The following is a 56,964-nucleotide window of genomic DNA, read 5'->3' on the forward strand; positions in this document are numbered from 1 at the left end:
CGCCCGGTCCCCCCGCATCACGCCCGCGAATCTGTCAGCGATCCACTCATTGCCCCGGCTCAGACTGTCGTTCAGTCGGCGGAGCTGAGCAACCCCGACAACTTGGATGACGGCGCCGACAAAGAGCACCGAGATAACTTGGCCACCCGCCTGGTCGAAGACTCTACCGATAACCAGCAGGTACACACTGAGAAAGATCGTGTTCGCGGCCATACGACCGCCGGCGATCACGGCATCGGCCGCATTGCGTGCCATAAATGTCTGTGTCGGCCCGTAGATGAATCCACCGGCAGCCAGACCGAAGATCATCATGAAGCCGTGGTAGATCGCATCGAGACCCGCCCAGATGATCCGTACGGCCATTTTCGCCGCGAAGTACAACATGATCAGCGAAGACAGCAGTATGAGCAGGCCGGCGCCGATCTGGCCGACACTCGGCTCGGACGTCATCGCGTAGGCGACGCCACCGTCTCCACAACCCTTCAGTTGGTCACGCAGGTCGTCACCGTTTCCTGCGATGCCCTTCGACCATACCGATCTACAGCCCGGATACTGATCGATCACCTGCCCGAAGTTCCAGACCTGCAATGGCTTCCTGGCGAAGTTGTCGACCATATCTGTTTGCATAGTCGACACCAGTTGGTCCGGATTGATCGCACTGTTACCGTGCAGGCCCGCCGCGACAGACAGGCCCACGTCTCGGCCGGTCACCAGCACACCGTGCGATGACACGATGTCAGCCAACGGGTCGGCCAGAAAGATGGGTCCGATCATCGCAACCCCGATCATCGTCACCACCTGAGCCGTCGCCTTCGCCGGCTGCTGACGGACAATGAACACTGCGACGATCACGCCGCCGATCGTCGCCGCGGTGACCAACATGATCGATGTGGCGACCTGGCTGGTGAAACTCCGCGCCACCGCGGCCATCACGCTGCCGATGAGGTCGAGCCAGACAAAGCTGAACACCCATCCGATGAGCCAGATCGCCCCGCCCACGATAACGATCCACCCGGCGAAGATCACACCGATGACGATGGCGAGTCCCGCATTCACCGGATTGAAAAGGCTTATTCCGACATGAACGACGAAGGCATAGTCGGCCAGATTCACGCCGTCGGAGTCGTGCACCTGCAACGCGCTCAGCGCATTGTTGGTGGACGAACCTGCCGCCAAATTACCCGTTCCCGCGGTGGCCACCGCACCGACGATCCCCGGAAGAACGAAAAGAACGAACATCGCTGCGAGCAACCACGCCGTCCAGCGCCTGCCCCTGGTGGCACCGATCCACGCCCGGCAGCGGGCAGCGGCGACGCGCGGGCGCCAACGGTCCGAATCCCAGTTCGCGAGGTCCCAACCGGTCATGGAGTGACCTGATGTTCCAGTGCAGCCATCGGTTTGGTCCCCGACGCGATCGGGGTGCTGGTGATCGCGGCGGCTCGATCAGGACGCGCGGGCCCGAGAACCTTGCCACGCCCGATGCGATTCAGCGCATCTCGCATGAACATCTCGCCCCGGCGTTCCTCCGGCACTTGACGCCCCGGACCGACCGGAGGTGAGGTTTCCTCGCGCAATACCTGCAACATGAACGGCGCCTCCTCCAGATCGACGCCCACCCACTCCAAGCTGTTGCGTGCCAGCGTCTCGTCGCGTTGGCGGAAGACGAAGCGGTTCGGGATGAGATTGTGTGCCGCGCCTTGGAAGTCGGTGGCAGGGTCGTGAGAAGCGAGGCCGATGGCAGCCAGGTGCTTTCGGCCGTCCCTGCTGAAGTCCGACGTCACGGCAGCACCGACCTGGGTCTGTGTGAAGTGGTGTGCCTCGTCGCCGACGAGCAACCCGAAACGCCCGTTGTCGGAGAGGAACGCCTCTCGCGCCGCAACGCCGACCAGCTCGTAGAGCGCCGTCCCCAGCCGTTTCGTCAGTGGCAGACGGTTGTACAGGTGCGGCGTAGTCAGTTCTTCGGCGGTCGGAAGCGCGAGTTTGTGGCTACGTATCACCGTCGCCGCGGCATCCAGCCGCAGCGGCGGAAGATCCGGGTCGAACAGAACAGGAACACGATCGGCGATAGTGCCCAAGCGGGCGGCCAGATCGGCGTACTCGTCGCCCAAACCCGGATCCGACCGGAGCTGCCGCGCCACCCGGAACAGATCAAGCAGGCTACGAATCCCGTGCTCCGCGATTCCCCTCGGCGTCAGCAAGCTGCTCACAGCCGCACCCGCCCCGCTCGTCGGGGACAGATCCAGCAGCGGCAGAATAGAATCCAGCGCACGCTCGCCGGCGACTGCGGGATCGAACAGCCGCAAGGGGTCGAGGGACACCGTCGGATTGGTCAGGTCGACGACGACCGCGTCATCGATGGTCGATGCGAAGTACTCCCACTCGCCGACCTGACTACGGTCGAGTGCGAGGAACTGTCCGCCCATGTCGTGCACGAGAACGGCCATCAGTTTCAAGAAGTAGGATTTGCCGGATCCCAGTTCGCCGGTGACTGCGAATGATGCCGACAGATCGTGCAGCGCAGCTTCCATAATGCCGAAGTGGATGGGTTCGAAGTTGCCCGACAACAAGTTGACGCCGATCACCGGACCGCTGTCGTCGCCGATCTGGTTGGTCGTGAACGGGACGAATCCGGCCCACATGTCCGAAGGGACGATATGAGCGTAATCATCGAATGCTCGCTTCGCCGGGCTACCCGGGATCATCATCGACCACAGGTCGACCTGCGCACCGACGGGTGCCGTCAGGTCGATTTGGAAACGCTTGTAGCGACGCTTTATATGGTTGACAGCGTTGAGAGTCGTCTCGCGTGAACCACTGCCGACCACAATAACGGTGGTGAACGAGACCTCCGATTCACTGCCGTTGACCTCGAAATGGTTGTTGTACTCGCTGAGCAACTGCGCCTTGGACATCAACGTGTTCTGCGCGAAGGAGATCTCCTGGTCACGCTGATCCATTTGCTCGCCGAGGCGGCGCAAGCTGAGCTCGTTGGCCTTCAATACCTGATCGGAGGGCCGGGTCGACACCCGGATACCCCAATCTACGGTGACTTCATCAACGCCCTCGAGAAGGTTGAGGAACTCACTTCCGCCAGGAAACCTCATGCCACCGTACGGGAACGAAAGCGGCGTGAGAATCGTCTGGTAGGACGGCCAGTTCGGTTCGTCTGGTTGCACAACCTTGATCACCGGACTGAACGAAGGCCGTAGCCGGCGACCGCTGTCGGCCTGCGCCCCCTCGTCGAGCGCGGCCGAGCGGAATACCGCCGCGGTCGTCTCTTCGAGTGCCCCGATTCTGGTCGGCGCTACCGGCTCGCTCAACGCACCACGAGCGAGGTAGTGCTCCCACAGCCACTGAAACAAGGCCGCCGGCACGGGGACCGGATCGAAATCATCACCGATCCGCGACAAGATTTCGGACGCCTTCGACTCGTAGGAGTCCATATCGCTGCGGGAAATCGTGGACGGATCGATCGATGCGCCGCTGGTCCACATCCGTGACAACGCCGACATCGGTGTACCCACGGTTCCGACTGGTATCGAGAGGAGATGAATCCTCGTCCGTGGCCGAATTGCTCGGATACGCTCGTAAGCGGCGACGGACTCGATCGCATAATCTTCGCATACGTCGAGATCCACACCCTCGACCATTTTGCTCAGCACGTCGCGGGTATTCAACTGCGCCTGAATGCCGAGTAGCAGCGAGCCGTCAGGCAGGTTGTTTATCAATGCATGATGGGCCAGCTTGACATCGTGTTTGTCACTCGCCTTTCGCAGCCCGTATCCGATCGGCGAGATGAAGTATGTGGCAGTGACCAGCCCCATCGTGGTGAACTGCAGATTGCCGCGAACGGCGGCAGTAGGCTGCAGGTCGTTCCCTAGCCCCATCAGACCGCCTCTGCTCCCGCACCGTTACCGGCTATCGCTTTCCGGTTATTGTCGACGAGCTCACGCAGCCAGCCACCCGACGGCGAGGCGGGTCGGGGGCGGGCGTCCTTCGCGGCCTGCTCCGGCAAGAAGACCACGACAGTCTCGGAAACGAACACTGTATTGCGTGATGACTCAACTGTTACCGGCATTCCCGATGCGGAAACAGGTTTGCGGACGAAGATGAGCCGCGCGAACCACAAGACCCTCGAGGTGAGCCGGACCCCGGTGTACGGCACCAGCCCGAAGAGGAACACCGCGAGGATCGCCAGTGCGGTCCCGCAGACGAAGACGACCGCAGGATTGGCAGGCACACTCATCGCCAAGGTGCCGGTGATCGTCATAACCACGACCCCCGCGCCGACCTGCGGCAACGTATACGGCCCGAACGGGAGTTTCTGCCCGTTCTGGGCCTTGCCGACCACCACAGGGACGCGTTTGATCGGGGTGAAAACCTTGATGACCTGAGCCATCAGTACGCGCCTACCGGGGCATCGGGGACCACGGTGTTCACTTCCCAGCGGGCGTGATTGATCAGGGTCGGCAGCAGCCAGATCAGTACGCCGGCCAGGATGGCCGAACCGGCTACGGTCAGCACTTTGGCCGGTGACAGCTTGGATTTGGCGCCCTCGCTGATGAGCGTGCCGATGCCGATGATGGCGATCAGGATGAGTCCGGCGGCGCGGACGAATTGCAGGATCACCAGCAAGACGCCGGTCAGATTATTACCCATTGTGCACTCATTTCGCCGATCACTTGTGCGTCGCTGGTGGGATGGCCGCCGCAGACGGCGGTGCTGACGTGGTGGGCCCGGCCGTCTGCTCCTTCGAGCCTTCGGCGATCACCGCAAAGGGCGTGGCGAGCGCGGGGACCTGGTCCATCGTCTGGACCTGCCACTGGCCGCCGTTGTTGATCATGGTCAGCGGATACTCCAGTACGGCCACCTCCGCTCCCGCGGCCGACGGCGCCACCGCGGCCAGCACCCGGATCTTCGAACCGCTTTTGCCGCAACCTGCGTCGTCGGCATCGACCGAGACCAGATCGGCCTTCGTATACGGCGGCGGGGCCAGCGCGGTGATGCCCGAACCCTGCGCGATATACCGGGTGATGTCGCCCGAACCGGTGAGGAACGCGGCGAGAAAACCAGACGCCACCGTGGAGACCGGCGCATCGACCGGGCAGGTGGTCTTGTAGGTGGTGGCCAGGTCGAGGCCGCGCCCCGGCGGGGTGACGGCGGCCGGCAATCCGAGCGCCCGGAGCCTGCCATCGGTCAGCGAGACCGCGACGCGATAGAACTGCCGTGCCCCCGCGGTGTTCCCGGAGCCGCCGAGGCGCACCGACACCGTGACCGTCCAGACGTCGAGACCGCCCTGAACATCGGTGCGCCGGACGAACACGACCGCCGAATCCGCCACCTGGCGACCGGTTTTCGGTAGTCGCAGCCGTGAGCTGTCCGAGACGAACTCGGCCAGCCGCTCCTTCTGGCTGTCGTTCGAACTCAGGTAGGTGACGACGAACTCTTGCGCGAAGGTGCCGGCGAGCTGTGCCCGGCCGACAATGGTGACCGCTTCCTGACCGCTGGTGTCCGGAACGGGTTTGCTGAACAGGAAACTGAAGATCGCATGACCACCGCCGAGCACCGCCAAGACGGCGAGCACGGCGATGACCGCATTGTCGCGGCGGCGGCGCGCGGCCATCCGGCGAAGCAACGCTTCGCCCGAATCCACCGAGCTACCGGCCAGTGTGCGCACAGTCGAAATCGTAGAGAGCATCGCCGATTCCGACCCGCCACCCATTCCCACGCTTGGGGAGTCGGTCAGAATGCAGGACTGTGATTCTGCCGACCCGCCAGCCAGTGCCGCAGTTGATGGTCATAGCCGATCGGGGTTCGCACCCGGTGCATCGGCAGACCGTAGCGAGAATCGTCGAGCATGGGCCGCTCACCGGCGGCCCGCACGAGCTGTCCGATGGCAAGATCACGGTGTTTGGTACCCGGATACGGGTGCAGCAGCAGCGAGGTCGACTGGTACTCGCCGCCGTAATCGAGTGTGCGCATCGTCAAGCCGGCGGATTCGCCCGCGAGCAGCCGGTCGGCGATCATCGGCAACCGGGCGCGATCGTCCGGGTGGAACACATCGACCGGCCGGAACAGGTAGTCCCATCGGATCCATGGCGCCGGATCGGTGAGCCAATGCGCGATGCTGGCATGCGAGATCTGGATGACCGCCAGATGTGTGCCCGCCCGGCGGTGCGCCTCCCGCAAACCGACATGCTCTAGCGTCGGCGCGCTCACCGTCGTGGTCTCGGAGGTGATGTCCTCGATCAGCAACCACGCGCCACGGGCCTGCGCATCGTCCCTGGCACGGATGGTGATCAGCAGTTTCGCCGGAGCACCGGTACCGGTCCGGACGGCGGTCTCGAATTGGAGTTTGTCGCCCGCTCGCGGCCCGTAGAGCAGCGAGAGCACCTCAGCGTGCAGGTCGAAGCCGGTGAAACGATGAAACACCTCGGCCAGCGAGATCCGCGGGACGTACTCTTCGGCCACCATTCCCGGTAGGCCCGAGATGCTGTTGGGCTGGCAGATCATCTGCGCGTCCAGATCCCAGGTCACGCCGACCGCCCGGCGCAGCTCCGGCACCTTTTCGGCGCCGGGGCCGAGCCAGATCCGCAGCGCGTGCACCTGCCGGGCCGGGCCGAAGACCGGCCGGATCAACAGCCGATGCGGCCCGGAGGCAGTGGGGATCGTCAGGTCGACGTCCTCGGCCAGCTTCTGTGCCGCGTCGAGCGCCTCACCGATGCCACGGGTGGACAGACTGTCATAGAGCGCAGGCGTTTTCGACAGAATGCGCTGCAAGACGCGTCTCCACCCCGCGAACCCCCGAGCTTCGTCCCCCACCGATGCCACCGTCTGAACGTCCGGCGCCAATGTTTCGACCGTCACCCACGGGATCACTGCGCTACTTCCCTCATCCGACTCGCCAGTACCACGTGCGCACCTCGGATGGACTTCCCGAACGCACCGTTGTCACACTGCACAATGTACCGTTATATAGCGGGCCGTTCAATGGCTTTCGCAAGCCTGTTCACCCAGTGTGCCGCACAACTGGACGTGAGCGTTGCCAAACGAGTGATTCACTTCGAGGGAACCGCGTGTTCGACTGCCGGCCATGGCGAAGTCAACAGCGAACTACGCCATGCGAATTCCGTGTCACGTGACGGAGAGTTACGACCTCTCGGGGATCAGCCCTGCGCCGACAGCGCCAGGACCCCGGCACCGCACAGAATGGCGTTGTCCCCCAGGTCTGAGGCCACCACCCGCAAGCCGGGCAGGAAGCTGAGCCGGGCATGCGTCGCCACGGCGGCGTTCATGGGTTTCCACAGCGCCGAGCCGGGTTCGGCGAGGCTCCCGCTCAACACCACGAGATCGATGTCCAGCAGTGCCGTCACCGAGGAAATGGCCTGGCCCAGCGCGGTTCCGGCACGGTTGAGAGCAGCCACCGCGACCTCCTGACCCGCGGCGGCGTCCGCGACCAACTGCGCGGTACCCTCACCGCTCCAGCCGTTCGACCGCGCCCAGCGAGCAGCCGATTTACCGCCGGCGACAGCCTCGAGGCAGCCCCTGCCGCCGCAGTCGCAGACGTCGTCGAAGCCGGGCACGAGAACGTGACCGATGTGCCCGCCGTTGCCGGTACGTCCGACCACGGTCAAACCGCCGACCTGCACGCCACCCGCGATCCGATCCGAGACCGAGATCGAGAGCGCGTCCGGTACCTCGGCGGTGGCGCCGAGGTACCGTTCGGCCAACGCCAGGCAAACCCCGTCCAGAGCGAGCTGAATTCCCGCTCCGGGAAACATCTCCTCCACCGCGCCGAGGATGCCGAACCCCGACTGCCAGTCCGAAACATCGCTCGGCGCAACGACACCCGCGGCCATATCGATCGGCCCGGTGGAGGCGATGCCGACGCCGACAACGTCGCCACCGGCGACGACCTCGGCGAGTAGTTCAGCGCAACGATCCCATGCGGCACGAGCAGGCACCGGGATCTCATGGATCTCCATCAGTCCCTCGTCCGGATCCACGCGGGTGGCCGCGAACCTGGACGTGCCGATTTCCAATGCCACAAAGGTCATGAACTACGTTCTCCTACAACATGTCCGGCCCTGACAACGAGGCCGGATGATCAGTGTGCGCCGGTCCCGGTCGGCCGAAGTGGTCGCCCGAGAACCAGGTGCCGACGCGGCGCGCCGGTCGCTGATTCGATCCGGCTCGGACGTGGACCATTTCGGATGATCCGCATCGGACGCTTGTTGTCCAGGGCCGCGACACGGTGTTTGTCCAAGTCGTCTACCACATGACCGGAAGCGTCGTACGCGGTTCCGGCCCAGATCATCGAACGCGGGTAATCGCCACGGGCGATGAGCATTTCCGCCAATTGCCGGCATTGCGCCAGCACCGGGCACCCACTACAGGTGCTCACTGCGGTCCGCCACGCTTCGGGCGTGCCCGCGTCCAGATCCCAGTTGTCGGGAGTGTCCGCGCATGGTGGGCGAGTGGTGGACCTGGCGGGAATGGTGGTGATCCGCGGTGCCGCGAGATCATCGCGGTCGAGCAGATTCGTCCGAGCAGTTGTCATGGAAATCTCCGGGAAGCCGAGGGCACGCCGATATCCGCGTGTCCGTGGTCGCGCGAGAGCGCTGGGGAGTCATCGGAGCTGCTCGACAGTCTCCGGAAACCAGCTCGAGAGCCGGTCAACGCACGTTAACCGACGGTTCGTCTCGGGGCAAGCGAATCTGCCGTCAGGTAACGGGACATTGATCAACTAGTTACCTTCCGTACCGGCATGTAACGGCACATTTCGCCACGGTCCGTTTTTCTACGGGCACGATTGTGGTTTCCTAGTAGGCATGGCAGCAGAGGCGGAGTACACGATCGACGAACTGGCGCGGGTAGCCGATACCACCGTGCGCAGCGTGCGCGTGTACCACGAACGGGGGCTCTTGCCGTCGCCCGATGTTCGGGGACGGATCGGCTACTACGGGTCCGACCACTTGAACCGGCTGCAAACGATCAGCCGCCTACTCGGGCGCGGCATGAAGCTCAACGGCATCCGCGAACTGCTCGATGCCTGGGACCGCGGCGACGGACTCGCCGACGTACTCGGGGTCGCCGATCAGCCGGCCGCCGAGCCGGCGCCCGGCCCCCGACCGGCCGACGAGCCGAAGGAACGCGAGCCGCAACCCGAGCTACCGGATTACGTGAAACAGGCGCTGGCCGCCAGCGACGACCCACTCGATGCCTACCGGGTGACCAATCCACGCTGCTGCGATCTGGCGACCCGGCTCAGCGACGCCGGGCTCGCGGTGGACGCGACCTTCCAGTTCGTCGAGCGGCTGCGCGCCGATTGCGACCGCATCGCCGACCGGTACGCCTCGGAGGTCTTCTACCTGCTGGCAGGCCAGAGCTACGAACAGTCGGACCGCACCCCCAAGGACCGGACCAAGCTCGAAACCGATCTCGCCATCGCCCGCCTGATCGCCACCCGAGCCGCCTCCGAGCTGATCGATCAGGCGTTTGCCCGGCATGCGGAACTGCCGGCGCCGATGGCCACCGACGGCGTCTGACCTCGACCGCAGAAAGCCCCTGGCCACACTGGTCAGGGGCTTATTTCGATGGTCGGGGTGACAGGATTTGAACCTGCGACCCTCCGCTCCCAAAGCGGATGCGCTACCAAGCTGCGCTACACCCCGAGGCCTCGCCAGGGGCGAGCATATTGCGTGTGAGCGGGTGACGGGAATCGAACCCGCACCATCAGCTTGGAAGGCTGAGGTTCTACCATTGAACTACACCCGCAGGCATACGACATCGATGGGATCGCCACGATGTCGTGTGCATGAGCGACTGTACCGAACCCGCCTCCGGTAACGCCAATCAGCCCCCCGCTCCGGCACACGGGTCCCGCCGCGACTGCCTTCCGGCGATTTTCGAGCTAACCGGAAGTGTTGTGTAACACTCGCGGCCGCACAGCGATCACATACCCGATCGCCCGTGGCTACGCACCGAGAACTCGTTGCAGAACGCCGTTTTTCGAGGCCGATCGGCTTGCTAGGATCCTTTTTGCCGGACGGGGGTATCTGGAAAGGGGGCGGTGAGCGTGCACCCGACGAGGTGGACCATCCGCGTAGCAGTGAGAACGACCGGTGCGACGCCGGTGTCGGGCTCGGATCGGGGAGCCCGCGCGGAGTCGTCACCTGTGTCCGGTGAGCGCCATGCCGGCTGAGGACCGACCACCGGTCGCCGCGACCGCACGGGCATGGGCGCGCACGGTCTGCGCCGAGCCCGGAGTCGAGGCGGCCCCACAACAGCTGGAACCTGTTCTGATCGAGATCATCGAGCGCCTGCTCGAACTGGCCGGATCCGAACCGTTTCCGGTGCTCGAAGCCCGAATGCTCGGTGCGCGGCTGGCCGAGGCGCCGTTGGAACGAATTCGCATGCTCGCCCAGGCGACTCGCACGCTGCTCGGCTTCCGCGCGGGCCCGCCCGGCTCGCTGACGGCGACCAGGTGGCCCTTCGTGGCCAGCCAGGCCATCGACAGCTATGCCCAGGCCTTGCAGGAGCGTGCGCTGGCCCAGCAGGAACAGCACATCTCGGCGGCGGTCTCGGTGCGGGTGCAGGAGATCGCCGCCCTGCAGCACCGGCTGCGCCACGAGGCGACCCACGATGCGCTGACCGACCTCGCCAATCGCACGCTGCTGCAAGATCGGGTGCGATTGATGGCCGCGGATCCCACGCGCGGAATCGGGCTGCTGCTGATCGATCTGGACCGCTTCAAACAGATCAACGACGGTTACGGACACGCCGTGGGCGACGAGGTGCTGGTCGACCTGGCGAACCGGCTGCGTGAGGTGTGTCCGCCCGATACCGTCATCTGCCGCTACGGCGGTGACGAATTCGTGCTCGCCACCAATCCGCCGCGCAACAACCTCGGCGATCTCGCACATCGCATCGTGGCCGCACTGCGCGATCCGGTGTGGTCGTCCGCGGGCCCGGTGCCGGTGTCGGCGAGCGTCGGCACGGCGTACTCACCGCCGGGCAGCCCATGCGATTTCACCGATCTGCTGCGGCGCGCCGACCGGGCGATGTATTCGGCCAAGACGGCCGGCGGGCGTCGTTTCGCGCTGGCCGATGCCGACGAAGCGGAGATGGGAGCGGCCGTCGCCGGTTGAAAAGCCGACACGACACCCGCGAATCATGCGACACGCGGAGCGAATCGGTGGAGCCGCCGGCAGTCGGGCGACTAGGCTACCGGCCGCTCAGCCGGGCTGACATGCCGGGCACCAGAAGAGGTTTCGCCCCTCCAGCACCGAATGAGCTACCGGCGTACCGCAGATCCGGCAGGGCGCACCGGCGCGGCGATAGACGTAGGTGCGCGGCCGATCCGGCGCGTAGGACGGTTCACCGTGATCGTGTTCCGGCCGCACCACATGCATCTTCCCGCGGCGCACCCCCACCCGCATCAGCTGCACCAGATCCGCCCACATCGCGTCCCATTCATCGCGGGACAGCGCGGTGCCCGGCCGCTGCGGTGCGATGCCGTGCCGGTAGAGGACCTCGGCACGGTAGACGTTGCCAACGCCCGCGATGACCTGCTGGTCCATCAGCAGCGAGCCGATCGGCCTGCGGGAGCGATGAATCCGGCGCCAGGCCCGTTCCGGATCGGCGCCGCGGCGCAGCGGGTCGGGACCGAGCCGGTCGACGAGCGCGCCGGCCTCGGGGGCGGTCAGCACCTCGCAGGCGGTGGGCCCGCGCAGGTCGGTGCCGAAATCGGCGCCGGCCAGCCGCATCCGGACCTGCCCGACCGGCTCCCCCATCGGCATCGCCGATTCGGTGAAGCTGCCGTACAAACCGAGGTGCACGTGCACGACCAGCCCGGATTCATAGTGGTGCAGCAGATGTTTACCCCAGGCCTCGGACCGGACCATGACCTGCCGGTCCACCCGCGCGGCGCCGTCGGCGAACTTGCCCTGCGGGCTCGACACCCGCACCACACCGCCTGCCAGCCGCCGCTGATGCAGCTTCGCCAGGCGGTGCAGCGTATGACCCTCGGGCACTGTCGAATACGTTCGGTCTACTGGCCGGGCAGCGCGGGCGCGACGCCGGTCTTCTCGTATTCGGCGAGGATGTCGATGCGGCGCTGGTGGCGCGCTTCCTCCGACCACGGGGTGCTGATGAACGCGTCGACGATGGCCAGAGCTTCCTCGGTGGAGTGCATGCGGCCGCCGATACCGATCAGCTGAGCGTTGTTGTGCTCGCGGGCGAGCTTGGCGGTCTCGACGCTCCAGGCCAGCGCACAGCGCGCGCCGGGCACCTTGTTGGCGGCGATCTGCTCGCCGTTGCCGCTGCCACCGAAGACCAGCCCGAGGCTGCCGGGGTCGGCGACGGTGCGCCGCGCGGCTTCGATGCAGAAGGCCGGGTAGTCGTCGAGCGCGTCGTATTCGAGGGCGCCGCAGTCGACGACCTCGTGGCCCGCCTGCTCGAGATGGGCCTTGACGTGATTCTTCAGTTCGAAACCGGCATGGTCGGCACCAAGGTATACGCGCATGGGTGGAATCCTATCCGCGCTGCGATGCGGCTCCGTCGAGGGTGTTGGCGGGGTTGTGCCTGCCCGCCATCCAGTGCGGCGAGGATGGGCTGTGGCGGTGGCCACACCGGGCTTCGAGGGCGCCGGCGACCCGACTCGACGGGCTCGATCTGAATAGAGTGGGCGTCCATGCAACCGATCGATCCTCAGCCGCCGCAGCGTCCGCAGGCCGATCAGTCCGGGGGGCAGCCAGAGTGGTTGCGCAAGAACGCGCCGCAGGGTTCCTCGTCCGGGTCCGAATCGAGCGAGGTGCCGCAGCCTCCGCAGACCGCCCCACCGACGGCGTATCCGTCGGCGCCCTACCCGGGGATGCCACCCGGCTATCCCGGCGCCGGGTATCCGGCCTACGGGTCCGCGCCGGTGCCGCCCGCCGTGCCGCCGGGCAGCCTGCCGCGGGGGCTCTCGCCGTTCGGTATGCCCGCGCGGCATCTGTGGGAGATCCCGCTGCTCATCGTGGTGGTGGCATTGACGGCGCTGGCGTACCTGTTCGCGGCGCTGCTGCTGGTGTTCGGCAACGTGAACGAATACATCCTCGCCCTGGTGTTCGCGCCGATCCTGATCTGGTTCGGCCGTGGCGTGAACTACGCGACCCAGCGGGTCAACGGGGTGAAGATGTCGCCGACCCAATTCCCGGAGGGCTACCGGTTGGTGCAGGAGGCGGCGGCGCGTTTCGGCATGGCCAAGGCACCCGATGCCTATGTGGTGCTCGGCAACGGCCAGATCAACGCCTTCGCCTCCGGCCACGGATTCCGCCGGTTCGTGGTGGTCTACAGCGACCTGTTCGAAATCGGCGGCGCCGCTCGCGAACCGGACGCGCTGGCGTTCATCATCGGCCACGAGGTCGGGCATATCGCGGCCGGGCATACCTCGTATTGGCGTCAGCTCGGCATGTTCCTGGTGCCGTTCCTGCCGATCATCGGCAGCTCACTGATCCGCTCGCAGGAATACACCGCCGACAATCACGGGTTCTGCAACCGGCACGAGGGTGCCCGCGCGGCCATGGGCACCCTCGCCGCGGGCAAGTACATGAACACCATGGTCGGTTTCGACGAGATGGCCGACCGCGCCGCGCAGGAGAAGGGCTTCTTCGTCTGGATCGTCAACGCGCTGTCCACGCACCCGGTGCTGACCTGGCGGATGTGGGCGCTGCGCGACCGCAGTAGGCATGGCCGCCTCTTCTGGCGCCCGAGCCCTCCCCCACAATTCCCGCCAGGCCGGCATCCGTACGGCCCGTACGGAGAGGTTCCGAGCCTGCCCCCGAAGCCCGTCGCCTGATCAGTCGAACACAGGGTCTTCCGTGCGGGTGCGCTTCAGCTCGAAGAAGTGCGGGTAGGACGCCAGGGCGACGACGCCGTCCCAGACCTTGCCCGCGTCCTCGCCGCGCGGGATGCGGGAGAGCACGGGGCCGAAGAAGGCCACGCCGTTGACGTGGATGGTCGGGGTGCCGACGTCCTTGCCGACCTTGTCCATTCCGGCGTGGTGGCTTTCGCGCAGCTCCGCGTCGTAGTCGGTGCTGTGCGCGGCCTCGGCCAGCTCGGCGGGCAGGCCGGTTTCGGCGAGCGCGTCGGCGATGACCGCGGCCAGTGTCTCCGCGGTGGTGGCGCGCTCGTATTCGGCCCTGCGGTCGTGAATCCTGGTTCCCATGGCGGTGTAGAGCGGGGCGAGTACCTTGTCGCCGTGTTCGCGCGCGGCCGCGATGGCCACCCGGACCGGGCCCCAGCCGCTGTTCATCAGCTCTTGGTACTCCGGCGGGAGGTCGCGGCCTTCGTTGAGCACGGCCAGGCTCATGACGTGGAAGCGGGTCTCGATATCGCGCACCTTCTCCACCTCGAGGATCCACCGTGAGGTGATCCAGCACCAGGGACACAGCGGGTCGAACCAGAAGTCGGCGACATCCTTGCCCTGGTGATCTACGGCGGTGTTGCTCACGTCGATTCCTCTCGATCGCAGACTTGTCCGGCGGCCGGGCCGCTCTCGTACCGACAACCAACGGCCGGCCCGATTCGTTCCCGCATTCGGCGTTTCGGCGCGCCGCGCGCACCTAAGCTGAGGTCGAGGAGCTCGATTCGCCCGGCGTTTAGGAGTCCACGTATGACCTCTGCGCAGCATTTCGTCGTCGTCGGTGGCGGTCTCGCCGGCGCCAAGGTCGCACAGGCGTTGCGCGACAACGATTTCGACGGAACGATCACCGTGCTGACCGATGAGGAACATCTACCCTACGAGCGGCCGCCGTTGTCGAAGGAGTACCTGGCGGGCAAGAAGGCGTTCGACGAATTCACCGTCGAGGACAAGCCCTGGTATCGCGACCACAACGTGGATCTGCGTCTCGGCACCGCCGTCACCGCGATCGACCGGGCCGCCAAGACGATCGCGCTGCCGGATGGTTCCACCCTGCCCTACGACAAGCTGGCCCTTGCCACCGGCGCCACCCCGCGCCGCCTGCCCATACCCGGTGCGGACGCCGAGAAGGTGTACACCCTGCGCACCCTCGACGATTCGAACACCCTGATCGAGTTGCTGCGCAGCGCGCGGCGCCTGGCCATCATCGGTGCGGGCTGGATCGGGCTCGAGGTGGCCGCCGCCGCGCGCGAGGCCGAGGTCGAGGTGACGATCATCGAAGCCGCCGAGGCGCCGCTGCTCAACGCGCTGGGTGCGGAGATGGGTGCGGTGTTCGCCGATCTGCATCGGGCGCACGGCGTGGACCTGCGGTTGGGTGCGCAGGTGGCCGAGATCGTCACCCGTGACGCGGTGGCCACCGGGGTGCGGCTCGGTGACGGCTCTGTCGTCGATGCGGACGCGGTCCTGATCGCGGTGGGTGCCCGGCCGAACGTCGAACTCGCCGCCGAGGCGGGCCTCGCGGTCGACTCCGGTGTCCTCGTGGACGCGCATCTGGCGACCAGCGACCCCGATATCGTCGCGGTGGGCGATATCGCCGAACAAGATCATCCGCTGCTCGGCCGCCGGATCCGGGTGGAGCACTGGGCCAATGCGCTGAATCAGCCCGCGGTCGCCGCGGCGACCATGCTCGGCAAGGACGCGGTCTATGACCGGCTGCCGTACTTCTTCACCGATCAATACGACCTCGGCATGGAGTACACCGGCTATACGGCACCGGGCGAGTACGAGCGGGTCGTGGTGCGCGGGGACCTGGCGGCCAGGGAGTTCGTCGCGTTCTGGCTCGATGGGGGCAACCGGGTGCTCGCGGGGATGAACGTGAACGTCTGGGATGTCACCGACCGCATCAAGCAGTTGATCCTCGGCGGTGAACCGGCGGATCCCGACCGGCTGGCCGACGCCTCGATCCCCTTCTGATGGGCTGTGCTGCCGCGCTCGGGCGACTGCGCGTCGCATTGTGTCGAATCCGCCGGCCCGGCTCCGACCTGTTCACGACAACGTCGCCGGACGCATCGAGAATGAGGAGCCCGATATGAAATACATGCTGGTCAAGACCTACGGTCGCGCAGCCAACTGCGATATTCCGATCAACGAGTGGGCGCCGGAGGACATCGCGGCGCATATCGATTTCCAGCGCAAGCTCGGCGAGAAGCTGGCCGCGGCCGGCGAGCTGGTGGATGCCAAGGGCCTGGCCGGGCCCGAGGAGGCACGGATCGTCAGCTACGACGGCCGCACGGCGCCGGTGGTCACCGACGGCCCGTTCCCGGAGACCAAGGAGTTCCTGGCCGGGTACTGGCTCGTCGATGTCGACAGTGCGGAACGCGCGCTGGAAATCGCCGCCGAAGCCTCGGCCGCACCCGGCCCCGGTGGTGTGCCCATCGGCGAGTACATCGAGGTGCGCGCGGTGATGAGCGCACCTGCTGCTGATCGGTGATCGCTTCCGATCGCGCGACCGAGGACCTGCTGCGTGAGCTGGCGCCGCAGGTCCTCGCCGCACTGGTGCGCCGATTCGGCGATTTCCCGACTGCCGAGGATGCCTTACAGGAGGCACTGCTGGCTGCCGCTACCCAGTGGCCGATCGAGGGCAGGCCGGACAATCCGCGGGGCTGGCTGATCCAGGTGGCGCAGCGGCGGATGGCCGACGCCGTGCGCGCGGAGGTCGCCCGGCGCAACCGGGAGACCACCGTCGCCCTGCGCGAACCCGAACCCGCCGAGACCGTTCCCGCTCAGGACGACTCCTTGATGCTGTTGTTCCTGTGCTGCCATCCGGCGCTGCCGCCGGCGAGCGCGATCGCGCTGACCTTGCGGGCCGTCGGCGGCCTCACCACCGCCGAGATCGCGCGGGCCTTCCTGCTGCCGGAGGCGACGATGGCGCAGCGGATCACCCGCGCCAAGAAGCGGCTGGCCGCCCTGGACCGCCCGTTCGCCCCACCCGCGGACGACGAATGGCGCGAGCGCCTCGATGCGGTGCTGCATGTGCTGTACCTGATCTTCACCGAGGGTCACACCGCCATGACCGGCGACCGGCTGCGCCGCGCGGACCTGGCCACCGAGGCGATCCGGCTGACCCGCGCGGTGTACCGGATCCTGCCCGACGATCCGGAGGTCGGCGGGCTGCTCGCCCTGATGCTGCTCACCGATGCCCGCCGCGACGCGAGGACCGGCCCGCACGGCGAGCTGATTCCGCTACCCGAACAGGATCGCCGCCGCTGGGACCGCGCGGCGATCGCCGAAGGGGTCCGGCTGGCGACGGCAACGCTGGACCACGGGCTGCGCGGCCCGTATCAGATCCAGGCGGCGATCGCGGTGCTGCACGCGCAGGCCGATTCCACCGAGACCACCGACTGGCAGCGGGTGCTGGCGCTGTATCGGCTGCTCGAGCGTGTCGCGCCGAACCCGATGGTGACGTTGAATCGTGCGGTCGCCACCGCCATGGTCTACGGCCCCGCCGTCGGCCTCGAGGTCACCGACACCGTCGCCGGCGCGCTCGCCGACAGCCACCGGCTGGCCGCTGTGCGCGGACACCTGCACGAGATGGCGGGCGATATCGGCGCCGCGATCACCTACTACACGGCTGCCGCGCGATGCACCTCGAATACCGCCGAACGCGATTACCTGACGATCCGTGCCGCGCGCCTACGCACGGAGGCCACGCGCACCCCATCAGGTGCGCCCGGCACCGGTCAGTGATCAACAGGGCGAGGCACACCCCCGGTGCGTAGCTCGAGCTCGATACCGGAACTGATCGAGTCCCGCTCAGGCGGGTGATCCCGTCCAGGTCTTGCCGGTGATGAGCTCGTAGGCCTCCATGTATTTCTTACGGGTCGCCTCGACGATGTCGGCGGGGATCTCCGGCCCCGGCGGTTCCTTGTCCCAGCCGGTGGAGGTGGACCAGTCGCGGACGAACTGCTTGTCGAAGGAGCGTTGCGGTCGGCCGGGCTCCCATTCGTCGGCGGGCCAGAAGCGCGAGGAGTCGGAGGTGAGGACCTCGTCGCCGAGGGTGAGGGTGGCACCGTCCCAGCCGAACTCGAGCTTGGTGTCGGCCACGATCACACCGCGTTCGGCGGCATGCGCGGCCCCGCGCGCGTAGATGCCGAGGGTCAGATCGCGCAGCTTTTCGGCAACCTCGCGACCTTCCTGGTCGACCACGTCGGCGAAGGAGATCGCCATGTCGTGGCCCTCGGCGGCCTTGGTGGACGGAGTGAAAATCGGTTCGGGCAGCCGGTCACCGTCTCGCAGGCCCGGCGGCAGGGCGATGCCGGACACCGTCCCGCTCTGCTGGTACTCCTTCAATCCGGATCCGGTGAGGTAGCCGCGGGCGATGCATTCGACCTGGATCATCCGCAGCGGCTTCACCCGGATCGCACGGGCGCCGAACTCGGCGGGCACGTCGCTGGTGGACAGCACATGGTTGGGCACGTCGGCGAAGAACTCGAACCACCAGTTCGACAGCTGGGTCAGCAGCGCACCCTTGTCCGGGATCGGCGTCGGAAGCACCACGTCGTAGACCGACACCCGGTCGGAGGCGACGAGCAGCAGAGTGTCGCCGTCCTCGTACAGGTCGCGCACCTTCCCGGCGTGCACATGCTTCACGACGTAGCTCCGATCGTGGTCGATGGTTGTCGATGCGGAATTACTACCGCGCGGGCAACCTTACCGACGTGGCATTGTGGGGAACGCCGTGCCCGTATGTAGTTCTTCGACCATGAAGGAGTCCGATGTCCGCACCGAACCTCACCCGCGAACAGGCGATCGAGCGCGCCGCGACCGTCTCGGTCGAGAACTACCGCATCGAACTCGATCTCACCGACGGGTCGGGTAACCCGGGCGAGCAGACGTTCTTCTCCCGCAGCACGGTCGCTTTCACCGCGACGCCGGGAGCGTCCACCTTCATCGATATCGTGGCGCGCGGGGTCCGCTCGGCGGTTCTGAACGGCAACCCGATCGACGTCTCCGGCTACGACGAGTCCACCGGCATCACGCTGACCGATCTCGCGGCCACCAATGAGCTCGTGGTGGAGGCCGACTGCGAGTATTCGCATACCGGCGAGGGCCTGCACCGGTTCGTGGACCCGGCCGACGACGCGGTGTACCTCTACTCGCAGTTCGAAACCGCCGACGCCAAGCGCATGTTCGCCTGCTTCGACCAGCCCGACCTCAAGGCCACCTTCACCCTCAGCGTGACGGCCCCGCCCGGCTGGAAGGTCATCTCCAACGGCGAACCGGTCGACACCATCGCCGCCGACCCGGCCCACCACCTGTTCCGCACCACCCCCAAGATGAGCACGTACCTGGTCGCACTGATCGCTGGCCCGTACGCGCAGTGGACCGACGTCTACACCGACGAGCACGGCAGCATCCCGCTGGGCATCTACTGCCGGGCTTCACTGGCCGAACACATGGACGCCGACCGGCTGTTCACCGAAACCAAGCAGGGCTTCGGCTTCTATCACCGCAACTTCGGCGTGCCCTACGCCTTCGGCAAGTACGACCAGCTGTTCGTACCCGAGTTCAACGCCGGCGCGATGGAGAACGCGGGCGCGGTGACGTTCCTCGAGGACTACGTCTTCCGGTCCAAGGTCACCCGCGCCTCTTATGAGCGTCGCGCCGAGACCGTGCTGCACGAGATGGCGCACATGTGGTTCGGCGATCTGGTCACCATGAAGTGGTGGGACGATCTGTGGCTCAACGAATCGTTCGCCACCTTCGCCTCGGTGCTGTGCCAGGCCGAGGCCACCGAATACACCAGTGCCTGGACCACTTTCGCGAATGTGGAGAAGTCCTGGGCCTACCGTCAGGACCAGCTGCCCTCCACCCATCCCATCGCCGCCGACATCCCGGATCTGGCCGCGGTGGAGGTGAACTTCGACGGCATCACCTACGCCAAGGGCGCGAGCGTGCTCAAGCAGCTGGTGGCCTATGTAGGGCTGGAGCCGTTCCTGGCCGGTCTGCGCGATTACTTCGCCGAGCACGCCTACGGCAACGCGACCTTCGACGATCTGCTGGCCGCGCTGGAGAAATCCTCGGGGCGCGATCTGTCCACCTGGGGCGCGCAGTGGCTCAAGACCACCGGCCTGAACATCCTGCGGCCCGACTTCGAGGTCGACGCCGACGGAAAGTTCAGCTCCTTCACCGTCATCCAGGAAGGTGCCGCCCCGGGCGCCGGTGAACAGCGCGTGCACCGGCTCGCGGTCGGTATCTACGACGACGACGCCGACGGCAGGCTGGTACGCACCCACCGCGTCGAGCTGGACCTCGACGCCACCGAACGCACCGAGGTGCCCGAGCTGGTCGGTGTGCCGCGCGGCAAGTTCGTACTGGTCAACGATGACGACCTCACCTACTGCTCGATCCGCTTGGACTCCGATTCGCTCGATGTGCTGATCAACCGCATCGCCGATATCGCCGAACCGCTGCCGCGCACGCTGGCCTGGTCGGCGGCCTGGGAGATGACCCGCCAGGCCGAGCTGCGGGCCCGCGATTTCGTTGCCCTCGTGCAGCGTGGTGTGGGCGCGGAATCGGAGATCGGCGTGGTGCAGCGGCTGCTCATGCAGGCCAACACCACCCTCAGCAGCTACGCCGATCCCACCTGGGCGGCCGAGACCGGCTGGCCCGACTTCGCCAACCGGCTGCTGGAGCTGGCCCGCGAGGCCGAGCCGGGTTCGGATCATCAGCTGGCCTTCGTCAACGCGCTGACCGGCGCGAAACTGTCGGCTTGGCACACCGAGGTGCTGCGTGAGCTGCTCGACGGCGACCCGGCCTCGGTCGGGCTGTCCGGGCTGGTCGTCGACACCGATCTGCGCTGGCGCATCGTGACGGCGCTGGCAGCGTCCGGCGAGATCGACGCCGACGGCGTGGAGACCCCGACCATCGACGCGGAACTGGCCAACGACCAGACCGCGGCGGGCAAGCGCCAGGCCGCCGCCGCCGCGACCGCCCGGCCCATCGCCGAGGTGAAGCAGCAGGCGTGGGAGACGGTGATGGGCGACGATTCGGTGCCCAACATCACCGCACGCTCGATCGTCAACGGGTTCGCCCCCGCAGGCCAGGGTGAGCTGCTGTCGGACTTCGTCGAACGCTACTTCGCCGAGATCCCCGATGTCTGGGAACGCCGCTCCAGTGAGGTCGCGCAGACCGTCGTCATCGGGCTCTACCCGTCCTGGGAGATCAGCGAGGCCGCGGTGGCCAGGGCCGACAAGTTCCTCGCCGAGAACCGTCCGCCCGCGCTGGCACGGTTGGTGAGTGAGGGCAAGGCGGGCATCGAACGTTCACTGCGTGCCCGCGCGTTCGACGCGCAGTAACACTCCGCGTACCCGGTCGGGTCGCGGGGGGCCGACGCATGGTCGGCTCGCTGCCACCCGCCGGCCGACGCAGCGCTGGGCCAGGCCCGGATCCCGTTGGGTCCGGGCCTTTTCCGCGTTCACCTGCGCTCGCTGCTGTGAGCAGATCTGCCTACAGCAGCGTCGCGAGATTTCCGGCCCGCCGCGCGGCACCGTGGAGCCATGGCACACGATGAGAAGGCTCCGCTGTTCAGCTGGCGGGCCCGCGAACAACTTTTCGGCAGGCGCATCCTCGTTCTCGACGGTGGCCTCGACGACGACAACGGCACGCTGCTGATGACGCAGATGCTCACCCTCGCGGCCGAGGATCCGGACGCCGGGATCTCGCTGTGGATCCACTCCCCCGGCGGCTCGGTGCCCGCGATGCTCGCCATCCGCGACGTCATGCGGCTGGTGCCCTGCGAGATCTCCACCCTCGCCCTCGGGCTGGCGTGCAGCGCCGGGCAGTTCCTGCTCTCGGCCGGCGATCCGGGACGGCGGTTCGCGCTCCCGCATGCCCGGATCCTGATGCATCAGGGTTCGGCCGGGATCGGCGGCAGCGCCGTCGAGGTCGAAGTGCAGGCCGACGACCTGCGCCACACCGTGGAGACCGTGCTCGGGCTCATCGCCGCCGACACCGGCCAGCCCTATGAGCGGATCTACGAGGACTCATTGCACGACCGCTGGTTCACCGCCGCGCAGGCCAAGGAGTACGGGTTCATCGACCACATCGTCGACTCGTTCGGCCAGGTGGTTCCGCAGCGCCAGAAGATCGGAATCTCATGACCACCTACACCATTCCCAATGTGATCGCCCGCCAGCCGGGGGGCGAGCGGATCATGGACGTCTACTCGCATCTGCTGGCCGAACGCATCGTCTACCTCGGCACGCCGATCGATTCGGGGGTGGCCAACGCGCTCATCGCGCAGTTGCTGCACCTCGAGTCGGAGAACCCGGAACAGGAGATCAACCTCTACATCAATTGCGAGGGCGGCGAACTGCCCGCGATGCTCGCGGTCTACGACACCATGCGGTTCATCAAGGCGCCGGTCGCGACCACGTGCGTCGGGCAGGCCATCGCGGTCGGGGCGGTGCTGCTGGCCGCGGGCGAGGCGGGCAGGCGTTCGATGCTGCCGCACGCGCGGGTGGTGCTGCATCAGCCGGCCGCCCGGGGCCAGGGCGCGATCCCCGATCTGATCCTGCAAGCCGATGAGCTGGTGCGCATGCGCGCCGAGATCGAGTCGATCCTGTCCGACCACACCGGCAGGCCGGCCGAGACGTTGCGTCGCGATACCGATCGCGACCGAGTGTTCACGGCGGCGGCCGCGGTGGACTACGGGCTGGTGGATCAGGTGCTGCGGGCCAGGTGAGTCGGTGGGCCGAGCGGGCTCGCTGCGACGGTGCCCCGGCTACCGGCCTGCGCTCGCCGGGACGCCGGCAGCGGCGAGTGCCGGTGGTGGCCGCGGTGCTGTTCGATGCCGCCGACGAGGCACGGCCGGCACGTCGGGGCCACCGGCATTCAGCCGAGTGTGCGGGCCTCCGGCCGAAACACTCGAGCCGGCCGCGGGCGCGCTCGGACGGCGTGGGAGACGCCTGTCGGCTGCGCGCTCAGGCGGCGAGCAGCAGGACCCGGGGCGTAGTGGAAACCATCGCGGTCGGGGCGGCGGGCTCGTGCCCGACCTGGCGGCGACCGAGCTCCCCGGCCGGGCGCAGTATCCGGCGACGGCCCAGCGTCTCCGCGACCTCACCGGCCAACTCGGCCAGCGAGGTGCCGAGCGCTCCGGCCAGGGCGGCGATCATCTCGCTCGATGGCTCCTTGCGGCCGCGTTCGATTTCGGACAGATATTGCGGCGAGACACCAGCGCGGCCCGCGGTCTCGGCCAGGGTCTCCTGCTGTTCCTGCCGCAGCGCGCGCAACCGGGTTCCGAGCACCTCACGCCACAGCGGTTCACCCTCGGATCGCTCCGGCGGCGGGGCGTGGCGCTGGTCGCGTCCTCCGGGAATGGCATGCAGCCTCGGATGCTCGCTCATAGCCGGAGCGTACCGCCGCCCGCGCGCCGGGCCGACGAATTACGCTCTGGGCGGACAACTCCCGGCCCTCGACGCACCGCACCCCTGCCGATCCCGGCGCAAAACGCGCCAGGAAGGCAGGGGTGCGGGAGGTGTCGAGTCAGCGGCCGATGGCGGCGGCCATCACCCGAACGGCCGAGACCAGGCCGTCGATGAGCTGGCCCTGACGCATCGAGCTCAATGCGGCGGTGACGCCGAGCTGGCAGACGCGGTCGTTGGCGCGGTCGGCGACGTCCTTGCCCGAACGCACCTCGACGGCGCGATCGTTGGGCGAGACGGCGATGAGCACCGACCGGTTCGCCTCCGGCGTCACCGGGAAGATCGCGTCGGCGCCGGCGGTCGGGTCGGCGCCCAGATCACCGATGAAGACGTTGAACCGCACCTTGGTGGCGCGCGTCGCCTCGGTCAGCACGTTGTCCATGAGCAGGCGCTCTTCATTGCTGAAGGGAGCTTCCTTGAAGACGTCGCCCGCCTCGTGCACGCCGGAGACCCGGCCACTGCTCATCAGGGCGTATCCGTGCGGTAGTTCGGATTCGACCACCGCGGGCCACTTAGAACCTGCCACTTGCCCTGCCTCCGATCAGCTCCGCGTCCGCGGTTTCGATAGCCGCATGGTGACCATGCGAATCAGCAATGTGGTGCCCGTACACGGTCACCTCGTCGGTCGCACTCCACAGCACCGGCTCGGAGGTCCACTTCTTGCTCAGGTCGTAGTGGACCGGCTTCTCGCCGGGCAGCGGCTTACCGAGAAACGACAATCCGGCGATCACGCCGTAGATCACCAGCGGGATGCCGACGAAGATCAGCACTGTCTCGAGAATGCTCACAGCTCAAAGGTAGACGATGCTCTGTAGTAGTTCATCGATCGGTCAGCCTTTTGCGCCTCGACCAGGCATTTCCGCGGCATTCGCGACGACGTCGGCCGGCGCCGGCTCAGCGCCCGACGACCGGCACTGAGCTGCACTGTTGCCTGGTTGTCCGGTGGCCAGGACTCAGATCAGCCAGGCGGCGGAGTTCGGGGCGAGCAACCCGTCGACGAGGGGTGTGCTGAGCAGGATCGTCTCTCGGTCGGGCAGCTCGATCGCGGCTGCGGAACTGTTGAGCACGCAGACGAGTCCGCCCGGGCGACGGAACATCAGCACTCCGGGTGCGGCGGGCATCCACTCCAGTCCGGCGCCGTCGAACTCCGGACGCTTGTGCCGCAGCTCGATGGCGTCGCGGTACAGCTCGACGGTCGACCCGCTGCGATCGAGCTGGGCGGCCACGGTCAGCTCGGCCCAGTCGGCCGGTATCGGCAGCCATGATCGCGCCGCCGCGGTGAACCCGAACGGCGGGGCGGACCCTTCCCAGGGAATCGGCACCCGGCACCCGTCCCGCCCGCGCTCGGTGTGCCCGGTGCGTTCCCAGACCGGATCCTGCAGCACCTCGTCGGGCAGATCATCGACATTGGGCAGGCCCAGTTCGGCGCCGTTGTAGATGAACACCGCGCCCGGCAGCGCGAGTTCGAGCAGGATCATCGCCCGTGCCCTGGCGACCCCGAGTTCGCCGCCGCCGTAGCGGGTGACCTCTCGCTCGATGTCGTGGTTGGACAACGTCCAGGTGGGCGTCGCCCCGACCGGGACCACGGCGAGCAGGGAGTTCTCGACGGCGTGGCGGATGGCGTCGGCGTCGAACGGGGTCTCGGCCAGCCGGAAGTTGAAGGCGAGGTGCAGTTCGTCGGGGCGCACGTATTCGCCGAAGCGCACGTTGTCGTCGACCCACACCTCGCCGATGGACACCGCGTGCGGATAGTCGTCGAGTACGCGGCGGATGCGGCGGTGGATGTCGTGCACGCCGGGGTTGTTGAATCGCGGATCGGAGTCGTCGTGGATCAACATCCTGGTATCGACGCGTTCCATATCGGGCAGGCCGTCCGGTTTGGCCATGCCATGTGCCACGTCGATGCGGAAACCGTCGACGCCGCGGTCGAGCCAGAACCGCAGGGTCTGCTCGAAATCGGCGATCACCTCGGGGTTGTCCCAGTTCAGGTCGGGTTGTTCGGCGGCGAACAGATGCAGATACCACTGGCCTGGCCTGCCGTCGGCCTCGACGATCCTGGTCCAGGCCGGGCCGCCGAAGATGCTCGGCCAGTTGTTGGGCGGCAGCTCACCGTCCGGGCCGCGACCGTCGCGGAAGATGTAGCGGGCGCGCTCCCGGCTACCGGGCGCGGCGGCGAGCGCGGCGCGGAACCAGGGATGCGCGTCACTGGTGTGATTGGGCACCAGATCCATCGTGACCTTGATATCGCGGGCGTGCGCGGCCGCGATCAGCGCATCGAGGGCAGGCATACCGCCGAAGAGCGGGTCGATATCGCGCGGGTCGGACACGTCGTAACCGCCGTCGGCCATCGGCGAACGCATCACCGGGCAGATCCACAGCGCGTCCACGCCGAGGCGTTCCAGATAATCCAGCCGGGCCCGCACCCCGCCGAGATCACCGACACCGTCGCCGTCGGAATCGGCGAAAGAACGCGGATAGACCTGGTAGAAGACCGCGGCCTCCCACCACGGGCCCGACGCAGTGTTCATGTCCACCCCGCCGCGCTCACCAGGTCGCGTTCATCAGCGAGTTCGCGGCCATCTCCAGGTAGTCGAGCAGCGCCTTGCGGTGTTCGTCGTCGAGCACCTCCGGCTCGATCTCGGCCACCCCGATCCGCATGCAGCGCAACCAGGCGTCGCGCTCCACCGGACCGATCGTGAACGGCATGTGCCGCATCCGCAGGCGGGGATGCCCGCGCTCGTCGCTGTAGGTGCGCGGCCCGCCCCAGTACTGCTCCAGGAACATCCGCAACCGCCGCTCGGCGGGCCCGAGGTCCTCCTCGGGGTACAGCGGGCGCAGCACCTCGTCGGCGGCTACCTCGCGGTAGAACGCGGCCACGATCCGGCGGAAGGTCTCCTCGCCGCCGACCGCCTCGTAGAACGACGTCGCTGTGTGCTCGCCCGAAGTCATAGACCCTCTCGATTCGCTGGATGCGCCGCGCTCCATTGTGCCCGCGCACCGGCCTGCTCGCGCACATCGCGGCCCGATGGCTCTTCAGCCACAGTTAACCCGACATTGTGTTAAATCACCGTGCACCGGCCCGCATTCCGTGGTCAACTTGGTGGCAGTCTCCGGCGAGATACCACATGATCTTGGAACGCAGAAATTGGGGTCGACATGAAGCAGCGACACGCCCGATCACAGGAGGCGAGGGCGCACCGACAACTCCAGCCCGCCGACGTCCACAACCGTGGGTCGGGGGCTACTCCGCTGCACTTGTTGTCCGATCATCATTCCGGGGCGCACCGCGATCATCATCGCGCCGACACCGCGCCGACCCCACTGCCCACACCCACCAACAACTGGCTCAAACGCCGCGTCCTGCTCCTCAACGCCACCTACGAGCCGCTGACCGCGCTGTCCGCGCGTCGCGCCGTGGTGCTGCTCATCTGCGATAAGGCCGACACCGTTCACCACGACCCCGAGGGCCCGATCGTGCATTCGGCCGGATCCTCGCTCACCATTCCGTCGGTGATCCGCCTGCGCACCTACGTCCGCGTCCCCTACCGGGCCCGCGTCCCGATGACCCGCGCCGCCCTCATGCAGCGCGACCGTTACCGCTGCGGCTACTGCGGCGGTAAAGCCGAGACCATCGACCACGTCGTCCCCCGCAGCCGCGGCGGCGAGCACAGCTGGGAGAACTGCGTGGCCAGCTGCGCACCCTGCAATCACCGCAAAGCCGACAAACTGCTCAGCGAGCTGGGGTGGACCTTGCGCGCCCCGCTGGTGTCGCCGAAGGGGCCGCACTGGCGGCTGCTGTCGACCGTCACCGAGCTGGATCCGGTGTGGTTGCAGTATCTGGGCGAAGGCGCCGCATAACGGTCAGTGGTATTCGACCACCAGGGTCGCCCAGGTGCCCGGTTCCAGCGCCTCGAACAGATGCGGAACGTCGCCCGGATAACTGATGTAATCGCCGGGCCGGAGTTCCGCGGGCGCATCCGCCGGTCCGACGAGAGCGCGTCCGGCACCGAGCAGGATGTGCTCGACCGATTCCCGCATGTGCGCTTCCGACCGGCGCGGCTCGCCGGGTTCGGCGGTGATCCGGTACAGATCGCTGCGCGTGTCGGCCGGGCCGGCCCAGAGCAGAGTGGCCCGATACTCCGACTCCGCGGCGGCGACCACGGGCCCCTCGCCTGCCCGGATCACCCGCACACTCGGTCGCGGCGGGTCGAGCAGCCGCGAGAACGGCATATCGAGGGCGACACACAAGGCCCACAACGTTTCCAGACTTGGGTTCCCGGTCCCCGACTCCAATTGCGACAGCGTCGATTTCGCGATGCCCGCCCGGTTGGCGACCTCGGTGAGCGACAACCCCGCACGGGTACGCTCCCTGCGTAGCGACGCGGCGATCACCGCTTTCGGCGCCACCGCCGGATCTTCTGCCGCCATCCCACACTCCCGTTGTCGGTACTTGTCCGCTCGTTGACGGATCCGGTCCGCGGCGTTCAATATAAACGACATGCGTTCGATATGGCGAACACTGGACCGGGATCTCCGGACCAGTATCGCGGCGACCTCCGTGGCCGCCGCGATGATCGGCATTTCCTACGGTGCGGCCGTGGTCGGCGCCGGATTCCCGATGTGGATGCCGGTGGTTCTCGCCTCGACGGTGCTGGCAGGCGGTTCGGAGTTCCTGTTCTTCGGGATTCTCACCGCGGGGGCGGGCCCGCTCGCTGCGGCGTCGGCCGGTCTGCTGGTGAACGCGAGGCACCTGCCGTACGGGTTGTCGATGCCGGACGTCTTCCGCTCCGGCGCACGACGGCTGCTCGGCGTGCATCTGATGGTCGATGAGAGCGTCGCGTTCGCGCTGGCTCCGGGCGATCTGGAACGGCGGCGGTCGGCCTACTGGCTGTGCGGCCTCGGCATCGCGGTGTGCTGGCCGCTCGGCGCACTGGCCGGAGCAGTCATCGGCAGCATCGTGCCCGATACCGCGGCGTTCGGCCTGGATGCGGTCTTTCCGGCGGTCCTGCTCGCCCTGATCCTGCCCGCCCTGCGCGATCGGGTGACCCTGCGGGCGGCCGGCGTCGGCGCCGGATTGGCCGTTCTCACAACGCCGTTCGTCCCGGCCGGCCTGCCGGTGCTGATCGCGCTGGCCGGGCTGATCGTCGCGGTGGGAGCGTTGTGATGGGTTCGCCGCTCCTGGTTCCCGCCATGCTCACCATGGCCGTCGGCACCTATCTGCTCCGCTGGGCGGGGCCCGCGCTACGCAACCGGATCCGCTTTCCGCCGCGAGCGGCCCGGCTGCTCGAGATCGGTGCCGTGATCCTGCTGGCGGCGTTGGTGGCTACCACCGCGCTGCCGTTCGGGAGCGAATTCGGGTGGGCCTTACCGGCGGGCGTGCTGGTGGGAGGGATACTGGCCTGGCTGCGCTGTCCCTTGCTGGTGGTCATCGTCGCCGCCGCGGGGACCACGGCGGTGTTGCGGGCGGTCGGCATCGCCTGAGCGGGCGGGCGCCTCTCGATACGGCGCCGATCCGACCATCCAAGCCGCGGCGGTCGAGTGCGCTGTGCCTATCGCCGCCCGGCCGACCTCCACCCCGAGGTCGGTGACCTCGCGGGTGGTCGGCACTTGTCCCACCCGCCGGCTACCGCGTCCGGACAGCCGCGGCGGCCCGGCTAGCGCGGGGTGAGTGGCAGACCGCCACCGAGGCGGCGGGCGACCGAACCATAGCGGGCGTCCAGGCGCAGCCACGTCGTGCTGGAGCGCACCCGCACGATCTCGTCGGGCGGAATCCGGCGCGATTCGGCGCGATCACCCGAATGCGGGATGAAGTCCATGGCGGTGAGGGCGAAGACGACGCGCATCGGCACCTGCACCTGCACCGCACCGCCCGACACCGTGAGCACCGTCTGGTCCAGCAGGGCAGCGGGCGGTCCGTGCCCGGAGCCGTGCTCCTTGGCGAGGTCGGCGCCCTGTTCGGCGAGTTCGACGAGGGTGCGGGCGGGCACATCGTCGACATGGGCGAAGCCGCTGGCCGGCGGGAGGGCGCCACGCCAGGCCGAATCCATCGAGTAGCCGAGGTCGATCGGGCTACCGGAAGAAAGCCCGGCCAGCACCGCATCGGCACCGACGGTGACATCGTCGACGCCCAGTTCGGCGACCACCGTCCGCACCGCGAGCGCCTCGAAGCCCGTCGCCACCCATGCCGACACCCACCGCTCGCCCCGGCGACGCAGCCGCACGACAACGGCCGGATCCAGCCGGAGGGCACGGCCGAGGAAGGTCGCGAGGTTCTCCCGTTCGGCCGGATCGCCGACGTACAAGACCCGTTGTTCGGACATCACAGACCGACGATCACCGTGCGCCGGTCACTCACTCATCCACTGCGCGAGATAGTCGCGCTCATCGGTGGTCAGCCTGCGCAACCGCTGGGTGTCCATATCGAAAGCGGCGAGCTGGGTCGATGCGACCACCGCGGGCGGCGAGTCGGGAGCGGCACCCGCGGCGCGCACCTCATAGGCCACCGTGAAGTCGACCGCGCGCAGCTGCTCGATCCACATCGCGATATCGAGCGGAGTGTCCTCGTGCCGGAGCTGCCCGCGATAGCGGACATGCAGGTCGGCCAGGACGCAGCCCTGCCGCAGGGCCGCGGTGGGGCGATCGTCTTCGAACAGCCACGGGATGCGCGCCTCTTCCAGCAGCGTCACCATCCGCGCGTGGTTGACGTGCTGGAACGCATCCATATCCGACCACCGGATATCGACCTTGGCATGAAAGCGCTTGGGTAGGACGACCGTGTCCCTCGCCTGCGGATTGCCGTTCAGCGATCCGACACTCGTCACCGTGATACCTCCGACTGGGTTCCCGCCCCACTGACCATGCTGCGCACCTGCCGCGCGGCGACCGACAGCGTGGCCAGGTCGTGGGTGCCGGACTCGAACAACTCCGACAGCGCGGCCCGGGCACGCCCGAGCCGAGACTGGTTCTTCGACTCCCAGTATGCAATCTTTTCGTCCGCGGTCTCTTCCGGGTCGCCGCCGGAGAGCACATCGAGGGTGAGCGAGCGCAGCGAGCTGTACATGTCGTCGCGCAACGCCAGCCGGGCAAGAGCGTGCCAGCGATCGCCGCGTTCCAGGTGGCTGACGGCCTCGAGCAGCCAATCGATCTTCAGGTGCTCGTTGAGCGCGTAGTAGAGCGAACCCACCTCATCGCCGGTGCGATCGGTGATATCGGCGATATCGATCACATCGAGCAACGGGAACAGATTCAGCAGCCCGTAGACCTCGGTCGCGAGGTCGGTGGGTGCCCCGTGGGCGATCAGTTCGGCGCTCCGATCGGTCAGCGACGTCACGTGGTGGCCGCGCAGCCAGCCGGGGACCTTGGGGGCGAGCTCGCGAACACCGCGGCTGTAGCGGTTGACCTCGGCGCCGACCGCGATCGGCTGCGGCCGGTTGGTGAGCAGCCAGCGCGAGGCCCGGTCCAGCGTGCGTTTGGTTTCCAGCTCGAGTTCGTCCCGGATCGCGACAGAGGTGTCGGCGGTGCGGATCCTGGCCCAGATATCGTGCAGCCCGAAGATCTCGGTAACGGCGGTGAACGCACGCACCGAATCGCTCGCGGTGGCGCCGACCTCTTCGTTCAGCCGATGGGCGTAGGTGATTCCGCCGTAGTCGACCACCTCGTTGACGATCATGGTGGTGAGGATTTCCCGGCGCAGCCGATGCTTCTTGATCGCCGTGCCGAAGCGTCCACGCAACGGAGACGGGAAGTATTCGGGCAGCCGGGTGGCGAAGTAGGCCATGTCGGGCAGATCCGACTCGAGCAGATCGCCCTTGAGCGCGAGCTTCACGTGCGCCAGCAGGTTGGCCAGCTCCGGGGAGGTCAGGCCGGTGCCTTCCTCATGCCTGCGCTTCATCTCCGGTTCCGAGGGCAGTGCCTCGAGCTCACGGTCGAGGCCGCGGCGCTGCTCCAGATCGTCGATCACCCGGCGGTGCACATTCAGCATGCGCGGCGCGTCCGAGCGCGACAGGCCCATCAGGAAGTTCTGCGAGACGTTGTCGCGCAGCACCATCTGCGCGACCTCGTCGGTCATCGAAGCCAGCAGCGGATTGCGCTCGGAGTCCGGCAGCAGCCCGGCGCTCACCACGCCATCGAGCAGCACCTTGATATTGACCTCATGGTCGGAGCAGTCCACACCCGCGGAATTGTCGAGCGCGTCGGTGTTCATCTTGCCGCCGTTGCGGCAGAACTCGATGCGCCCGAGCGCGGTGGCGCCGAGGTTGCCACCTTCACCGATGACGTTGACCCGCAGCTGGTTTCCGTCGACGCGGACCGCATCGTTGGACTTGTCGCCCACGTCGGCATTGGATTCGGTACTGGCCTTGATGTAGGTGCCGATGCCACCGTTCCACAGCAGCTGCACGGGTGCGAGCAGGATGGCGCGGACCAGCTCGGGCGGCGACAGTGCCGTCACCTCGTCGGCCAGGCCGAGCGCTTGTCTGGCCTGTGGGCTGATCGGCACCGATTTCACCGTGCGGTCCCAGACGCCGCCGCCTTCGCTGATCAGCGACGTGTCGTAATCGGCCCACGACGACCGCGGCAACTCGAACATCCGCCGCCGCTCGGCAAACGACGACGCCGCATCCGGATTCGGATCCAAGAAAATATGCCGATGATCGAACGCCGCCACCAGGCGAATGTGCTCCGACAACAACATCCCGTTACCGAACACATCACCGGACATATCACCGATACCCACCACCGTGAAATCCTCGGCCTGCGTATCGATCCCCATCTCCTGGAAATGCCGCTTCACACTCTCCCACGCACCCCGAGCGGTAATACCCATCGCCTTGTGGTCGTAACCCGCCGACCCACCCGAGGCGAAGGCGTCACCCAGCCAGAAACCGTAGCTCTTGGCCACCTCGTTGGCCACGTCGGAGAAGGTGGCCGTGCCCTTGTCGGCCGCGACGACGAGGTAGGTGTCGTCGCCGTCGCGTCGCACCACCCGCGCAGGCGGCAACACCGCACCGGTCGCCAGGTCGACATTGTCGGTGACGTCGAGCAGGCCGGAGATGAACGTGCGGTAGCAGGCCACACCCTCGGCCATCATCGCCTGACGATCAGCACCCGCATCCCCGGTGGCCGCAGGCGGCTGCTTCACCACGAAACCACCCTTGGCACCCACCGGCACGATCACCGCATTCTTCACCGCCTGCGCCTTCACCAAACCCAAAATCTCGGTCCGGAAATCCTCCAACCGATCCGACCACCGCAAACCACCACGTGCCACCGCACCGAACCGCAGATGCACACCCTCCACCCGCGGCGAATACACGAAAATCTCGAATTGTGGCCGCGGCTTGGGCAATTCGGCGATTTCCCGCGGTTCGACCTTCATCGAGATGTAGTCGCGCGCCCGGCCGTCGTCGCCGGTGACGTAGTAATTGGTGCGCAGTGTCGCCGAGATCAGGCCGAGAATGGCGCGCAGGATGCGGTCGGCATCCAGGCTCACCACCTGGTCGATCTGGGTGCGGACCTGCGTCTCCAGTTCAGCGGCCCGCTCCGTGGAATGGGCGTCGGGGTCGAATTTCGCCGCGAACAGATCGGTGAACAGCCGCGCCGCCTCCGGGTAGTTGAGCAGCACGCGGGCGATGTTGGTCTGGCTGTACGGGAAACCGGCCTGCTGCAGGTACCTGGCGTAGGTACGCAGAATGGCCACCTCGCGCCACGGCATCCGGGCGCGCAGCACGAGCTCGTTCAACCCATCCGCTTCGGCACGGCCGTACCACACCGCGGCGAAGGCTTCCACGAAACGCGCGCGCAAGCCGCCGGCCTCGGCATCGAGCGCGTCGGAACGAGTGGCCGATTCCATGAGTTCGGCGTCGAGATCCGCATCGAGCGCGCTGCGCAGCAGCTCCGCCCGGGCCAGCAGGCCGAAATCGTAGATCCAGCGTTCGCCGCCGGTCTCGCCGGTCGCCGTGTCGAGCTGGATCTGGTACGGACGTTCGTCCACCACCTCCACACCGAGGCTTTGCAGCACGGGCAGCACCTGGCTCAATGAGACGCCGGTGCCACCGATGTACAGGCTGAATCGCCACGAGCCCGGCGCCGCGTCGGGCTGGCGATACAGATGCTGGTCGATATCGCCCTCGGTGAGGTGCTCCAGACGCGCGATGTCGGCCAGTGCCCTGGCGGGTGCGAAATCCTGCTTGTAGCCCTCGGGGAAGGCGTCGGCGTAGCGATCGACCACGCCAGGGTCGAGCACGGTCGACGTGCTGACCGCATCGTCGAGGTGATCGTCCCAGGTATGGCTGGCGGCATCGAGCAACCGCTGGATGCGCAGCCTGTTCTCTTCGGAGGTATCCGCCGACGCGGGCAGCTGCCCCTGCGCGCCGGCCTCGGCCTCGGGCATGCGCACGGTGAAATACACACTGGCGAGCTCACTTTCGCTCACCCGCGCGGAGTAGTCGATCGACACGCCGCCCAATTCGCGGACCAGGATTTCCTGCATCTCCAGCCGCACCGCGGTGGTGTAGCGGTCGCGCGGCAGGTACACCATGCACGCGACGAATCGGCCGAAGCCGTCCGCGCGCATGAACAACCGCACCTGCCTGCGCAGCCTGACGTTCAATACCGCGGTCGCGGTGCGTCGCAGTGTCTCGGTATCGGAGGAGAACAGTTCGGTGCGCGGGAATGATTGGATGACCTCGAGCATCCCCTGCCCGGAGAACGAATCCAGATCGAAGCCGCTGTCCTCGATCGCCGACCGCACCCGCCGCGAGATCACCGGGATGTCGAGCACGTTCTCGTGCACGGCGGTCACCGTGAAGACCCCGATGAACAAATGCTGCCCGACGACCTCGCCGCTCTCGTCGAGATCGGCGACGCCGACGAAGTACGGATATACCGATCGGTGCACGGTGGCGGGCACGAGTCCCTGGGTGAGCATGAGCAGTGGCTGCTCCCCGGTGATGGCCGGGACGTCGAAATCGGTGCCGACGCCAGGACGCAGCACGCCGAGGCACGAATCCGGCACCACCTCGGGGCGCGCGTCATCGTCGGCGGCCTCGCGGTACCTGGCGTAACCGAGCACCGTGAAATGACCACTGGCCAACCAGCGCAACAGATTCGCGCAGTCGGTCAGGTCGACCGCCGGAAACGGCGCCTTTGCGGCGGTCGCCGCCCGATCGAGCTCGTCGGCCAGTGTGCTCTGGGCCGTCCGGATCGCGGCGGTATCGCCGATGACCTGACGCACGTCGTCCACGACCACCGGCATCGACGCCTCGACCCGGTCGAGGACCGCCCGGCTGGTGGACGGATGCAGTTGCAGATGCATCCAGCTCTCCCGCAGACCGGGTTCGCCGTTGGCGTCCACCTCATGCGGTTTGGCGTCGATCAGGCGGCCGTCGGTGTCGCGTTCGGCCTCGAAGATCGGATGGATCACCTCGCTGACGCTGACTCCCATCCGGCTCAGCGACGAGGTGATCGACTCCACCAGCAGCGGCATGTCATCGGTGACCACCTGGACCGCGGCGCCGAGACCGGACCCGTCGTCGGGGTGATACACCCGGACGAGGGCCCGGCCCGGACTGCGCGTCATCGCCAGTTCCAGATGCCTGCGGAAGATCTGGGTGATCCCGGTGATCGCGCAGTCCACATCGCCCGCGTCGACGTGACGGAAGTATGCCTCTTCCAGCGCCGCGAGATCGCCGCGCAACGGTTGCGGCACCCCCGCGACCCACGCCGCACCGGACAATTCCGACGAGACCGTCATGTTTTCGCCAACTCCCTCGGATTCGGTTCCGCAACAAAGTGACGCCGGTCTCGACACTAGTCCCGCACCCGGAAGGTAGGGGCAAAAGCTTTGCGGTTACCCGCGAGTCAGCTTCCGGTGGGTGACGCGATGCGGCCGTGCGGCTTCCGGGCCGAGGCGCTCGATCTTGTTCGCCTCGTACGCTTCGAAGTTGCCCTCGAACCAGAACCACTTGGCGTCGTTGTCGGCGTCGCCTTCCCAGGCCAGGATGTGGGTGCAGGTGCGGTCGAGGAACCACCGGTCGTGGGAGATGACAACGGCGCAGCCGGGGAACTGCTCGAGCGCGTTCTCCAGCGAGCTCAGCGTCTCGACGTCGAGGTCGTTGGTCGGCTCGTCGAGCAGGATCAGGTTGCCGCCCTGCTTCAGGGTGAGCGCCAGGTTCAGGCGGTTGCGCTCACCACCGGAGAGCACACCCGCCGGCTTCTGCTGGTCCGGGCCCTTGAAGCCGAACGCGCTGACGTAGGCGCGCGAGGGCATCTCCTGATTGCCGACCTCGATGAAGTCGAGCCCGTCGGAGACGACCTGCCAGACGTTCTTCTTCGGGTCGATGCCTGCGCGGTTCTGGTCGACGTAGCTCAGCTTGACGGTCTCGCCGACCTTCACCTCGCCGCTGTCGGGCTGCTCGAGCCCCACGATCGTCTTGAACAGCGTGGTCTTACCGACACCGTTGGGACCGATGACGCCGACGATGCCGTTGCGCGGCAGCGTGAACGACAGATCCTTGATCAGCTGACGATCGCCGAAGCCCTTGTCCAGGTGCTCCACCTCGACCACCACGTTGCCCAGACGCGGGCCGGCCGGAATCTGGATCTCCTCGAAGTCCAACTTCCTGTGCTTCTCGGCCTCGGCGGCCATTTCCTCGTAGCGACCCAGACGTGCCTTGTTCTTGGCCTGGCGGGCCTTGGCCCCGGAACGCACCCAGGCGAGTTCATCCTTGAGGCGCTTCTGCAGCTTCTGGTCCTTCTTACCCTGCACCTCGAGACGCTGGGCCTTCTTCTCCAGATAGGTGGAGTAGTTGCCCTCGTACGGGTAGGCGCGGCCACGGTCGAGCTCGAGGATCCACTGCGCGACGTTGTCGAGGAAGTACCGATCGTGGGTGACGGCCAGCACGGCGCCCTGGTAGGAGGCCAGGTGCTGTTCGAGCCAGAGCACGCTCTCGGCGTCGAGGTGGTTGGTCGGCTCGTCGAGCAGCAGCAGATCGGGCTTGCTCAGCAGCAGCTTGCACAGCGCGACACGACGACGCTCACCACCGGAGAGGTTGGTCACCGGCTCGTCCGGCGGCGGGCAGCGCAGCGCGTCCATGGCCTGTTCCAGCTGGGAGTCGATATCCCAGGCGTCGGCGTGGTCGAGGTACTCCTGCAGCTTGCCCATCTCTTCCATGAGCTCGTCGGAGTAGTCGGTGGCCATGAGTTCGGCGATCTCGTTGAAACGGTCGAGTTTGACCTTGACCTCGCCGAGGCCCTCCTCGACGTTGCCGCGCACCGTCTTCTCCTCGTTGAGCGGCGGCTCCTGCTGCAGGATGCCGACGGTCGCGCCGGGGGCGAGGAACGCATCGCCGTTGTTCGGCTGGTCCAGTCCGGCCATGATCTTCAGCACGCTGGATTTACCGGCGCCGTTGGGGCCGACGACACCGATCTTGGCGCCGGGAAGGAAGTTCAAGGTGACATCGTCGAGCACGACCTTGTCGCCGTGCGCCTTACGAACCTTCTTCATCTGGTAAATGAACTCAGCCATGAGCAAAGCCTATCGGTGCGAGGAATGATGGATCGAAGCAGAGCCAGCGCCCACGCTCGGCGCGCAGGTGCGTCAGGCGTCGACGGGTTCGTGGTCGGGAGTCCGGGGCGGTGCCTGCGCGGAGATCTCCGCGTCCACCTGCTGCCCGTCGCCCCCGTGCTCTCGACCATCAGCGCCTGAGTGCCCAGCAGTATTCCCCATCCCGGCCTCCTCGGCATTCGCGGCATGCCGCCAGCGGTGCACCACTGCCGTGCACCTGGACAGATCCGGGCCGACGGCGCTGGCCCGCATCTCCAGATCGCGCCGGTCGACGCCGTCCCGGGTGCGGTATTCGTTGGTCCGCAGCTGGCCGTAGGCGATGATCGGATCGCCGCGGCCGATGGACGCGTCCACGCCCGCGACCAGCTTGCGCCAGCAGCTCACGGTCAGGAACAACGTCCCGTTGTCCACCCATTCGCCGGAGCCGCGGTCGAGCCTGCGGGAGGTGCTCGCCATCCGGAAGGTCAGCACCTGCTCTCCGCCCGGCAGTTCCCTGGTGACCGGCTGCGTGACCACGGTCCCCACCACCGTCGATATCGCCTCGTACATGTGTCCACCCCTTCGTCGACTCCCCGGGCGCCCGACGCTGTGCCGGTCGCATGTCGCTCGCCTGACGGGAGACCCGATGGCCCTCCGCCCCGATGGCGGATGAGCTGCGCGAGCAACGTCCCCAGCATGCGCCCGAACCGGCACCGACGACAGAGCGAAATCCGCGCTTGTGGATAACTCGGACCGCTGTGAACAGCCGGTGTTCCGCACGATGGCAGCTCCGCATGGCCGCGCGTATCGCGCACAACCGCCCGATGCCGAATCTCACGACAACGAGCTCGGCGCTGCCGGATGCGCCTAGAACGTGGTCAGATCGGTGTTGGCCCCGCACAGCACCACCACCGGCCGCTCCCCCGCCGCCGGCACATACACCCCGCTGCGGATCGCGGCCAGCGCCGTCGCCCCGGCCAGCTCCACCACCAGGCGGAACTCCCGCCACAGGTATTCCCGCGCGTCCGCGATGGCATCGTCGGTGACCAGCACCGATCCCACGTCGTAGCGGCGGGCGATATCGAAGGCGATATCGCCGATCCGTGAGGCTCCGAGCGCATCGGCCGCGATGCTGGACACCTCGACCTCGACCGGGCGTCCCGCGGCCACCGCCGCGTGCAGCGTCGGCACCCCTTCCGGCTCCACGCCGATCACCCGCTGCCTGCGTCCGAGCGCGGCGGCGATACCGGCGACCAGGCCGCCGCCGCCAACGGCCACCAGCACCGGCGGACGGCCACGGACCTGCTCCTCGATTTCGAGCCCGACCACGCCGGCGCCCGAGACCACAGCGGGCAGGTCATAGGCATGCAATTGCAGCGCACCGCGTTCGACCGCCAGTTCGCTCGCGTAGCCGTACGCCTCGGCGTAGGTGGTGCCGTGCCAGAGCACCTCGGCCCCGTAGGACCACATGGCAGCCACCTTCGTGTGCGGCGCCGACTCGGGAACCACCACCGTGCACGTCTTGCCGAGGGCCGCGGCCGCGAGTGCCGCGGCGATCCCCGCGTTGCCACCGGAGGCGATGACGACGTGCTCGATATCTTCGCCCGATTCCAGCAGCGCGTTGAAGCTGCCGCGGGCCTTGAAGGTGCCGCCGTGCTGCAGGTGCTCGAGCTTGAGCGTGACCGGCACCGGTCCGGCCGGGCCGGTCACCGTGGTGTGGAAGACCGGTGTGCGGCGGATCCGCCCGGCCAGCCGCCTGCGGGCCGCGCGCACATCCGAGCGATATACCCGGGCGAACGGCCGTTGCCGTGGCGAGGACGTCTTCTGATCGGTCATTTGCGTACCGCCCGGTCGCGTTGGGCGAGTTCGGCGAACATGGCATTGTGCGCCGCGAGGTCCGCGTCGTGATCGCGTTCGGCGGCCCGGTCGGTGCGCTGGGCCAGTCGCTGATCACTGCGCGACCACTGGATCAGCAGCGCCAGCATCACCACCACCAGCGGCACTTCACCGCTGGCCCAGGCCAGGCTGCCGCCGGTGCGCTGATCGCCGAGCAGGTCGGTATTCCAGTCCAGCCCGAGGCTGCGGTAGAACCAGCCGCCGAGCACCGTGGTGGTGCTCATCAGGGCGACGCCGAAGAAGGCATGGAACGGCAGCGAACCGAACACCATGCCCAGTTTGGTCAGCGGCTGCACCTGCCGTGGCTTGGGATCGATGCCGATCACGACCCAGTAGAAGAGGTAGCCGCTGAGCAGGAAGTGCAGGTTCATCAAGAGGTGCGCGGCGTGCGAGTCGACGAAGTTGTCGAAGATGCCGCCCAGGTAGAGGGCGTAGAAGCCGCCGACGAAGATCACCGAGGCCACCACCGGCTGGGTCAGCGCCCGCGACACCGGGTTGTGCACCGCCGCCAGGATCCATTCGCGCGGACCCGGCACACCGCCGCGCCCGGCCGGCGGCAGCGCACGCAGCGCCAGGGTCACCGCGCCGCCGAGCGCCAGCAGGATCGGCACCAGCATCGACAACGCCATATGCGCACCCATGTGCACGCTGAACATGGCGGGCATGTACCTGCCGACCCCCGAGGAGGTCGTGAACAGCAAGATCACACATCCCGACAGCCAGGCAATGGTTCGCCCGATCGGCCACGCGTCGCCACGCGCGCGCAGCCGCCGCACCCCGAGCAGATACAGCACGGCGAGCACGATCGCCGCGGTTCCGAAGATCAGGTCGAAGCGCCAATCAAACAGCAGCCGCGTCACGGTAGGCGGTCCGGCCAGTTCGTAGCCGAGTTCCACCTCGACCGGGGTCGGCACGCTGCGCGGCGGTGGTGGCGGAGTGCGGCCGAGTCCGGCGGCCAGGCCGATCGTCGCGGCGAAGATCAGCACCTCGACCGCCGCGAAGCGGATCAGCGCGGAACGGTCCTTCGGATCGGCGGCCAGGGCGGGTAGCGCCGCCCGGCGCTGGAAGAAGCCGAACACACCGAGCACGACGAGCGCGGCGGCCTTGGCCAGCACCAGCCGGCCGTACGTGCTGGTGAACAACTCATCCAGCGGCACCCGCACCCAGGAATTGATCACACCGCTGGCCGCGATGACGATGAACGCCACCGTCGCGATCCCGGAGAATCGGCGCGCGGCGATCTCGGTGTGGGTGCCATCACGCAGCGCGTGCGCCAGCACCGCGAAGAGTCCGCCCACCCAGACAGCGGCCGAGATCAGATGCAGGATCAGGCTGTTGGTGGCGACGTCGTGCGACCCGCCGGAGGAGGAGTGGCCGGTGAAGGCCAGCGGCATCATGGTGGCGATCGCCGCGCCGAACAGCACCGGGGTCCAGCCCCAGCGCAGCGCCAGGCGGCAGCCCACCGCGACGATCAACGCGAAGATCACCGTCGTCCGCCACGCACCGGCCAGCGCGACCTGATCGATCGCGCCCCACAGTTCCGTCGGCGCGAGTACCTCACCGACGGGGCGGCCGGTGGTGTCGGACACCGTCAGCGGCACCAGCAGTGCGGCGCAACAGGCCCAGGCCACGGCCATATTCGAGGCCCTGCGCACCGCGCGATAGCCGCCCACATCGAGCAGGCCGCTCGATTGCGGAGGGATGAGAAACGCGGCGAACAGCAGCGAACCGACGGTCAGCGCCGCGAACAGGTCCGACAGCGCGCGGACCGCGGGCATGCCGTAGGTGGTCATGGGCCCGGGGTCGGGGATGCCGAGCAAGGTCAGCGCCTCGGCCGCCGACAGCCCGACCACCAGCGCGGCGACGACCGCGGTGATCGCACCGGCCAGCACACCCAGCGCCGCGAAGGTCGTCCCCGTGCCCGGCCGAGAGACCTCGGCAGCGGTGTCGGTGGACGGGCCTTGCGGTGACGACATACGACTGAGGGTAGTCGGCAGCGCCGACCCGGCGTGCCCGGCCCGGCGCCTCACTCCCCTCCCGCGCACCCCCTCACCAGAGCTGGACGGTCGCTATACTTTTCCGCTGGACACCACGACCGAAGTCGGCCATGGTGGAACCCACTGCCTCCGTAGCTCAGTTGGATAGAGCAAGGGCCTTCTAATCCCTAGGTCGCAGGTTCGATTCCTGCCGGGGGCGCCAGTCCGCGGTGGCCTGCCGATTGCGGGTCACCGCGGTAGTACCCAGACCTCCTCCGGCACAAACACCAAGGGACAGTCCGAACGGCGAAAGCTTCGACGCGGACGTCCCCGGCGATGCCGATCTCCTCGTGGAACACCGCCCCGATGTGCGGCACGTCACATCTCGACGTGTCACGTTTCGACCGGCCACGGTGTCTTGGAGGCATGTCTGAACACAGCACATCGAACAAGGTCGTCGTAGTCGGCGGTGGCTACGCCGGGGCGCTGGCCGCCAACCGGCTGCGGGTGCGCCCCGGCCTGGACATCACCCTGGTCAACCCGCGCGCGAGATTCGTCGACCGGGTCCGGCTCCACCAGTTCGTGGCCGGTACCGGCGAGGCCGAGGTCGACTACGGCACGCTGCTGGCCGACGAGGTTCGCTTGGTCGTCGACCGAGCCACCCGCATCGATACCGCTGCCCACCAGGTCGAACTGGAGTCCGGGAGCACGCTGGACTACGACTACCTCGTCTACGCGGTCGGAAGCACCGCGACGATGCCGTCCGTGCCGGGCGCGGCCGAATTCGCCTTCTCCCTGGCCGAGTTCGAGCCCGCCCAGCGGCTGCGCGCGAGGCTCGACGAGGTGCCGCTCGACGCTCCGATCACCGTGGTGGGCGGCGGGTTGACCGGCATCGAGACCGCTGCCGAACTGGCCGAACGCGGCCGCACGGTCACCCTGGTGTGCGGCGGGGCCCTGGCACCGACGTTCGGTGCGCCGGGGCGCAGGTCCATCGCCGCATGGCTGTCCCGGCGCGGTGTCGGTGTACTCGACAACGAGGAGGTGGCCGAGGTCCGACCGGACGCGGTCGCCCTCGGCGGCGGTGCCGTGCGGTCGAGCGCGATCACCATCTGGGCAGCCGGCTTCGGCGTGCCCGAGCTGGCCCGAGCCAGCGGGCTGCGCACCGACTCGCTCGGCCGACTGCTCACCGATGAGACGCTGACCAGCCTCGACGACGACAGAGTGGTTGCGGCGGGCGATGCCGCGGCGCCGTCGGGAGTGCCGCTGCGCATGAGTTCCTATGCCGCCGGGCCACTGGGCGCACAGGCGGTCGACACCGTGCTGAGCCGCCTCGCCGGAACCGAACCAGCGGTGGTCAGCGTGGCGTTTTCCGGGGCATGCGTCAGCCTGGGTCGGCGCAGCGGCGTGCGCCAACTCGCCCGCAAGGACGACACCCCGGTGAAGGCTTACATCGGCGGCCGCCCCGGAGCGGCGATCAAGGAGCTGACCGCCGGGCTCGGGGTGTCGAAGGTTCGCCGCGAGGCCCGCAAGCCCGGTTCGCTGAGGTGGCCGAAGGGCGGTGCCAGGCCCGAGCGTCCGGTCGCGGCACAGGAAGTCACGTCGCCGTGACCGCCGACGAGCACGCCGAGCGGTTCACCCTGCTGCGGCCGCTGCTGTTCACGATTGCCTACGAAGTACTCGGCTCGGCGATCGAGGCCGACGACGTATTACAGGACAGCTATCTGCGATGGGCCGACGTCGACCTGGCGACGGTACGAGACACCAAGTCCTACCTCGCGCGGCTGGTGACCCGTCAATCGCTCAACGCCTTGCGGGCCAGCGTGCGACGGCGCGAGGACTACGTCGGCCCCTGGCTGCCCGAGCCCGTGCTGCTCGACGAGAACGACGCGGCGGCCGACGTGGTACTCGCCGAATCGGTGTCCATGGCGATGCTCGTGATCCTCGAAACGCTCACACCCGACGAACGCGTGGTGTTCGTACTGCGTGAGGTATTCGGCTTCTCGCACCACGATATCGCCTCGGCGGTAGGCAAATCGGTGCCGACGGTGCGGCAGGCCGTGCACCGTGCCCGCAAGCACGTACAGGCCAGGCGCAGGCGTTTCGAACCCGCCGACACCGCTACCGCGGCCCGGATCACCCAGCAGTTCATGGCGGCGGCCATGACCGGCGATATGGACGGACTGCTCGCGCTACTGGCGAAGGACGCCACCCTCATCGCCGACGGCGGTGGCAAGGCCGCCGCGGCACGCCATCCGGTGGTCGGCGGGCAGACGGTGGCCGCCCGCCTGGTGAATCTCTTCCACAGGGGGCGGGCGCTGCCGAGCCTGCGGATCGAGACGGCCCATTGCAATGGCGCGCCCGCGCTGGTCGCCTACCGCGGCGACCGGCTGGAGGGGGTATTCCTGTTCGAGATCACCGACGACGAGATCACCAACATCTATGCCATCCGCAATCCGGACAAGCTGCTCTCGGTGACCGTGCCGCGCCGGCTCAGCCGGCAGCGGGAACCCGGCCTTACCGCAGGGCAGGCAGCCGATGACACACGCACCGGGCTCACCACTCCACACCACGAATCGATGTGACAGGTAAACCGCGATGCACACTCCCACCGAAACCCGACAACACGCGGCCGACCGGCCGGCGGCCGCCGTCGTCATACCGACCGGCAGTAGTCGGCGCCGACTCATCGCCTACTGGGCCACCACCTTCGTCATCCTCTGCGAGCTGTTCGCCGGAGCGGCGTGGGACCTATTGACCATCGACTGGATGGAAGACCAGCTGGACCACCTCGGATACCCGGACTACTTCGCCTACATCCTCGGCGGGTGTCACCTCGCCGCCGCCGTCACGATCGCGGTTCCCGGTTTCGGGCTGCTCAAGGAGTGGGCGTACGCGGGTGTCTGTTTCCTGTGGGCGGGCGCCGCGGTGTCGTATCTGGCGCTCGGCGACGGACCGGTGTCGTGGGCGCCACCGCTGATGTTCCTCGCGTTCGCGTTCGCGTCGTGGGCGCTGCGGCCGGCCGACCGGCGAGCCGCAGGCCCTGACCCGGCGCATCGGCCGCGGACCCGCGAATGGGTCGCGTCGATCGGGCTCGTCGCCGCCTTGTCCGCCATCTCGCTGCTGACGCTGCCCGTCACGGCCGACATAACCAGCGATTGGGCCGTCGAGCGCGGCTGGGTCGACGAGCAACAGCGATGAAGAACATGACCAACCTGTCACGAGCAGAACTATGGAGAAAACGCATGCGCGTCAAGCACACTCGCGCCACAACGGTACTCACGCGCCTCGCCGCCGCGGCGCTCATCGTCGCCGCCGTGGGCGGCTGTAGCACGACAGACGACCCGGAGCGACCAGCCGGGGAGCAGGTCGACGTCATCGAACTCCAGGTACAGAACATCGGATACGAAGCTCTCGATCTCGGTCCGTCGGGGCCGAGTCTCGGCGATATGGATGTCTTCTCCGGCAACGCGATACAGGACGGACGCACCGTAGGACAGGGCGGCGGCTCGTGCCAGACATTGCGGGTCGACGGCGATCACGTCCTCATGCAGTGCGTGATCACGATGGAGCTCGAGCGCGGATCGGTGACCATGCAGTCCACCTGGACCAGGGGTGCGAGTCCGCTCGACATGGCCATCACGGGCGGCACCGGCGAGTATCGCAGTGCGCGCGGCACCGTTCGTTTCTGGGACATCGCAACCCCGAACGAGCGCGTGCGTGCCGAGGTCATCCGTTGACCCGGGGTATCGCCGTGGCCGTGATGTCGCGGGGTGCGGGTTGCCGCCTCGCGACGAGCGGCGATCTCCGTTTCCCCGCCGGTTCGTAGGCGCGACCATGAGGGATATGGATCGCCTCGACGTCATCGACACCTGCACCCGCATGGTCTGGCACACCGACCATCGTGAATGGGACGAGCTCGCAGCCGTTTTCCACGACAGCGTGCGACTGGACTACACGAGCCTCAACGGCGGCGAACCTGTCACGATGACGCCGGCCCAGATCGTGGCCGCCTGGCGCGAAACCCTGGGTGGTTTCGACGCCACTCAGCACCTGCTCGGCAATCACCTGGTGACCGTGGACGGCGACAGTGCGGTGTGCACCGCGTCCTTCAGGCCACCCACCGCAGCTCCGACGCATTCGGCGCTTCGCTGTGGACCCTCGGCGGCAGCTACCGCTTCGACCTGGCACGCATCGGCGCCGCCTGGAAGATCAGCGGCGTGGTGATGACAGCGTCCTGGGGCGACGGCAATCGCGGCCTTCTGCCATGAAACCCGTCTTCGACATTTGTGATACGGAGTGACGTTCGTGAAAGTCGACTTCGACAGCGCCGGTGTCGAACTCATCGGCAATCCGTACCCTGCCCGCGCACGGCGGGCCGGCATCGGGGGTGGCGGTGGCCGGGACATGGACCAGCGTCAAGGAGCTGATGGCCGACCGCTACGCCCGGCGCCTGCTCGGCATCTGCGCGACCGCGATGTACATGTCCGACAACGCCGCCGACGACCCCGCCGTGAAATCCCTTGCGCTGGTGGCGCCGTGGCTGCACGACGCCACGATCTGTGCGCAGGTCTACGGCGGCAGCGAGGGCGGTGGCCGCCACAACGAGGACGCCCCCATCCCCGACGGCGCGCGGCTTCCACGCCGGTCTGGCCGAGTCCGAGGACATCGTCTGGACCGAGGGCACCCAGTTCGATTTCTACGACCAGGAACCGCAGGTCACCATTGCCGTCGACGCCGTCGCCGCCCATTTCCAGCGAACTCTGTGAACCCACCGACAAGAAAACGATAGGAAGCTGATGATTCTCGTGACAGGAGCGACCGGCAATGTCGGCGCGGAAGTCGTCAAGGCGCTGACGGCAGCCGGGGAGCCCGTGCGAGCGCTGGTGCGCGATGCCTCGGGCACCGACGCGCCCGATGGCGTGGAGGTGGTGGCCGGCGATCTCACCGCGCCCGAGACACTGAGCTTCGATGGGGTGCGCGCGATGTTCCTGCTGCCCGGCTACCCGGGTGTGGCGAAGGCGGCCGCGCAGGCCGGTGTCGAACACATCGTGCAGCTCTCCGGCGTTTCCGCGGCCACCGGTGACACCGCCAACGCGATCACCCGCTACATGATGGCCGCCGAGCAGGAGACCACCGAGAGCGGGATGGCGTGGACCATTCTGCGGCCCTGCGCGTTCGCATCGAATGCCCTGCGCTGGCTGCCGCAGCTGCGCGACGGTGATGTGATCCAGGTGTCGTTCCCACGGGTGCGCACGGCTGCGCTGGATCCGCAGGACCTCGGCACGGTGGCCGCCACCGTCTTGCGAGCCGATTCCCATCGCGGCGAGATCCTCTGGCCCACCGGGCCGGAACCGCTCACCCCGGCCGAGCAGGTGGCGATCTTGGCCGAGGCCACCGGCCGCGATCTCACCTGCCTCGAACTCACCGACGATGAGGCGCGCGCCCACATGCTGGAGACCACTCCCGTCGAATACGTGGACGCCTTCTTCGACTTCTACGTCGACGGGGCCATCGATGAATCCATCGTTCGCCCGACGGTGGAACAGATCCTCGGCCGCGCGCCGCGCACGTTCGGGCAATGGGCGGCGGACCACGCCGACGCCTTCCGCTGACCTGGCCCTCGAATCGGATGAGTGACCAGGGCGCCGGGCTGACTCGCGCTCGAACGGCCGGCCGGCCGATGCGTCCGGCCGAGCCGCCTGCCCCGGGAACACGCTCCGGCGGGGCAGGCAACCGGATTCAGGAGTTCGTCGGGAAGCCCAGGTTCACCTGGCTTTCCGAAGGCTCCGGCCAGCGGGTGGTCACCACTTTGCTGCGGGTGTAGAAGTGGATGCTCTCCGGGCCGTAGATGTGGGTGTCGCCGAACAGCGATTTCTTCCAGCCGCCGAACGAGTAGGCGCCGATGGGCACCGGGATCGGGACGTTGACGCCGACCATGCCGACCTCCACATCGAACTCGAACTGGCGGGCGGACTTGCCGTCGCGGGTGAAGATGGCGACGCCGTTGCCGTAGTAGTTGGCATTGACCAGATCGACGGCTTCCTGGTAGCTGCCGACGCGGACGACGGCGAGGACCGGCCCGAAGATCTCGTCGTCGTAGACCTTCATACCGGGACGGACCTCGTCGATCAGGCTGACGCCGATGAAGAATCCATCGGAGTCGAACACCTGCTGACGGCCGTCGACCACGACCTTCGCACCCTCGGCGGCCGCGCCTGCCACATAACCGGCGACCCGGTCCCTGGCTTCGCGGGTGATCAGCGGTCCCATCTCCGAGTCCGGATCCGAACCGGGCCCGATCCGCAGGGCCCGCACCCGATCGGTGATCTTGTCGATCAGCGGGTCGGCGACCTCGCCGACGGCGACCAGCACCGACACCGCCATGCATCGCTCGCCTGCGGAACCGTACGCGGCCGACACCGCCGCGTCGGCCGCGGCGTCGAGGTCGGCGTCGGGCATGACCACCATGTGGTTCTTCGCCCCACCGAGGGCCTGCACGCGCTTGCCCTGGTCGGAGGCGCGGCGGTAGATGGCCTCCGCGATGGGTGTGGACCCGACGAAACTCACCGCGGCGACGTCGCTGTCGTCGATGAGTGCGTCGACGGCCTCCTTGTCGCCGTGCACCACATTCAGCACGTCATCCGGCAGACCCGCCTCACTGAAGAGTTCGGCGATGAACACAGCCGCGGAGGGATCCTTTTCGCTCGGCTTGAGGATGACGGTGTTGCCGCAGGCAATGGCCGAGGACACCATCCACAGCGGCACCATCGCGGGGAAGTTGAACGGGGTGATGCAGGCGACCACACCGACCGGCTGCTTCACCTGATGAACGTCGACCCCGCCGGCGACCTGTTCGGAGTAGTCGCCCTTGAGCAGATGCGTGAGCCCGGCCACGAATTCGACGTTCTCCACGCCACGAGCGATCTCCCCCACCGCGTCGGCGACGGTCTTGCCGTGCTCGGCGGAGATGATCCGCGCCAGTTCCTCGCGTCGTTCGCCGATCAGGTGGCGAAGCCGGAAGAACACATCGGAGCGCTTGATGAGGCTGGTGGCGCGCCAGCCCGGAAGGGCGTTCTTGGCGATCTGGACGGCGTCGGCGACTTCCGGGGCGGAGGCGAAGACCACCTCGGCGGTCTGTGCGCCGGTGGCGGGGTCGAAGACCGGGCCGGTGCGTACCCCGGCGTCGATGCGTTTGCCGTTGAGGTAATGCGGAATGCGGTTCATGGTCTGCGTCTTTCGGGTCGGAAGGTCAGGCGATGGTGTCGTCGATGTGCTTGATGATCAGCGTGCAGTCGCGGTCGCCGAGGCCGCTGTCGACAAGGTCGCGCAGCTGGCCCGCGACGATGCTCGCCGTCGGCAGCGGGGTGCCGGTGGATTCGCCGGCCTGCAGCGCCAGGCCGATGTCCTTGTTGGCCAGGCTCGCGGCGAAGGTCGGATCGAAACCGTTGTTGGCGGCGGAGGTTTCGACGATTCCCGGTACCGGATACCAGGTGCGCAGCGCCCACGAATCCGCCGACGACACCGAGGCCACATTCCAGAACACCTGCGGGTCGAGCCCGAGCCGCTGGGCCAGCACCGCACCTTCGGCGCAGCCGGCCAGATTGATCAGCAGCATCATGTTGTTGCAGATCTTGGCGGCCTGACCGGAGGTGGCGCCGCCGGTGCGAATGATGTTGCGGCTCATCGGCTCGACGAGTTCGGCCGCGGCATCCACGGCATCGGGTTCGCCGCCGAGCATGAAGGTCAGCGTCGCGGCGGCGGCGCCGCTGATGCCGCCGGAGACGGGCGCGTCGACGAAGCGGAATCCTTGGGCGCGGGCCATCACGTGCAGGGCGGCCGCGGTGTCGATATCGATGGTGGAGCTGTCCACCAGCAGCGCCGACGAATCCGCCCGGGCGAGTACCCCATCGGGGCCCTCGTACACCGCGCGGACGTTCTCACCCTTGGGCAGCATGGTGAACACGGCATCGACGCCCCGCACTGCCTCCGCGATCGACGCACAGGGCTTCACACCTTTCGCGGCCGCCGCGGCGAGCGCGTCGGCGTTCAGGTCGTAGCCGTGGACGGTGTGCCCTTTGGCCACCAGATTCGCCGTCATGGGGTGGCCCATATGGCCGAGGCCGATCCACGCGATTGTTGCCATCGTCGAGCTCCATCCTGATGTCGATTGGCATGAGATGAGTGATGCAGGCCACGCTATGGGACCCGACGCATTGAGATCAATGCAGTTCGCGACCTACTTTTGCAGCAAGGTGCTGCAAATTTGCAGCCACCGTGGTGAGATCGCGGTATGACCGCAGAGCGACGACACATGGCCGCGGGCCAGCCCAACCCCGATGATCTGCTGGTCATGCTTGCCGTAGCGCGGCTCGGCAAATTCTCCGCGGCCGCCGATGCGCTCGGGGTGAACTCGACCACGGCGTCACGGCGCATCGCCGCACTCGAGAAGGCCATGGGCGGACGCGTCCTGGTGCGCGGATCGGGCGGGTGGGAACTCACCGAATTGGGTCGTGGCGCACTGGTCGTGGCCGAGGAGATCGAGCGATCCCTGCAGCAGCTGGCCACGCCCGCTCAGGCCGCCCGCGACGGGGTGAGTGGCCTGGTGCGGATCGCGGCCTCGGACGGCTTCGCGGTCCGGTTCGCCGTGCCTGCCCTTGCCCGGCTGCAGGAAAGCCATCCACGGCTGTCGGTCGAGCTGATCAGCGCCACCCGGCGGGTACGCCAGAACCGGTCGGGTGTGGATCTGGAAATCGTGGCGGGCCGGCCGGACGTGCATCGTGCCATCGCCCGCTATCTGACCAACTACTATCTGGGCCTCTATGCCGGCGAGACCTACCTGTCCCGCCATGGGAGCCCCGCGACGCTGGCCGATCTCGCCGACCACCGATTGATCTACTACATCGAATCCGCCTTGCAGGTCGACGAATTGGATCTGGCCGCCAAGCTGCTGCCGCAGCCCGCCACCAGCTTGCGTTCGACCAGCGTGTTCGCGCATGTGGAGGCCACGGTCGCGGGTGCCGGAATCGGCATCCTCCCGGTGTATCTGGCCGACGAGCGACCGGAACTTCGCCGCCTGCTGCGCGAGGAGTTCAATCCAGAGATCTCGTATTGGTCGGTGGCACGCGAGGAATCCTTGCGCAGCAACGCGGTACGCGCGGTGCTCGCCGCCCTGCGCAGTGAGGTCGAGTCGCGGTCGCACGAGCTGCGCGGACGTCCCGGCTGACGGTCCCGCCCGCCGTTCGCTTCCGGCGCGCCCACGGGGCATGTAGAGTCGTATCCTTGCGCCTCGGCGTCGGGAGGGGGTTCGGCATGCTCACCGTTGCGCAGGATCTGCGCAGGTCGTCTGCGGTGTATTGGTATCTGGCGGTGGCCGGTTTCCGGCGGCAATGGCAATACAAACTGGCCATGTTCGCGGGACTGTTCACCAACTGTGTCTTCGGGCTCGTCCGCGCGGCGGTCATGGTGGCCGCGGTCGGGGCCGCGGGCAGTTTCGGCGACTACGACGCCGCGAGCATCGGCGCCTATGTGTGGATATCGCAGGGTCTGCTCGGCGCGGTCCAATTCATGGGGCCGAGTTCGGAATTGCGTGAACGGGTCCGCACCGGGGACATCGCGATCGACTTCCTGCGCCCGGTGGACGTGCAATTCGGCTATCTGGCAGCGGATCTGGGCCGCGCCACCTGCACTTTGCTACCGCGCGGTGTGCCGAGCATCCTGGTCGGGACACTCACGTTCGGATTGACCATGCCCACGACGCCGGGACCCTATGTCGTCGGCTTGATCAGCGTGGCGCTGGCGGTCGCGGTGTCGTTTCTGTGCCTGTTCGCGGTGGCCACCGCCGGTTTCTGGGTGGTGGAGACACGCGGAATCGAAATCCTGCACAGTACCTGCGGAGTGTTCCTGGCCGGGCTGGCCGTGCCGATCCACGCGTTTCCCGACTGGTTGCGCACCGTCGCGAACGCCACGCCGTTCCCGTCCATCCTGCAGGCGCCGGTCGATGTGCTCTCGGGCCGGGTGCTCGGGGTCGACGCGCTCCAGGTCGTCGGCGTCCAGTTGTTCTGGGTGGTGACGATCGGTGCGCTCGGTCAGGTGCTCCTGCGGGCGGGTCGACGCAAACTCGAGGTGCAGGGTGGTTGATCGAACCGCGGCCGGCACCTGGCTCACCCCCTATCGTGCGGTATTGCGTTCGCGCCTCGACGCCCAGCGCAGCTACCGGCTCTCCTTCGCCAGCGATCTGTTCGGCTCGCTGTTGCTGGGGCTGGCCGAGTTCGGCGAAGTATGGGTGATCTTCGGCAGCGGGCGGGTGCTCGGTGGACTCGATCTGGATGGCGCGTTGTTGCTGTTCGGATTGAGCAATACCGCGTTCGCGCTGGCCCAGGTGCTGTTCGGGCACCTCGACCAGCTGCCGACGCTGATCAGGCTCGGCACCCTCGACATCTACCACCTGCGCCCGCAACCACTACTGCTGCAATTGATCACCGGCGATATCGCGCTGCGCCGATTCGCCCGCGCGATCGTCTCGATCACGGTGCTGATCGTCGGGTTGGCTCGCAACGATATCGATTGGTCGCTCGCGTCGGTCGCCCTGCTGGTCATGGCGCTGGCGAGTGGTATCGCGCTGTTCGGTGGTTTGTTCGTCTGCGCCGCCGGCTGCCAGTTCTACCTGATCGACGGCTCCGAACTCACCAACAGCTTCACCTACGGCGGCGTCTTCGCCGCCACCCAGCCCGCCTCGGTGTTCCCACCACCGTTGCGGCTGCTGTTCGGCTTCGCCATCCCGGTCGCGTTCACTGCCTACCTGCCCGCCATCGCCCTGCTCGGCGTGCCGGGGCCGGCGTTTCTGCCGGCCTGGCTTGCCTGGCTGACGCCGCTGGCCGCGCTGTGGGTATGGCTGATCGCGCTCGGCGCATGGCGGCTCGGCACCAGGCACTACCAGGGAGGCGGCGGATAGATGAACGACGGGCCGATCATCGAGATCGAGAATCTGACCAGGCAATTCGTTCTGCGTCGCAAGCACGGCGACCGCTGGCGCAAGCGTCGGGAAGTGCTCACCGCCGTCGACCGGATGAGCTTCCGGATCGAACGCGGCGCGGCGGTGGGCTATATCGGCGCCAACGGTGCGGGCAAATCCACCACCATCAAGATGCTGACCGGCATTCTGGTGCCAACCTCCGGGCAGGTGCGGACCTGTGGCCTCGAGCCGGTGCGTCAGCGCAGGCAGCTGGCGAGCCGCATCGGTGTGGTCTTCGGTCAGCGGTCCCAGCTGTGGTGGGATCTGCCGCTGCGCGAATCGTTTTCGATTCTCTCCGCGATCCATCGGCTGGACCCGGAGATCGCCCGCAAACGCACGCACGAGCTGGTCGAGCAGCTGGAGATGAGCGACACCCTCGATACCCCGGTGCGCCAGCTATCGCTGGGCCAGCGCATGCGCGCCGAGGTGGCGGCGGCGTTGCTGCACTCCCCCGACCTCGTCATCCTGGACGAGCCGACCATCGGACTCGATGTGCTGTCCAAGCAGCGATTGCGCGAATTCCTGCGCGATGAGCGCACCCAGCGCGGCACCACCTTGCTGCTGACCACCCACGATATGGGCGATATCGAGCGGCTCTGCGATCGCGTGCTGGTGGTCGATCACGGCCGCTTGGTCTACGACGGAACGCTGGCCGGGCTCGGCGCGACCGTCGGCGCACGGCGGGTCCTGGTGGTGGATCTGGCCGAAGCGACACCGGATCTGAACGATCTGCCGGGTGCGACCTTGGTGTCCAGCGAAGGCGGCGGGGTGCGGCAACGGCTGGCCTTCGATGCCGAAATCACCACCGCCGCTTCGCTTCTGGCGGCGGTCTCGGAGCGATCAGAGGTACGTGATCTGTCCATCGAAGAGCCGGAGATCGAGGACATCGTGCGCCGGATCTACCAGTCCGCCCGCTGATCAACCGGCGCGCTCGCACGGCGCCACACGCAGGTGCGCGACACGCGGGCGGACACGTAACACCACAGGTAGCCGGGTGGATGAAGGGGTGAACGCGAGCACCTCTCGCGCGAGGAAAGTCTACCGGCGCGGCACCCACCGCGCCGCAGCTCGGACCTGTCCGACGTATTCCGGAGCGACTCGGCGCCGGATGGTCGAGCCCGTCCGGTCATGAAGGTGAACGATGACGACGATAGCGCTGCTCGCGGCGATGATGCTCGCGTTGCTGATCGGCACAGCACTCGGGATCCACACTGCCCGCGATGAACATCGGGCCGGAAGTCTGCGGGGCAGATATTGCCGTAGACGATCGCGTCGTCGATACTGGCTGACGTTCGCCTGATCCGAAAACCTTTGGGGGGAGCCGATCATGGTCAAATCCCGGCCTGTGCTCGTCATACTCGGCGCGTTGCTCGCCGCCGTCCTGGTGCTGTCGATGACCGGGTGCGGTTCGAGTAAGAAACGCCGCTCGTCGAGTTCCTCACACGGCGCGGCGGCCACCAGCACGCAGGCATTCCAGAACTGCAAGCAGGTGTGGGATGCCGGGAAGGCTCCGCTGCGGCGCGGCAGTGCCGGTTACACGACCCAGCTCGATCAGCTCGACGGTAAGAACGACGGCCTCGCCTGCGCCGACCGTCCGGCCGCCACGTCGACCACCAAACGCGTGATACCGGGAGCGGCCACACAGAGCGCGCCGACGCCGACGGGCGCACCGGCGCCGAAGCCGGATCCGGGCGGTTCCGCCTCCCCCGGCACCACCCGGGCGCCCGAACACACCTCCAGTGGGGATTCCGACAGCCGCAACCGCTCGGGCACCGGCTCGGGACGTTCCGGGTCGGGCAGCCGCTCCGGTTCCAGCCGGCGCTGACGAGCCCGACTCCCCAGCGCCGACGACGGTTGTACTATCGGCAGACGTGACCATCCGCGCGATACGTACCCCGGGTATGCGGGTCGTTGTCGCGTTCCTGTTCGCGGTGTGGTCGATCGCGATGTCGCTGCCGGAATGCCACGTGTTCCCGGCGCACCCCTCGGCCGTCGTGCATCCCCATATCGAATCGACCGACCCCGGCATCGCGACCCCGGAGGCGGTACGTGCGCTGGCGATCCCGCATCCGCACGCCGGTGAACCGGATCGGCATCTGCCCACCGAAGCGGTGCTCGCGACGCTGCCGCGCAGCGGCGCCAGCCTGTTCGACCTGCTGGTCCTCGCCGCGCTGCTGATCGTCGCACTCGCGCTGACGGCAACGCTCGCCCACGGCGTGCGGGCGCCACCGTCCAGCGGCGCACCGGCCGTCAGCGGCCGGGAATTGCTCACTCGATTCTGTATCGCCAGGAACTGATCGGTCAGCGTCAGGCCGATGCTGCCGGGCCGGCCGGTGTTCGTGCATTCCGCACTCACACCTGTTCGCTGCGATCAGCGACCGCACAGAATCGACTGTTCATTATGTCTTCTGCACTGCACAGTGCTGCCCTCTCCCCGACCGCGCTCGCCGGCGCGGTGGCCTCGCACCCCACCGCTCCCCGTACCGATACCGTCAGTCCCGCCGCCCTGCTGACCACGGCGCATCGGTGCCCCCGACCAGCCACGATGGTCGGCAACACCCCTGTGCTGTGGATCACCGAACCGCTCGCGCCGGCCGGCCGCGGGTTCTGGGCGAAACTCGAGGGCGCCAATCCGGGCGGTATGAAAGACCGCACCGCCTTGCACATGGTCGAACGTGCCACCGCTCGCGGCGCGCTGGCTCCTGGCGCCCAGATCATCGAATCGACCAGCGGCACGCTCGGCCTCGGTCTCGCGCTGGCCGGGATGGTGCACGGGCACCCCGTCACCCTCGTCACCGATCCCGGCCTGGAACCGTTGATGCGCCACATGCTCGCCGCCTACGGCGCCCGCGTGGAGCTCGTCGAGGAATCGCATCCGGTCGGCGGCTGGCAGCAGGCCCGCCGCGATCGGGTCGCGCAGCTAATGGCCGAGGACCCGACGGCCTGGTGCCCAGATCAGTACCGCAATCCCGACAACCGGGAGGCCTACCGTTCACTGGCGCTGGAGCTGGTGGCGCAGCTGGGCCGGATCGACGTGCTGGTCTGCTCGGTGGGCACCGGCGGCCACTCCTCCGGGGTGGCCCGGGTACTGCGCGAGTACTTCCCGGATCTGCGGCTCGTCGGGGTCGACACGGTGGCCTCCACCATCTTCGGCCAGCCTGCGGGCCCGCGACTGATGCGCGGGCTCGGCTCCAGCATCCATCCCGAGAACGTCGACTACGACGCCTTCGACGAAATCCATTGGGTCGCACCGGAGGAAGCGGTGTGGGCCTGCCGGGCGCTGACCGCGACCCACCATGCCAGCGGCGGCTGGAGTGTCGGCGCCGTCGCGCTGGTGGCCGGATGGCTGGCCCGTACCACCGAACCCCACGTGCGCATCGCCGCCGTGTTCCCGGACGGTCCGCTGCGATACTTCGACACCGTCTACAACGACGACTACTGCCGCGCGCACGGCTTGCTCGACGCCGCGATTCCGGACGAGCCCGCCACCATCGGCCACCCGGACGATGCCGTCGTCACCAGCTGGACCCGGTGCACCACTGTGATCGATCCGCGGGGTCGCGGCCGCGCCCACCAGACGTCCACCCCGCATGGTGCCATCGCGTCGAGTATCGACCCGCGCCACGACATCACTCAGGAGAGCAGCCGGTGACCGAGTTCCTCGCCACCTATCGCAGTTTCAGCAAGCCGAGCCGGATGCTGATGATCAATCAGTTCGCCATCAACACCGGCTTCTTCATGCTGATGCCGTATCTGGCCGGGTACATGGCAGGCCCGTTGGGTCTGGCGGCCTGGGCGGTCGGGCTGGTGCTCGGCATCCGCAATTTCAGCCAGCAAGGCATGTTCCTGGTAGGTGGCACGCTGGCCGACCGGCTCGGATACAAACCGTTGATCGTCGCGGGATGTCTGTTGCGCACGGGCGGCTTCGCGCTACTGGCCTTCGCCGATTCGCTGCCTGCCCTGATCATCGCCTCGGCCGCAACGGGATTCGCGGGCGCCCTGTTCAATCCGGCGGTACGGGCCTATCTCGCGGTGGACTCCGCCGATCGCCGCGTCGAGGCCTTCGCCATGTTCAATATCTTCTACCAGGCGGGGATCCTGTTCGGACCGGTGGTCGGACTTGCTTTGATGGCCTTCGATTTCCGGGCCACCGCCGCCGGGTCGGCGATCGTTTTCGCGTTGCTGACCGTCGCCCAGTTGCGCGCGCTGCCACAGCATGAGGCGGAGCAGAAGACGGCCTCGGTGCTCGACGATTGGCGGGTCGTCCTGGCCAATCGGCCGTTCCTGCTGTTCTCCGCGGCCATGATCGGCTGTTACGTGCTGTCGTTCCAGGTGTATCTGGCCCTGCCGATGCAGGCGACCAGGGTCGTGGGAGCCGAGGCCGCCGCCACGCTGATGACGGCGGTGTTCGTGGTGTCGGGGCTGATCGCCATCGCGGGCCAGCTGCGGATCACCCGCTGGTTCGCCGCACGCTGGGGGCGGCCGCAGAGCCTGGTTCTCGGCATGGGCATCCTGGCGGCCGCGTTCGTGCCGTTGTTGCTGGTACCCGGCACCGGGCTCGGCACCTCGGTCGCGATCGGGGCCATGCTGTCGACGGCGGCGGTGCTCGGTGTCGGTGCGGCGGCGGTGTTCCCGTTCGAGATGGATACCGTGGTCGCGCTGTGCGGCGATCGGCTGGTGGCCACCCATTACGGGCTGTACAACACCATCGTCGGCGTCGGCATCCTGCTCGGCAATCTGGGCACGGGCACCATCCTGGACGCGGCGCGCGCGGCGGGAGTCAGTTCGCTCGCGTGGGCCGGCTTGATCGCGATCGGCGTGGTCTCGGCGGGCGGGCTGGCCCTGCTCGCCCGAGCCGGACGGTTGGACGCGCCGGTTCCCGTCGGCTGACACACCGGTGGGTGGTGTGCACCGGGATTCCGGGCACACCACCCACGGCCGCGCCGAGCGTCTACTTCATGGCACTTGGGCCGTCCGGCATGCCGGGTTCGCGAGCGCCCTGGTCGAGCCGGAACGGCGGGTACTCGTCGCGCATGAGCGAGGCGTACGCCTGTACACGCAACGCCCAGCGCTGAATGCCGAGGACGAAATCGAACAGGCCTCCGGGGTAGCGCGCGGTGAACAGCAACGCGATGACCGCGAACAACACC

General features: G+C 67.6%; 55 protein-coding genes and 3 tRNA genes (1 of these 58 only partly in view). 28 read left to right on the forward strand and 30 right to left on the reverse strand.

The features are described from left to right. The 8 genes from GV790_RS19670 to GV790_RS19705 form a co-directional block, all read right to left on the reverse strand. Positions 1 to 1,365: hypothetical protein (locus GV790_RS19670; protein ID WP_163814788.1), on the reverse strand; the 1,365-nt coding region annotated here is incomplete at its 3' end. After that, positions 1,362 to 3,887, reverse strand: coding sequence for an ATP-binding protein (locus GV790_RS19675; RefSeq protein ID WP_175585948.1), 2,526 nt, complete (start codon positions 3,885 to 3,887; stop codon positions 1,362 to 1,364). The genes GV790_RS19675 and GV790_RS19670, both read right to left, overlap by 4 nt. Then, positions 3,887 to 4,399, reverse strand: a complete 513-nt coding sequence (locus GV790_RS19680; protein WP_163814789.1) for a hypothetical protein — start codon at positions 4,397 to 4,399, stop codon at positions 3,887 to 3,889. Before GV790_RS19680 ends, GV790_RS19675 begins: the two co-directional genes overlap by 1 nt. Continuing rightward, complete coding sequence (locus GV790_RS19685) at positions 4,399 to 4,659, reverse strand: hypothetical protein (protein ID WP_163814790.1); 261 nt, start codon at positions 4,657 to 4,659, stop codon at positions 4,399 to 4,401. The genes GV790_RS19680 and GV790_RS19685 overlap by 1 nt, the downstream gene beginning before the upstream one ends. A gap of 19 nt (positions 4,660 to 4,678) precedes the next feature. After that, positions 4,679 to 5,677, reverse strand: a complete 999-nt coding sequence (locus tag GV790_RS19690; protein WP_280212644.1) for a conjugal transfer protein — start codon at positions 5,675 to 5,677, stop codon at positions 4,679 to 4,681. Between the two features lie 65 nt (positions 5,678 to 5,742). Further along, the gene (locus GV790_RS19695; protein WP_163814791.1) at positions 5,743 to 6,879 is read right to left on the reverse strand and encodes a GAF domain-containing protein; all 1,137 of its coding nucleotides are present in this window, start codon (positions 6,877 to 6,879) and stop codon (positions 5,743 to 5,745) included. Between the two features lie 287 nt (positions 6,880 to 7,166). Further along, the gene (locus GV790_RS19700) at positions 7,167 to 8,057 is read right to left on the reverse strand and encodes an ROK family protein (RefSeq protein ID WP_163814792.1); all 891 of its coding nucleotides are present in this window, start codon (positions 8,055 to 8,057) and stop codon (positions 7,167 to 7,169) included. 50 nt (positions 8,058 to 8,107) lie between these two features. Then, complete coding sequence (locus tag GV790_RS19705; RefSeq protein ID WP_163814793.1) at positions 8,108 to 8,560, reverse strand: hypothetical protein; 453 nt, start codon at positions 8,558 to 8,560, stop codon at positions 8,108 to 8,110. 271 nt (positions 8,561 to 8,831) lie between these two features. Between GV790_RS19705 and GV790_RS19710 the strand changes: the two genes are divergently transcribed. After that, positions 8,832 to 9,548, forward strand: a complete 717-nt coding sequence (locus tag GV790_RS19710) for a MerR family transcriptional regulator (RefSeq protein WP_163814794.1) — start codon at positions 8,832 to 8,834, stop codon at positions 9,546 to 9,548. Between the two features lie 49 nt (positions 9,549 to 9,597). Here the strand turns inward: GV790_RS19710 and GV790_RS19715 are convergent. After that, positions 9,598 to 9,674 (reverse strand) — tRNA-Pro (locus GV790_RS19715). Positions 9,675 to 9,706: 32 nt separating this feature from the next. Then, positions 9,707 to 9,777: transfer RNA gene (locus GV790_RS19720), tRNA-Gly, on the reverse strand. A 416-nt stretch (positions 9,778 to 10,193) separates the two neighbouring features. Between GV790_RS19720 and GV790_RS19725 the strand changes: the two genes are divergently transcribed. Beyond that, positions 10,194 to 11,150 carry a GGDEF domain-containing protein gene (locus tag GV790_RS19725; RefSeq protein ID WP_036534474.1) on the forward strand — a complete coding sequence of 319 codons (957 nt, stop codon included), beginning with the start codon at positions 10,194 to 10,196 and terminating at the stop codon, positions 11,148 to 11,150. A gap of 87 nt (positions 11,151 to 11,237) precedes the next feature. Here the strand turns inward: GV790_RS19725 and GV790_RS19730 are convergent, their stop codons facing one another. Both GV790_RS19730 and GV790_RS19735 read right to left on the reverse strand, forming a co-directional pair. Continuing rightward, positions 11,238 to 12,035 carry an Fpg/Nei family DNA glycosylase gene (locus tag GV790_RS19730; RefSeq protein WP_163814795.1) on the reverse strand — a complete coding sequence of 266 codons (798 nt, stop codon included), beginning with the start codon at positions 12,033 to 12,035 and terminating at the stop codon, positions 11,238 to 11,240. Between the two features lie 17 nt (positions 12,036 to 12,052). Next, positions 12,053 to 12,526, reverse strand: coding sequence for a ribose-5-phosphate isomerase (locus GV790_RS19735; RefSeq protein WP_014349601.1), 474 nt, complete (start codon positions 12,524 to 12,526; stop codon positions 12,053 to 12,055). Positions 12,527 to 12,874: 348 nt separating this feature from the next. Here GV790_RS19735 and GV790_RS19740 point away from each other — a divergent pair, with 348 nt between their 5' ends. Next, on the forward strand, positions 12,875 to 13,840 hold the full coding sequence (locus GV790_RS19740; RefSeq protein ID WP_375139408.1) for a M48 family metallopeptidase: 966 nt from the start codon (positions 12,875 to 12,877) through the stop codon (positions 13,838 to 13,840). On the opposite strand, the gene GV790_RS19745 is transcribed toward GV790_RS19740, so the two are convergent. Beyond that, entirely contained in the window at positions 13,841 to 14,494 is a 654-nt protein-coding gene (locus tag GV790_RS19745) for a mycothiol-dependent nitroreductase Rv2466c family protein (RefSeq protein ID WP_163814797.1), read from the reverse strand. It lies immediately after the preceding gene. Between the two features lie 162 nt (positions 14,495 to 14,656). Here GV790_RS19745 and GV790_RS19750 point away from each other — a divergent pair, with 162 nt between their 5' ends. From GV790_RS19750 to GV790_RS19760, 3 genes are all read left to right on the forward strand, one after another. Further along, entirely contained in the window at positions 14,657 to 15,877 is a 1,221-nt protein-coding gene (locus GV790_RS19750; protein WP_163814798.1) for an NAD(P)/FAD-dependent oxidoreductase, read from the forward strand. A 115-nt stretch (positions 15,878 to 15,992) separates the two neighbouring features. Further along, positions 15,993 to 16,394: a YciI family protein gene (locus GV790_RS19755; RefSeq protein WP_163814799.1), complete on the forward strand. Its 402-nt coding sequence runs from the start codon at positions 15,993 to 15,995 to the stop codon at positions 16,392 to 16,394. Continuing rightward, positions 16,391 to 17,650 carry an RNA polymerase sigma factor gene (locus tag GV790_RS19760; protein WP_163814800.1) on the forward strand — a complete coding sequence of 420 codons (1,260 nt, stop codon included), beginning with the start codon at positions 16,391 to 16,393 and terminating at the stop codon, positions 17,648 to 17,650. Before GV790_RS19755 ends, GV790_RS19760 begins: the two co-directional genes overlap by 4 nt. 66 nt (positions 17,651 to 17,716) lie before the next feature. Here the strand turns inward: GV790_RS19760 and GV790_RS19765 are convergent, their stop codons facing one another. Then, positions 17,717 to 18,553 (reverse strand): phosphoribosylaminoimidazolesuccinocarboxamide synthase, encoded by an 837-nt coding sequence (locus tag GV790_RS19765; protein WP_163814801.1) that lies wholly within the window; start codon positions 18,551 to 18,553, stop codon positions 17,717 to 17,719. Positions 18,554 to 18,678: 125 nt separating this feature from the next. Between GV790_RS19765 and pepN the strand changes: the two genes are divergently transcribed. The 3 genes from pepN (at position 18,679) to GV790_RS19780 (ending at position 22,649) form a co-directional block, all read left to right on the forward strand. Next, entirely contained in the window at positions 18,679 to 21,261 is a 2,583-nt protein-coding gene (pepN, locus tag GV790_RS19770) for an aminopeptidase N (RefSeq protein WP_163814802.1), read from the forward strand. 201 nt (positions 21,262 to 21,462) lie between these two features. Beyond that, positions 21,463 to 22,065 carry a ClpP family protease gene (locus GV790_RS19775; RefSeq protein ID WP_163814803.1) on the forward strand — a complete coding sequence of 201 codons (603 nt, stop codon included), beginning with the start codon at positions 21,463 to 21,465 and terminating at the stop codon, positions 22,063 to 22,065. After that, positions 22,062 to 22,649: a ClpP family protease gene (locus GV790_RS19780; RefSeq protein ID WP_163814804.1), complete on the forward strand. Its 588-nt coding sequence runs from the start codon at positions 22,062 to 22,064 to the stop codon at positions 22,647 to 22,649. The genes GV790_RS19775 and GV790_RS19780 overlap by 4 nt, the downstream gene beginning before the upstream one ends. Positions 22,650 to 22,887: 238 nt before the next feature. On the opposite strand, the gene GV790_RS19785 is transcribed toward GV790_RS19780, so the two are convergent. The 5 genes from GV790_RS19785 to GV790_RS19805 all read right to left on the reverse strand — a co-directional run bounded on the left by GV790_RS19785 (position 22,888) and on the right by GV790_RS19805 (position 26,337). Then, complete coding sequence (locus GV790_RS19785; RefSeq protein WP_163814805.1) at positions 22,888 to 23,310, reverse strand: helix-turn-helix domain-containing protein; 423 nt, start codon at positions 23,308 to 23,310, stop codon at positions 22,888 to 22,890. A 139-nt stretch (positions 23,311 to 23,449) separates the two neighbouring features. Continuing rightward, entirely contained in the window at positions 23,450 to 23,914 is a 465-nt protein-coding gene (locus GV790_RS19790; RefSeq protein WP_163814806.1) for a DUF5130 domain-containing protein, read from the reverse strand. Next, positions 23,901 to 24,176, reverse strand: coding sequence for an aa3-type cytochrome oxidase subunit CtaJ (gene ctaJ, locus GV790_RS19795; RefSeq protein WP_036534362.1), 276 nt, complete (start codon positions 24,174 to 24,176; stop codon positions 23,901 to 23,903). The genes GV790_RS19790 and ctaJ overlap by 14 nt, the downstream gene beginning before the upstream one ends. A gap of 165 nt (positions 24,177 to 24,341) precedes the next feature. Then, entirely contained in the window at positions 24,342 to 25,916 is a 1,575-nt protein-coding gene (locus GV790_RS19800) for a glycoside hydrolase family 13 protein (protein WP_163814807.1), read from the reverse strand. A 16-nt stretch (positions 25,917 to 25,932) separates the two neighbouring features. After that, complete coding sequence (locus GV790_RS19805; protein ID WP_138452949.1) at positions 25,933 to 26,337, reverse strand: globin; 405 nt, start codon at positions 26,335 to 26,337, stop codon at positions 25,933 to 25,935. A 207-nt stretch (positions 26,338 to 26,544) separates the two neighbouring features. Here GV790_RS19805 and GV790_RS19810 point away from each other — a divergent pair, with 207 nt between their 5' ends. Beyond that, the gene (locus GV790_RS19810; protein WP_175585949.1) at positions 26,545 to 27,246 is read left to right on the forward strand and encodes an HNH endonuclease; all 702 of its coding nucleotides are present in this window, start codon (positions 26,545 to 26,547) and stop codon (positions 27,244 to 27,246) included. 3 nt (positions 27,247 to 27,249) lie between these two features. On the opposite strand, the gene GV790_RS19815 is transcribed toward GV790_RS19810, so the two are convergent. Next, on the reverse strand, positions 27,250 to 27,816 hold the full coding sequence (locus GV790_RS19815; RefSeq protein WP_163814808.1) for a helix-turn-helix domain-containing protein: 567 nt from the start codon (positions 27,814 to 27,816) through the stop codon (positions 27,250 to 27,252). 70 nt (positions 27,817 to 27,886) lie between these two features. Between GV790_RS19815 and GV790_RS19820 the strand changes: the two genes are divergently transcribed. Further along, on the forward strand, positions 27,887 to 28,552 hold the full coding sequence (locus tag GV790_RS19820; protein WP_163814809.1) for an AzlC family ABC transporter permease: 666 nt from the start codon (positions 27,887 to 27,889) through the stop codon (positions 28,550 to 28,552). Further along, positions 28,552 to 28,869: an AzlD domain-containing protein gene (locus GV790_RS19825; protein ID WP_163814810.1), complete on the forward strand. Its 318-nt coding sequence runs from the start codon at positions 28,552 to 28,554 to the stop codon at positions 28,867 to 28,869. The genes GV790_RS19820 and GV790_RS19825 overlap by 1 nt, the downstream gene beginning before the upstream one ends. A gap of 173 nt (positions 28,870 to 29,042) precedes the next feature. On the opposite strand, the gene GV790_RS19830 is transcribed toward GV790_RS19825, so the two are convergent. The 7 genes from GV790_RS19830 to GV790_RS19860 form a co-directional block, all read right to left on the reverse strand. Next, entirely contained in the window at positions 29,043 to 29,708 is a 666-nt protein-coding gene (locus tag GV790_RS19830; RefSeq protein WP_163814811.1) for a hypothetical protein, read from the reverse strand. A 27-nt stretch (positions 29,709 to 29,735) separates the two neighbouring features. Then, positions 29,736 to 30,191 (reverse strand): acyl-CoA thioesterase, encoded by a 456-nt coding sequence (locus GV790_RS19835; RefSeq protein ID WP_163814846.1) that lies wholly within the window; start codon positions 30,189 to 30,191, stop codon positions 29,736 to 29,738. Positions 30,192 to 30,205: 14 nt separating this feature from the next. Further along, the gene (locus GV790_RS19840) at positions 30,206 to 35,140 is read right to left on the reverse strand and encodes an NAD-glutamate dehydrogenase (RefSeq protein WP_163814812.1); all 4,935 of its coding nucleotides are present in this window, start codon (positions 35,138 to 35,140) and stop codon (positions 30,206 to 30,208) included. A 96-nt stretch (positions 35,141 to 35,236) separates the two neighbouring features. Beyond that, complete coding sequence (gene ettA / locus GV790_RS19845) at positions 35,237 to 36,913, reverse strand: energy-dependent translational throttle protein EttA (RefSeq protein ID WP_036534346.1); 1,677 nt, start codon at positions 36,911 to 36,913, stop codon at positions 35,237 to 35,239. A gap of 72 nt (positions 36,914 to 36,985) precedes the next feature. After that, on the reverse strand, positions 36,986 to 37,501 hold the full coding sequence (locus GV790_RS19850) for a single-stranded DNA-binding protein (RefSeq protein WP_163814813.1): 516 nt from the start codon (positions 37,499 to 37,501) through the stop codon (positions 36,986 to 36,988). A gap of 297 nt (positions 37,502 to 37,798) precedes the next feature. Next, positions 37,799 to 38,767 (reverse strand): threonine/serine dehydratase, encoded by a 969-nt coding sequence (locus GV790_RS19855; protein WP_163814814.1) that lies wholly within the window; start codon positions 38,765 to 38,767, stop codon positions 37,799 to 37,801. Next, positions 38,764 to 40,803, reverse strand: coding sequence for a cytochrome c oxidase assembly protein (locus GV790_RS19860; protein ID WP_163814815.1), 2,040 nt, complete (start codon positions 40,801 to 40,803; stop codon positions 38,764 to 38,766). The genes GV790_RS19855 and GV790_RS19860 overlap by 4 nt, the downstream gene beginning before the upstream one ends. Positions 40,804 to 40,949: 146 nt before the next feature. Here GV790_RS19860 and GV790_RS19865 point away from each other — a divergent pair. From GV790_RS19865 to GV790_RS19900, 8 genes are all read left to right on the forward strand, one after another. Further along, a tRNA-Arg gene (locus tag GV790_RS19865) sits at positions 40,950 to 41,026 on the forward strand. A 203-nt stretch (positions 41,027 to 41,229) separates the two neighbouring features. Beyond that, entirely contained in the window at positions 41,230 to 42,411 is a 1,182-nt protein-coding gene (locus tag GV790_RS19870; RefSeq protein ID WP_256673404.1) for an NAD(P)/FAD-dependent oxidoreductase, read from the forward strand. Next, a complete protein-coding gene (locus GV790_RS19875; protein WP_309139015.1) occupies positions 42,408 to 43,385 on the forward strand; it encodes an RNA polymerase sigma-70 factor in 978 nt (325 codons plus the stop codon). Before GV790_RS19870 ends, GV790_RS19875 begins: the two co-directional genes overlap by 4 nt. A 13-nt stretch (positions 43,386 to 43,398) precedes the next feature. Beyond that, on the forward strand, positions 43,399 to 44,001 hold the full coding sequence (locus GV790_RS19880; RefSeq protein WP_163814817.1) for a DoxX family protein: 603 nt from the start codon (positions 43,399 to 43,401) through the stop codon (positions 43,999 to 44,001). Between the two features lie 44 nt (positions 44,002 to 44,045). Further along, positions 44,046 to 44,540, forward strand: coding sequence for an allene oxide cyclase barrel-like domain-containing protein (locus GV790_RS19885; protein ID WP_163814818.1), 495 nt, complete (start codon positions 44,046 to 44,048; stop codon positions 44,538 to 44,540). 106 nt (positions 44,541 to 44,646) lie between these two features. Next, a complete protein-coding gene (locus GV790_RS19890; protein ID WP_218586443.1) occupies positions 44,647 to 45,027 on the forward strand; it encodes a nuclear transport factor 2 family protein in 381 nt (126 codons plus the stop codon). A gap of 365 nt (positions 45,028 to 45,392) precedes the next feature. Continuing rightward, positions 45,393 to 45,569, forward strand: coding sequence for a hypothetical protein (locus GV790_RS30780; RefSeq protein ID WP_218586444.1), 177 nt, complete (start codon positions 45,393 to 45,395; stop codon positions 45,567 to 45,569). Between the two features lie 30 nt (positions 45,570 to 45,599). Further along, positions 45,600 to 46,415: an NAD(P)H-binding protein gene (locus GV790_RS19900; protein ID WP_163814819.1), complete on the forward strand. Its 816-nt coding sequence runs from the start codon at positions 45,600 to 45,602 to the stop codon at positions 46,413 to 46,415. A gap of 127 nt (positions 46,416 to 46,542) precedes the next feature. On the opposite strand, the gene GV790_RS19905 is transcribed toward GV790_RS19900, so the two are convergent. Next, the gene (locus GV790_RS19905) at positions 46,543 to 48,027 is read right to left on the reverse strand and encodes a CoA-acylating methylmalonate-semialdehyde dehydrogenase (protein ID WP_163814820.1); all 1,485 of its coding nucleotides are present in this window, start codon (positions 48,025 to 48,027) and stop codon (positions 46,543 to 46,545) included. 25 nt (positions 48,028 to 48,052) lie between these two features. Then, a complete protein-coding gene (gene mmsB, locus GV790_RS19910) occupies positions 48,053 to 48,946 on the reverse strand; it encodes a 3-hydroxyisobutyrate dehydrogenase (RefSeq protein WP_163814821.1) in 894 nt (297 codons plus the stop codon). A gap of 147 nt (positions 48,947 to 49,093) precedes the next feature. Here mmsB and GV790_RS19915 point away from each other — a divergent pair, with 147 nt between their 5' ends. From GV790_RS19915 to GV790_RS19950, 8 genes are all read left to right on the forward strand, one after another. Further along, the gene (locus GV790_RS19915) at positions 49,094 to 50,026 is read left to right on the forward strand and encodes a LysR family transcriptional regulator (protein WP_375139407.1); all 933 of its coding nucleotides are present in this window, start codon (positions 49,094 to 49,096) and stop codon (positions 50,024 to 50,026) included. A gap of 86 nt (positions 50,027 to 50,112) precedes the next feature. Further along, a complete protein-coding gene (locus GV790_RS19920; RefSeq protein ID WP_163814822.1) occupies positions 50,113 to 50,940 on the forward strand; it encodes an ABC transporter permease in 828 nt (275 codons plus the stop codon). Then, the gene (locus GV790_RS19925) at positions 50,933 to 51,754 is read left to right on the forward strand and encodes an ABC transporter permease (protein ID WP_163814823.1); all 822 of its coding nucleotides are present in this window, start codon (positions 50,933 to 50,935) and stop codon (positions 51,752 to 51,754) included. Before GV790_RS19920 ends, GV790_RS19925 begins: the two co-directional genes overlap by 8 nt. Beyond that, entirely contained in the window at positions 51,755 to 52,732 is a 978-nt protein-coding gene (locus GV790_RS19930) for an ABC transporter ATP-binding protein (protein WP_163814824.1), read from the forward strand. A 409-nt stretch (positions 52,733 to 53,141) separates the two neighbouring features. Continuing rightward, positions 53,142 to 53,639, forward strand: a complete 498-nt coding sequence (locus GV790_RS19935; RefSeq protein WP_163814825.1) for an excalibur calcium-binding domain-containing protein — start codon at positions 53,142 to 53,144, stop codon at positions 53,637 to 53,639. A gap of 46 nt (positions 53,640 to 53,685) precedes the next feature. Further along, positions 53,686 to 54,111, forward strand: a complete 426-nt coding sequence (locus GV790_RS19940; RefSeq protein ID WP_163814826.1) for a hypothetical protein — start codon at positions 53,686 to 53,688, stop codon at positions 54,109 to 54,111. Positions 54,112 to 54,359: 248 nt separating this feature from the next. Next, positions 54,360 to 55,466, forward strand: coding sequence for a PLP-dependent cysteine synthase family protein (locus tag GV790_RS19945; RefSeq protein ID WP_256673407.1), 1,107 nt, complete (start codon positions 54,360 to 54,362; stop codon positions 55,464 to 55,466). Further along, on the forward strand, positions 55,463 to 56,704 hold the full coding sequence (locus GV790_RS19950; protein ID WP_280213561.1) for an MFS transporter: 1,242 nt from the start codon (positions 55,463 to 55,465) through the stop codon (positions 56,702 to 56,704). Before GV790_RS19945 ends, GV790_RS19950 begins: the two co-directional genes overlap by 4 nt. Before the next feature lie 61 nt (positions 56,705 to 56,765). Here the strand turns inward: GV790_RS19950 and GV790_RS19955 are convergent, their stop codons facing one another. After that, positions 56,766 to 56,964, reverse strand: the 3' portion of a protein-coding gene (locus GV790_RS19955) for a DUF4389 domain-containing protein (RefSeq protein ID WP_163814827.1). It continues 524 nt past the right edge of the window; only the last 199 of its 723 coding nucleotides appear in the window; the start codon falls outside the window, past its right edge; it ends in the stop codon at positions 56,766 to 56,768.

It is taken from the genome of Nocardia cyriacigeorgica (assembly GCF_010858045.1).
Lineage (GTDB): Bacteria > Actinomycetota > Actinomycetes > Mycobacteriales > Mycobacteriaceae > Nocardia > Nocardia cyriacigeorgica_E.

What these genes read in the sequence shown, in the direction of transcription:
- GV790_RS19785 (WP_163814805.1), bottom strand. Translation starts at nt 23,310, where the DNA reads ATGAGCGAGCATCCGAGGCTGCATGCCATTCCCGGAGGACGCGACCAG.
- GV790_RS19805 (WP_138452949.1), bottom strand. Translation starts at nt 26,337, where the DNA reads ATGACTTCGGGCGAGCACACAGCGACGTCGTTCTACGAGGCGGTCGGC.
- GV790_RS19680 (WP_163814789.1), bottom strand. Translation starts at nt 4,399, where the DNA reads ATGGCTCAGGTCATCAAGGTTTTCACCCCGATCAAACGCGTCCCTGTG.
- GV790_RS19780 (WP_163814804.1), top strand. Translation starts at nt 22,062, where the DNA reads ATGACCACCTACACCATTCCCAATGTGATCGCCCGCCAGCCGGGGGGC.
- mmsB (WP_163814821.1), bottom strand. Translation starts at nt 48,946, where the DNA reads ATGGCAACAATCGCGTGGATCGGCCTCGGCCATATGGGCCACCCCATG.
- GV790_RS19945 (WP_256673407.1), top strand. Translation starts at nt 54,360, where the DNA reads ATGGTCGGCAACACCCCTGTGCTGTGGATCACCGAACCGCTCGCGCCG.
- GV790_RS19850 (WP_163814813.1), bottom strand. Translation starts at nt 37,501, where the DNA reads ATGTACGAGGCGATATCGACGGTGGTGGGGACCGTGGTCACGCAGCCG.
- GV790_RS19740 (WP_375139408.1), top strand. Translation starts at nt 12,875, where the DNA reads ATGCCACCCGGCTATCCCGGCGCCGGGTATCCGGCCTACGGGTCCGCG.
- GV790_RS19750 (WP_163814798.1), top strand. Translation starts at nt 14,657, where the DNA reads ATGACCTCTGCGCAGCATTTCGTCGTCGTCGGTGGCGGTCTCGCCGGC.
- GV790_RS19855 (WP_163814814.1), bottom strand. Translation starts at nt 38,767, where the DNA reads ATGACCGATCAGAAGACGTCCTCGCCACGGCAACGGCCGTTCGCCCGG.
- GV790_RS19755 (WP_163814799.1), top strand. Translation starts at nt 15,993, where the DNA reads ATGAAATACATGCTGGTCAAGACCTACGGTCGCGCAGCCAACTGCGAT.
- GV790_RS19725 (WP_036534474.1), top strand. Translation starts at nt 10,194, where the DNA reads ATGCCGGCTGAGGACCGACCACCGGTCGCCGCGACCGCACGGGCATGG.
- GV790_RS19820 (WP_163814809.1), top strand. Translation starts at nt 27,887, where the DNA reads ATGCGTTCGATATGGCGAACACTGGACCGGGATCTCCGGACCAGTATC.
- GV790_RS19675 (WP_175585948.1), bottom strand. Translation starts at nt 3,887, where the DNA reads ATGGGGCTAGGGAACGACCTGCAGCCTACTGCCGCCGTTCGCGGCAAT.
- GV790_RS19815 (WP_163814808.1), bottom strand. Translation starts at nt 27,816, where the DNA reads ATGGCGGCAGAAGATCCGGCGGTGGCGCCGAAAGCGGTGATCGCCGCG.
- GV790_RS19930 (WP_163814824.1), top strand. Translation starts at nt 51,755, where the DNA reads ATGAACGACGGGCCGATCATCGAGATCGAGAATCTGACCAGGCAATTC.
- GV790_RS19870 (WP_256673404.1), top strand. Translation starts at nt 41,230, where the DNA reads ATGTCTGAACACAGCACATCGAACAAGGTCGTCGTAGTCGGCGGTGGC.
- GV790_RS19885 (WP_163814818.1), top strand. Translation starts at nt 44,046, where the DNA reads ATGCGCGTCAAGCACACTCGCGCCACAACGGTACTCACGCGCCTCGCC.
- pepN (WP_163814802.1), top strand. Translation starts at nt 18,679, where the DNA reads ATGTCCGCACCGAACCTCACCCGCGAACAGGCGATCGAGCGCGCCGCG.
- GV790_RS19775 (WP_163814803.1), top strand. Translation starts at nt 21,463, where the DNA reads ATGGCACACGATGAGAAGGCTCCGCTGTTCAGCTGGCGGGCCCGCGAA.
- GV790_RS19880 (WP_163814817.1), top strand. Translation starts at nt 43,399, where the DNA reads ATGCACACTCCCACCGAAACCCGACAACACGCGGCCGACCGGCCGGCG.
- GV790_RS19890 (WP_218586443.1), top strand. Translation starts at nt 44,647, where the DNA reads ATGGATCGCCTCGACGTCATCGACACCTGCACCCGCATGGTCTGGCAC.
- GV790_RS19825 (WP_163814810.1), top strand. Translation starts at nt 28,552, where the DNA reads ATGGGTTCGCCGCTCCTGGTTCCCGCCATGCTCACCATGGCCGTCGGC.
- GV790_RS19810 (WP_175585949.1), top strand. Translation starts at nt 26,545, where the DNA reads ATGAAGCAGCGACACGCCCGATCACAGGAGGCGAGGGCGCACCGACAA.
- GV790_RS19900 (WP_163814819.1), top strand. Translation starts at nt 45,600, where the DNA reads ATGATTCTCGTGACAGGAGCGACCGGCAATGTCGGCGCGGAAGTCGTC.
- GV790_RS19700 (WP_163814792.1), bottom strand. Translation starts at nt 8,057, where the DNA reads ATGACCTTTGTGGCATTGGAAATCGGCACGTCCAGGTTCGCGGCCACC.
- GV790_RS19920 (WP_163814822.1), top strand. Translation starts at nt 50,113, where the DNA reads ATGCTCACCGTTGCGCAGGATCTGCGCAGGTCGTCTGCGGTGTATTGG.
- GV790_RS19800 (WP_163814807.1), bottom strand. Translation starts at nt 25,916, where the DNA reads ATGAACACTGCGTCGGGCCCGTGGTGGGAGGCCGCGGTCTTCTACCAG.
- GV790_RS19840 (WP_163814812.1), bottom strand. Translation starts at nt 35,140, where the DNA reads ATGACGGTCTCGTCGGAATTGTCCGGTGCGGCGTGGGTCGCGGGGGTG.
- ettA (WP_036534346.1), bottom strand. Translation starts at nt 36,913, where the DNA reads ATGGCTGAGTTCATTTACCAGATGAAGAAGGTTCGTAAGGCGCACGGC.
- GV790_RS19705 (WP_163814793.1), bottom strand. Translation starts at nt 8,560, where the DNA reads ATGACAACTGCTCGGACGAATCTGCTCGACCGCGATGATCTCGCGGCA.
- GV790_RS19915 (WP_375139407.1), top strand. Translation starts at nt 49,094, where the DNA reads ATGACCGCAGAGCGACGACACATGGCCGCGGGCCAGCCCAACCCCGAT.
- GV790_RS19905 (WP_163814820.1), bottom strand. Translation starts at nt 48,027, where the DNA reads ATGAACCGCATTCCGCATTACCTCAACGGCAAACGCATCGACGCCGGG.
- GV790_RS19735 (WP_014349601.1), bottom strand. Translation starts at nt 12,526, where the DNA reads ATGCGCGTATACCTTGGTGCCGACCATGCCGGTTTCGAACTGAAGAAT.
- GV790_RS19830 (WP_163814811.1), bottom strand. Translation starts at nt 29,708, where the DNA reads ATGTCCGAACAACGGGTCTTGTACGTCGGCGATCCGGCCGAACGGGAG.
- GV790_RS19710 (WP_163814794.1), top strand. Translation starts at nt 8,832, where the DNA reads ATGGCAGCAGAGGCGGAGTACACGATCGACGAACTGGCGCGGGTAGCC.
- GV790_RS19860 (WP_163814815.1), bottom strand. Translation starts at nt 40,803, where the DNA reads ATGTCGTCACCGCAAGGCCCGTCCACCGACACCGCTGCCGAGGTCTCT.
- GV790_RS19685 (WP_163814790.1), bottom strand. Translation starts at nt 4,659, where the DNA reads ATGGGTAATAATCTGACCGGCGTCTTGCTGGTGATCCTGCAATTCGTC.
- GV790_RS19935 (WP_163814825.1), top strand. Translation starts at nt 53,142, where the DNA reads ATGGTCAAATCCCGGCCTGTGCTCGTCATACTCGGCGCGTTGCTCGCC.